Source organism: Brevundimonas goettingensis (assembly GCF_017487405.1).
Classification (GTDB): domain Bacteria; phylum Pseudomonadota; class Alphaproteobacteria; order Caulobacterales; family Caulobacteraceae; genus Brevundimonas; species Brevundimonas goettingensis.
Genome location: NZ_CP062222.1, coordinates 57,672 through 113,683, shown reverse-complemented (window position 1 = coordinate 113,683; position 56,012 = coordinate 57,672). Strand labels below are relative to the sequence as shown.

Sequence of the window (56,012 nt, the reverse complement as noted above, 5' to 3'; positions counted from 1 at the left end):
GAATTTCGGACATCTATATCGTCGCCCTTCAGGCAGGCAACGGAGCGTTCACGGGCGTGGTCCTGGGCGTCATCTACCCTCTCGCCTTGGGTCGGCCTAACCTGAACCTGTGGCGTCCAATCGCCGTAGCCACATCATTGTTCCAGATCGTTTTTTCGATCGGTTCCTACTGGATATACGTCGACCATGGGGGACCGCCGGAACTCGCCCCCGCCACTGTCGCCACCATATTCGCCGCCTTCGGTTTGGGGGGGGCGGCGCTCTCGTCCATCGGGGTCTATGCCGTTCGAAGCGCCTTGGCCGGACAGCCGATCTTTCTCGCGACAGCCACGCTGCCCTCCAACGCGGTCCTCATTGTATCAGTCCTCGTGGTCTCCCTTGTGCCTGTCGCCAGGCCCATACTGCCCATCGCGCCTGCGGTAATCTGGTGCGTCACCACGATCGTCACGGCAGCCGTTCTTTACTGGCGATACGTGGCCCCCGAGACCCGCGGAAAAATCGAATTCAGTATAAGTCGATACAAAGCAGCCATTATTCACACTCTGGTTTTGCTGACCGGAGTCTTTTCCAGCACCGTTATTCCGACGATCTATATTACGGCCATGTCCCATCTGGTCACCGGAACGGCGACGTTTATCTTCATTGCTTCTCGTATTGGAAACGCCATCATTGGCTTGCTGATCAACTCGGTAATTCTGGTGAACTACCGCTGGTCGGGGGTCGGCAGGAAGATGAGCTCCCTGATCCCCCTCCCCACGATCACCTCGGCGGTCACCCTGTCCGCCGCAGTCGCCATTAGCGCCCACGCCCCCAAATTCATCATCTATTTCATGGTCTTCATTGCATGGGTTTCAGCCTTGGCGGCCCAGCCCGTGGCCACCAGTGAGATCAATTCCCAAAAGCGGCATTGGACACTGGCGTTGAAGGTGGCCATCGACTCCTGCTGCTCTCTGGCAAGCGCGTATTTCCTGCTCCACCACCCGAGCGTGACGGGCTTTTTCGCGGTCAATACGATCTCGCAGCTCATCACCCTCGCGATCTTTGGAGAGGCGCTGAAGTCCAGGGCGACCGTCGCGGCGGCCGTCATCGGCCTGTTCGGCGCAGTGTTCTTCCTCGTCAACGGACAATAGAACTTCCGCCTACGGCCACGGGGATGCGCCTTGGGCCTAGGGCTCCAGCTCGATGTCCCAGTAGAGATAGTCGAGCCAGCTCTGGTGGAGGTAGTGGGGCGGGAAGCGGCGGCCGGCGTCCTGGAGCTGCCAGGCGTTGGGTCGCACCGGCTCGCGGCGGATCGGCATCTGGGCCTGACGCGGAGTGCGGCCGCCCTTGCGCAGATTACAGGGCGAGCAGGCGGCGACGATGTTCTCCCAGGTCGTACGGCCGCCCTGCGAGCGGGGGATGACATGGTCGAAGGTCAGCTCGGTGGTCTGGCTGCAATACTGGCAGGTGAAGCCGTCGCGCAGGAAGACGTTGAAGCGGGTGAAGGCCGGGCTGCGGTCCTGATCGACATAGCTCTTCAGAGCGATGACGCTGGGCAGCTGCATCTCCATGGAGGGGCTGCGCACCACCTTGTCATAGAGGGAGACCACGTCCACGCGGTCCTGATAGACGGCCTTCACCGCCTCTTCCCAAGGCCACAGCGACAAAGGGTAGTAGGACAGGGGGCGGAAATCGGCGTTCAGCACCAGAGCCGGGAAACCGGACGGCGGTCGGGTCAGGACCTGCATCAGGCCCTCCCGCTGTGCTGAGGGGGGTATGAGGCGACAGGACTGAAGACGTGATCTCCTTCCTTATCTGTGATCACACCCTAGGCCCGATTCGACGACGCCGCCATGACGTTCCGACGGCGGAATGATCACGATTTCCGTACGGTCGATCCGTATGACGCCGCGCGTCTCACCCGGCTTTTCGGGGCCGGTCCGGAAAGCCCGGCAGGCTCCAGCCCCATTGCAGGGCGCCCGCGCGCAGGCCGAAACCGCAGACGGCGGCGACGATCGCCGCGGGCCAGGGCGACAGATGCGTCATCCCCAGCGCCTCGGCGCGCAGCACCACATAAACCGTCGCCGCCAGCAGCGCCGCCGAGACGGTGATCTCGCGCCGCAGCAGGATCGAGGGCTGGCCAGCCAGCAGGTCGCGCACCACCCCGCCGAAACAGGCCGTCAGCGCCCCCATGACGATACAGATCAGGGGCGCGGCCCCGACCGCCTCGGCCTTGGCGGCGCCCAGCACCCCATAGGCGCCCAGGCCGATCGCATCCAGCCACAGCAGGGCGCGGAATCGCCAGTCGCGCCGACCGATCATCCAGATGGCCACGGAGGCCGCGATACAGACCCCCACATAGCGCCAGTCCTGAACCCAGAAGACCGGCAGGCCGAGCAGCAGGTCACGCATCGTCCCGCCCCCGACCCCGGTGATGGCGGCGAAGAAGGCGAAGGTGACCAAGTCGTGCTTCTCGCGCGCGGCGGCCAGGGCGCCGGTGGCGGCGAACACCGCCACCCCCGCGAAATCCAGCACCGACAGGAGCCGTTGCGGATCGGCGAGGACCCTGGCGGTCTCGGCGTCGACCAGCGGCGTCATGCGCCCTCCCCTGTCTTCAGTTCTTCCAGCGCGATCTCGCCACGCTTCACCGCGCCATACCAGCCCCATAGCAGATGCGCCGCCACGCTGCGGTGCGGGGCCCAGCGTTCGGCCCGGATATAGGCCTGTTTCTCATTGGGCCGAAGCGCGGCCCCGTCTGCCCAGCGCATTGCCTCCTGCAGGGCGATGTCCCCGGCCGGGAAGACGTCGGTGCGGCCCTCGCAGAACATCAGGAAGGTCTCGGCGGTCCAGCGGCCGACGCCCTTGATCGCCACCAGGGCCGCGGTCGCCTCGGCGTCGGACAGCCGGCCCAGATGATCGAAGTCGATCCGCCCTTCGGTCTGGGCGCGGGCGATCTCATGGGCGTAGCGGGCCTTCTGTCCCGACAGGCCGAAGGACCTCAGTGTCTCGATGTCGCGCGCCAGCACGGCCTGGGGCGTGACGACGCCCTCCAGCCCGTCCACGGTCCGTTTCCAGATGGCGGCGGCCGAGGCGAGCGACACCTGCTGTTCGACGATCATCCGGAACAGGCCTTCGAAGCCGCCGATCCGGGTGCGCCAGTCGAAGATGGGCACGTCGGCATGGGCGCGGGTGAGCGTCGGATCCGCCGCGATCAGGGCGAGACGGGCGGCGGCAATGGCTTCGGGGGTGGTCATGCAGGGCGAGCCATCAAGGGCCAGGGCCAGGTCGACAGGAAGCGCCGGCCGCTCTAGCGTTCGGCGCGATGAACAGTCTGGACGAACTTCTGCATCCGATCACCCCCGATCGGTTCCTGGCCGACTACTATGGCCGAAAGCCGCTACATATTCCGGCGGAGGCAGGGACTTCGAGAGCGGCCCTGACCGACTGGACCGAGTTCAACGCCCTGTTGTCCCAGACCCCGAACTGGACGCCCGAGACCCTGAAGCTGGTCATGAACGGCGCAGGCATTCCGCCCGAGTTCTATTGCGAGGACACCGACGGCCCGGCCGGAAAGCGGCTGAGGCCCGCGCCGGCCAAGGTCGAGGTTTTCCTGTCGAGCGGCGCCAGCCTGGTGGCCAACGACATCCAGGGCCTGACCCCGAAACTGAGGGCGCTGTCCGAGGGTCTGGGCCACGCCTTCTCGGGCAAGGTGGGCGCCAACGCCTATCTGTCCTTCGGAGGGATGAGGGCCTTCACCACCCATTTCGACCTGCATGAGGTCTTCGCCGTCCAGGTGGAGGGCGAGAAGCGGTGGCGGCTCTATGAGAACCGGGCCGAGAACCCGGTCGGCTTCCCCGTGCCGGACAAGGAGCTGATCGGCTGGTTCGAGCGCACGCGCGGGCGGCCGATGGTCGAAGTCCATATGAGGCCGGGCGACGTCCTCTATGTGCCGCGCGGCTGGTATCACGACGCCATGGCCCAGCCGGGCGCCTCGCTGCATGTGACCTTCTCGGTAACCCCGCTGCATGGCGGCGCCCTGTTCGGCCTGCTCGAGACGCTGGCGCTGGAGGACCCGGCGTTCCGCGCCTGGCTGGAGCCGGCGGAGGCGGACGCCGGCGAGGCCCTTGCGCGCCAGCTGGCCGACCTGGGAGGCAAGCTCACCGCCCTCGCCCAGGACCCGCGTCTGGCGAGCGCGGTCGCCATCGCGCAGCAGAAGCTCATCGACCGCCCGCCGGCCTACGGCCTGCCGCATCGCAAACCCCTGACGGGCTATCGGCGCACGACCGTCCCGCCGCCGCCGTTCACCGGACCGGTCGCCGTCGCCATGCAGTGGGCCTTCGGCCAGCCGGATTTCGCCATCGAAGACCTGCGCGCCCAGTTCACCTTCGTCGCCACCGAGGCCATCGACGCGGCGGTCGAGACGGCGCTCAAGGCCGGCGCCCTGACCCGGGCCTGACGCCCGACCATGGTCTTCGTCACCCGTTTCGCCCCCTCGCCCACAGGCTATCTGCACAAGGGCCATGCCTTCTCGGCCCTGACGGCCTGGTCGGCGGCGCAAGCGGTCGGCGGTCGGTTCCTGCTGCGCATAGAGGACACCGACTTCACCCGCTGCCGCCCGGAGTATGAGGCCGCCGTGATGGAGGATCTGGCCTGGCTCGGGCTCGACTGGGAGCAACCGGTGCGCCGTCAATCCGAACACCGGGCCGAGTATGACGAAGCCCTTCAGCGGCTGCGGGACATGGGCGTCCTCTATCGCTGCTTCCGGACGCGGAAAGAGCTGATGGCCCTGGCGGGCGTTGCGCCCCATGCCGACGATCCGAACGACCCCCACGCCTTCAGCTACGGGCCCCACTCCGCGGCCGAGGAAGCCGAACGGCTGGCGCACGGCGAGGCCTTCGCTTGGCGGCTGTCGCTCGGCGCGGCGCGCGACCGGCTGGGCGATCTCCATGCCCTGACCTGGATCGAGGAACGGGTCAGGCCGGGCATCCATCATGCCGAACCCGAGCGGCTGGGCGACATGGTGGTGGGGCGAAAGGATATCGGCGCGGGCTATATCATCGCCGCAGTCCTGGACGACGCCCTGCAGGGGGTGACCCATGTCATCCGCGGCGAGGACCTGATCGAGGTCACTTCGGTGCAGCGGGTGCTGCAGGCCCTGCTCGACCTGCCGACCCCGGTCTATCGGCACCACCCGCTGCTGCTGGGGCCCGACGGCAAGCGCTACGCCAAGCGGGACAAGTCGGTGACCCTGGGTGAGATCCGCGCCTCCGGCGTCACGCCCGACGCCCTGCGCGCCGAGCTGGGCTTCTAGTCGCCGATCGTCAGGTCCAGCTCGCGCGAGGCCCACATCCGCCCGCCGCCGAGGTCGAGCAGGACGCGTCGGCCGACGAACGCCTCCATTCCGATCAGGGCGTCCGGGAAGCCCGGCAGGGCGACATCGCCGAAGATGGCGATCTCGGCGCTCTCATAGATCTGATCGGCGAAGGTCAGGCTGCGGACCTCGACGAGAGTGGACTCCATCGACCCGCCCAGCACCAGGCTGGACCCGCGACGCCGCTCGCGTCCATCCAGCAGGCCGGCCGAGGCCGCGGCCGACCGGCTGAGCGCCAGCAGCGAGGAGGAGCCGGTGTCGATCACCGCCTCGACCCGGGTTCCCTCCACCACCACCGTCGTCCGGAGCGCCTTGCCCGCACGATGCACGTTCACGGGCCGGACCTCGGTCGGGGGCGAGGCCTCGCGCGGCAGGAAGCGGACCCGTCGGTGGGCGGGATCGAGGTCCACGATGATCTCGCCCAGCACGTCCTGCCCCAGGATCAGCGCCGTCCCTAGACCATCGTCGGAGGCCAGTTGGCCGAGATCGAGGATGGCGGTCCGAAGCCTGTCGATGCGCGTCCCGCCGACGGCGACATCCAGCGTCACACCCTTGCCGATCTGGGCCTGACCGCCGACGCCGTAAGCCAGGACCGGCATGTCGAAGGTCTTGACCGCGCCGAGCGCCTTCACCCAGTCGCGGTCGATCACCGAATACTGGGCCCCGCTGTCGATCAGGGCGCGGACGGGCCGGCCGTTCAGCCGGACATCATCCACGGTCGGCACATTGGCGCGATCATCGGCGAAGGGCAGCCATTCCGGTTCGGGCGGCAGGACGATGTCGGGCCGACGCCACAGGACATGGTCGCGGAACCACCAGGCGGCGCCGACCGTGGCCCCCACGGCGCCCAGCCGGATCAGAAGATCCCTTCGGTTCATTCAGCCGACCTCATGACCCATGACATGGCGGGTTCACGAGGCCCGCGCCAGCCCGCAAAACGCATCGCGCCCGTATGGGAGCAAATATGGTCGCCGCTTTCAGGCGAAATGCGGGTGACGGCGGCGCTTGGGCTGGGTACGACCAATCCATCATGACCGACGCCGCCGCCCGCTACATCTCGACCCGTGGGGACACGACCCCGACCGATTTCGCCGACGCCCTGCTACGCGGCATGGCCCCCGACGGCGGCCTCTACATGCCCTCGGCCTGGCCGACCCTGCCGGCCGGGGCGACGACGCCTGGCCAGTCCTATGTCGAGATCGCGAAGGCGGCGATGGCGCCCTATATCGGCGACGCCCTGCCCGAAGGCGCGCTGGATCGGGCGCTCCAGAAACTGGTCGCCGGCTTCGACGATCCGGCGGTGACGCCTCTCGTCCAACTGGCCGACGACCTGTGGATGCTGGAGCTGTGGCATGGCCCGACGGCGGCCTTCAAGGACCTGGCCATGCAACTGGCCGCCGCCCTGTCGGAGGAGGCCTTGGCCGCCTCGGGCGAGCGGCTGACCCTGGTCACGGCGACCAGCGGCGACACCGGCGCCGCCGCCGTCAACGCCTTCGCCAACACCGCCGGAATCGATCTGATCGTCCTGCATCCGCTGGACCGTGTCTCCGCCGTCCAGCGCCGCCAGATGACGACGGTCGAGGCCGACAACGTCCTGAACCTGGCCATCCGCGGCGACTTCGACGACTGCCAGCGACTGGTGAAGGGGCTGCTGTCCGAGGAATCCCTGCGCGAGCGCGGCCGCTTCTCCTCGGTCAATTCGATCAACTGGGCCCGTCTGGCGGGACAGATTCCCTACTATGTCTCCGCGGCCATGCAGCTTCAGGCGGCGGGCGAGAGCCGGGCCCCGACCTTCGTCGTCCCGACCGGCAATTTCGGCGACGCCTTCGCCGGCATCGCGGCGCGCAAGATGGGTCTGCCGGTCGCGGGTTTCGTTGCGGCGGTGAACCAGAACGACGCCCTGGCCCGCGCCATCAACGACGGCCTCTACGCCAGGCGCGCGGCCGTGGAGACGGCTTCGGTGTCCATGGACGTCCAGGCTCCGTCGAACTTCGAACGGCTGGTGTTCGAGGCCTCGGGCCGCGACCCCGCCGCCACCCGCGCCGTATTCGAAGCCTTTGCCCGCGACGGCCAGACCAGCCTGCCCGCCGACCTCCTGGTCGCCCTGCGCGCTGAGGTTTCGGCCGTCTCGGTCGACGAGGCGACGACCCGCGCCGAGATCGGCCATGCCTATGAAACCTGGGGCAAGGTCGTCTGCCCCCACACCGCCGTGGCCCTGTCGGCGGCGCGGCGTCAGCTGAACGGATCCGGCCCCGTCGTCGCCCTGTCGACCGCCCACGCCGCCAAGTTCGGCAAGGACGTCGTTCCTGTGGTCGGCTTCGATCCCGACCCGCCCCACGTCATCCGCGCACTGGGCGACCGCCCCGAACGCCTGACCGTCATCGAAGCCACCCCCGAGGCGGCGCTGGATGCGGTGAGAGGTTTCCGCAGCTGAGGCCCCGAACCGCTCCGGGCGAGCGCCCGGCAACGAGAAACTGAGATAATTCGGCCGCTTCCGACACGTTGGAGACGGCTTTGGGCGATGGCGCCTTGCACATTCGGTGACGGTCGTTACGCCAGATTGAACATCGATCGAGATAGCAAATCATGCACGCGCGCGCCGGACGCCCCGCCGAAGACTCCGACCTGGTCGATCTGGAGGCATTGGTCGAAACCTATTACGCCACCAAACCTGACGCCGATAATCCGGGACAGCGGGTCGCCTTCGGAACCTCCGGGCATCGAGGATCCAGCCTGGATGGCGCGTTCAACGAAGATCATATCCTCGCCGTCTGCCAGGCCATTGCGGAATACAGAAAGGATCACGGCGTAACGGGTCCTCTTTATCTGGCTCGAGACCCTCACGGCCTTTCGGAACCGGCCTGGCGCAGCGCTCTGGAGGTCTTCGTCGCAAACGACGTCATTGTGCAGATTGACGCCCGCGACGGCTTCACGCCGACGCCTGCCGTGTCGCGGGCGATCCTGAACCACAACAGTCGCGGCGGTTCGCTGGCGGACGGCGTGCTTCTGACGCCGTCCCACAATCCGCCTCGGGACGGAGGGATCAAGTACAATCCGCCCTCTGGTGGGCCGGCCGATTCCACCGCCACATCCGCTATCGCGGCCCGCGCCAACGCCTTGATCGCGGGTGGCCTGTCCGAGGTTCGCAGGGTTCCCTTTTCGAAGGCGCTGCAACACGCCGCGCGTCACGATTTTCTCGCGCAGTACCTCGACGATCTTCCGGGCGCGATTGATCTCGAATCGATCCGCGCTTCCGGCATCCGCATCGCCGTGGATCCCCTCGGCGGGGCTGCGATCGACTATTGGGGGGCGATCGCCGAGCGATATGGCCTGGATCTCACGGTGGTCAATCCGCTCATTGACCCGAAATGGGCCTTCATGCCGTTGGACAATGACGGCAAGATCCGGATGGACTGCTCCTCATCGGCCGCCATGGCGAACGTGGTGCGGATGATGGCGACCGAATCCGGTTTCGATCTCGCCATCGGGAATGACGCGGATGCCGATCGCCACGGGATTGTGACGGCGGACGGGGGCTTGATGAACCCCAACCATTTCCTGTCGGTGGCCGCGTCCTACCTCTTCGCTCACCGCCCTCACTGGAGCCCGGGCGCGGCCCTGGGCAAGACGCTCGTCTCTTCGTCGATGCTGGATCGCGTCGCCCAGGGGCTTGATCGGCCTTTGCTGGAGGTCCCCGTCGGGTTCAAATATTTCGTGTCGGGCCTGCTTGATGGCTCCGTGGGCTTCGGCGGAGAAGAGTCCGCAGGCGCTTCCTTCTTGCAACGCGACGGCTCCGTGTGGTCCACCGACAAGGACGGCCTGCTGCTCGGACTTCTGGCGGCCGAAAGCCAGGCTCGGACCGGCAAGAGCCCCAGCCAGCTCTACGAAGCGCTGACGGAACGGTACGGCGCTCCCGCGTACGCTCGCGTGGACGCGCCTGCGAACCGTACGGAGAAGGCCCGCCTGACAGCCCTCGGACCGAACGATATCGCCACGCGTGAGCTCGCGGGTGAACCGATCATCGATGTCCTGGACAAGGCTCCCGGAAACGGCGAAGCCATCGGGGGCATCAAGGTCGTCACGAAAAACGCCTGGTTCGCAGCACGGCCTTCGGGCACCGAGGACGTCTACAAAATCTATGCGGAATCTTTCCTGGGTCCTCTGCACCTCGCCGAGGTTCAGGCCGCGGCAAAGGATGTCGTCGATGCGGCTCTGTCCGCCTGACGGACGTCGCCGATATGAGCCGGAGTTTCCCTCCGCCGGGCACTAACCGACTGCCTCCACGGGATTCTTTCGACAAATCGAACAAGGTCGGATACCGATGGTGAATCGCGTGTGGGGCGTATCGGCGGTAAGCGACAGTGTCAGAGAGTTCAGTCAAGCCGGATCAGTCCAGGCCAGACAAGGCGCTGAGCGTCGCCTGGGCCATCTCGTCCGAGAAGCAGCCGGACGCCTATGAGAGCTATCGCGCTACGATATCGGAGCTCTACGACGTCTCAGGCGTCGCCGATAACGGCCGCGTCGGCTTTCGCAGCCAGACCACGGCCTGGCGGTTCGGAGCGGCGACCTTCGCGCGCGGACGCTCGGTCCCCCAGACCCTGACGCGCAACGCCAGCGAGATCCGCCGCTCGGGCCTCGACCACATCAGCATCATCGTCAACCTGACCGATACCCGGGGCGACTGCGACGGGCGCGAGACCATCGCCCCGGCCGGTTCCGTGCAGTTCCGCGATCTGTCCCGCCCGTCAGCCTCCAGGGCGGACACCATCGACACGATCAACCTGGTCACACCCCGAACCTCGGTGCCGTCCTGGCTTCTGGGGCGCAAGATCCACGGCCTGGTCCTGCCCCCCAACAGCCCCGGCGGGCGGCTGGTGGCCTCTCACCTGAAGACCCTGGTCGATGTCGCTGGAGACCTGACCGAGGAGGAAGGCGGGGCGGCCATCGAGGCCACTTTCGTCATCGCCGAACGCTTCCTCGGTCGCTCCGGCCCGGTCTCGCCGGTCCATCTGGAGAGCATTCATCGCACCATCCGCCAGCGCGCCATGCAGGTGTTCGACGCCCGCGCCGCCGACCCGACCCTGAACGTCAATGAGGTGGCCCTGTCGATCGGCGTGTCGCGCAGCGCCCTGTATCGCGCCTTCGGCGACATGGGTGGGGTTCAGACCTATGTGCTGAACCGACGGCTGGACCGGGCCTATGCCGACCTGCGCATCAACGGCGGCGGCCGCCTGGCCAATATCGAGGACATCGGGCGGCGCTACGGCTTCGGCTCGCGGCCCAGGTTCGATCGCGCCTTCCGCGACCGCTTCGGCTTCCCGCCCACGGAGGTGGCGCCGGTCGGATTCGTCGGACGCGGCGCGCCCCTGGCCGCCAATGAGGAAGGCTATCTGGACGGCGCGGCCCACGACGTCGTCGTCGACTGGCTGCGTCGGGGGGAAGCGGCCTAGAATCCTCCTGCGATCCGGAATCGGCCGGGCCGCTAGGCTCCGATCGGTCCGAGGAAGCGGGCGAACAGCCAGACAAGTGCGGAAAAGGCAGCGATGACCAGCAGAGCGGCGGCGGTCTCGAGGGCCGCACGGACATAGTCGTTTCTCATCGTCTCGTCCGCACCACAGTTCATCCTTGGACGTCAGTATCGCAAAGAGGGCTGCACCGCGACAGGCCATGTGGGATTGCAGCCCACAGAACTGCGGAGCCCCTGTCCGATTTCGCCTGGAACCTAGGCGGCCTCGGTCACCCGCCAGTAGGCCGTGCGGCGGAAGAAGGCGGCCGGGTCCTTGGGCGTGACCAGTTTGGTCGGGTCGTGGAAGATCCGGTCGTGCAGCCGGGTCAGGGTGAAGCGCAGGGCCGCCGCCTCGCCGAGCAGCGGCAGGGCCTTTTCCTCGGTCCAGGTCAGCAGCCGCACCGATTCATAGCCGCGCCGAAAGGCCTCGACCGCGCCCGGGATCTCATGCCCCTCCCCGTCGAAGCCCCAGGCCGTCAGGGCGATCGCCAGGTCATAGGCGAAGGGGCCGTCGCAGCCAAAATAGACATCGATCACGCCCGACACCTGCCCGCCTTCGAACAGGACATTGTCGGGAAAATAGTCGGCGTGGATCGCGCCCGACGGCAGGTCGTCCGTGAACGGATCGCCGATCCGCTCCAGCGCCTGACGGCAGTCGGCGACGAGCTGGCGGTCCTCGGCCGTCGCCGCGCCCGAGGCCGACCGGTCGAGCAGAACCTTCCAGACCAGCGGCCCGACCGGATTGGCGCGGCGACCGGCGAAACGGCGGGCCGACAGATGAAAACGGGCCAGGGCCGCCCCGGCGCGGGCGACCTCGTCTGGCGACGGTTCCCGCAGCCAGGCGCCGGACAGCCATTCGACCACCGCCGCCGGACGACCGTTCAGCTCGCCGATCCACTGGCCGTTGCGATCACGCAGGGGCCGCGCCGCCGGATAGCCGGCCGCGCCCAGATGGTCGGTCAGACCCAGGCAGAACGGCAGGGAGGCGGCGTCGGTCCGTCCCTCGAACAGGGTCAGGACGAACCGGCCCGAGGTGGTCTCCAGCCGGTAGTTGGTGTTCTCCACCCCCTCGGCGATGGCGTGCAGCGACACGAACTCGCCCGCGGCCGGATAGCCGCCGACGAAGGCCCGCGCCTGATCGTCCGAAACCGGGGTGAAGACCGCCATGACCTAATGATACCCGAGCGCGGCGTGGCGCGCGCGCACGATATCGGCGACGTCGGCCAGCACGCTCTCCGTCGTCGGCCAGCGCCCGGCGCCGCGGCCCTTGCACGACCAGACCCGGCCGTCCTCGCCATAGACCTTGAGCGCATTGCGTTCGCCGCGCAGGGCCAGGAACAGCGGATCCTCAAGCTCGCGGTCGAGCAGGACCGTGGCGTCGAGACCGGCCTCGGACTTCACGCAGGCGCCGATCTGGCGCACGGGCGCGCCGTTGGGCTTGAAGGCGTCCGACAGGACGTCGCAGGTGATCGTGCCCTCGCCCGGCGTCTCGCCGAAGGCTTCGTAGGACAGCAGCCGCACCTTTGCTGCGGCGTCGCGGCCTTCCAGATCCGAGGACGGATCTTCTTCCGCAAAGCCCGCCACCCGGGCGTCGGCCAGGGCGTCGGCGAAATCGGCGCCGGCGCTGAGCCTGTCCAGCATGAAGTTGACCGTGCCGTTGAGCACGGCCTCGAAGCGGGTGACCGGACCGGCCTGACGCGCGGCGCGCAGGGTCTCGATCATGGGGGCGCCGCCGCCGACCGCCGCCGAATAGACCAGCAGGGCCTTGTGCTGATCGGCAAGGGCCTGAAGCCCGGCGGGATCACGGCTGATGGCCTGTTTGTTGGCGCTGGCCACGTCGATCCCGGCCTGAAGGGCCTCGCGGATCAGGTCGTGACCGGCCTCGCCCTCGGACAGGGCCTCGACCAGCAGATCGGGCTTCTCGGCGAGGAATGCCGCGCGGTCCGAGGTGTAGAGGTCCGACGGCGCCGCCACGTCGCGCACCTTCTTCGGATCGCGCACCAGAACGCCCGTGACCTGATAGCGGGGATCGCCGAGCAACCGGGCCAGAAGCCCGCCGCCGACCACGCCGCAGCCGGCGATGGCGACGCGGATCGGGGCGTCGGGGACCGAGGGTCCGGGGGGCGCCGAGTGGTCGCCGACCACCGTGCCGCCGGCGCGCGCCAGACCGGCGACCTCGATCTCCACGCCGCGCTGCTGGCCCAGATCGATGGCGTCATGCTGGACCAGGGCGCCGCCGTGACGGCGCGCATCGTCCCACGAGGCCCGACGATAGCGCAGCGGCTTGCCTGAGGCGGCGGCAGGGTCCCGGTCGTAGAGACCGTCCACATCCTTCACCAGGCGGACCCGCTTCAACCCCAGCTCGGCCGCGAGGAAGACCGCCGTCATGTCCGAACCGCCGCGTCCCAGCAGCGCCACCTTGCCGTCCGGCCGCACCGCACCGAAGCCCGGCGCCACCACCACCTGATGCTCGGCCAGCGCCTTCAGAAGCGCGCCGCTCTTGAGGTCGCAAGGGTGGGCGTGTTCGGCCGATCCCTCGGCGACGATGCCCAGTTCGCGGACGGACAATGCAACGGCGTCCAGGCCGATCCGGTCGCAGGCGATGGCCGTCAGGGCGGCGGCCTGTTCCTCGCCGAGCGCCACATAGCCGGGCAGCAGATCGTTCTCGTGGTCGAGGCCCAGCAGGCGGGCGTCGGCCAGAAGCCGGTCGGTCTGGCCGCCGAAGGCCGAGACCACCGCCACCACCTTCCGCCCCGCGCGGACGTGGCCATAGACCTCCGACGCCACCGCCGGCGCATCGGCCTGTGAGCGCAGGATCGAGGAGCCGAACTTGAGCACCACGACGTCGAGCGCGGCCCCCTGTTCGGCGGCGGGTTTGAGAGGGTCGGATTTCTGAACGACGGAGAGGTGGGACATTTTCGATCTCGGAGCAGGGTGGTGGTGCGGAAAATCGGGTGATGCGGCGGGGCAAGAAAAAACCCGCCCGGGGGTCCGGGCGGGTCTGGGTTGGTGCTTGTCGGTTCCGACGCGCGCTAACCTGTCCCCGCCCGCGAGGGGCCGGTGATGGTCATACCGCCGGTGGTGGTGAGCGCAGGCGAGCCCGTCCGCGCCGTCACTGCGGCGGCGGTGCTAATCGAAATGGCGAGAAGGCCAGAACGGGACACGGGGTGAACCTTGCGAAAATAGTTGCCTAAGGGTGTCGGGCCTCTGCGTCGCCGTCAACCCCATCGTGGAAGTTTTTTGCGCGTTATCGCGTTTCGGCGAGTATAGGGCAGCAGACCGGCAGAGCTGTTACGCGGGTATGCGGTGGATTTTTCCGCTTGACCTGAACCCCCGTTTTGCCTCACGGTTGGATTACTCATCAAGACCGACCGAGGGATAGGCCCTTTGACGTCGGGGCAACCATCGGATTCCGTCCGAACGGTGCCAACTCCTGCGAGACCTTTCGGGGTCGCGAGAGATGAGTGGAGCGTCGGTAAACGGCGGCGCATCCACCCATCTGTCACCGCATCGGGTCCTTGCTGGGCGGGACTGATGCAGACGATGGCCTTCGATACCGAAACCACCGAACCCGAATGTACCCTGGACGGCGATGTCGCGCGTCTGGAGCTCAAGCCGCGCACCTTCGTGCCGGATCTGCGTCGCATCCGACAGGGCAACGCCGTCGACATCAGCGTCGAAATCCCCGCCGATTTCCGCCTGCAGTCGGGCCAGAGCCTGAACCAGACCACGGTCACCGGCCGGCTCCATGGCCGCGAAGGGGCGCCCCTGGTCGTCGTCGCCGGCGGCATCTCGGCGGGCCGTTTCGTCCACCGCACCGAGACCAACGGCCTGGGCTGGTGGTCGGACGCCGTCACCGCCGGCGGCCCGATCGACCTGCGCCGCTGTCAGGTCCTGGCCTTCGACTACGCCCCCGGCGCTGACGCCGAGGGCGCCGAAGCCGTCACCATCACCACCCACGACCAGGCCCGCCTGTTGGCCCTGCTGCTGGATCACCTCGGCGCCGAGACCGTGGCCGCCGTGGTCGGCTGCTCCTACGGCGGCATGATCGCCTTGGCCTTCGGCGAGCTGTTCCCGCGCTGGGCCGAGCAGCTGATCGTCGTCTCCGCCGCCCACCGCGCCCATCCGCAGGCCACCGCCTGGCGCGGCATCCAGCGCCGCATCCTGAAGCTGGCAGTCGAGGCCGGCCGGCCCGAGGACGGCGTCGCCCTGGCCCGCGAACTGGCCATGACCACCTATCGCACCGCCGAGGAATTCTCGGAACGATTCGCTGCCACCGCCCCCCTGGCCGCCGGTCAGGCCTATCCGGTCTGCGAATATCTGACCGCGCGCGGCGTGGCCTACCGCACCCACACCACCCCCTCGCGCTGGTTGTCGATGTCCGACTCGCTGGACCGCCATTCGGTCACGCCCGAGGCCATCACCACCCCCGTCACCCTGGTCGGCTTCACCTCCGACCGACTGGTGCCGATCGACGACATCCGCGAACTCGCGGCCCGCCTGCCCACCCTGTGGCGTCTGGTCGAGGCTCCGTCCCTGTACGGCCACGACGCCTTCCTGAAGGAGGACGCCCTCGTCGGCGACATCCTCCGCTCCGCCCTCAAGGATATCGACCAGTGACCCGTACCGCCCGCACCGCAAAAGACATCCGCACCATCTGCGCCCGCTCGGGCGTGGATCAGGATTCGGCGCACGGCGCGGTCATGCCGCCGCTCTATCTGTCATCCAACTATTCCTTCGCCGGCTTCGACCAGAAGCGGAAATACGACTACGCCCGCTCGGGCAATCCGACCCGCGACGTCCTGGCCGAAACCCTGGCCGAGCTGGAAGGCGGCGCCGGCTGCGTGGTCACCGCCACCGGCATGGCCGCGGTCGATCTGCCCCTGTCGCTGCTCTCGCCGGGCGACCTGCTGATCGCTCCGCATGATTGCTATGGCGGCACCCATCGCCTGCTCTGCGCCCACGCCCGCAAGGGTCATTTCGAGGTCCTGTGGGTCGACCAGGGCGATCCGGAAGCCCTGGCCGCCGCCTTCGCCCTGAACCCGAAACTGGTGCTGGTCGAGACCCCGTCGAACCCCCTGCTGCGCGTCGTCGACATCGCCGACATCTGCGTGCGCGCCCATGCCGTGGGCGCCAAGGTGGTCGCCGACAACACCTTCCTGTCGCCGGCCCTGCAGCGCCCGATCGAACTGGGCGCCGACATCGTGGTCCATTCGACGACAAAATACATCAACGGCCATTCCGACGTGGTCGGCGGCGCCGTGATCTCGGCCGATCCGGCCGATCACACCGAACTGGCCTGGTGGGCCAACTGCCGCGGCGTGACCGGCGGCGCCTTCGACGCCTATCTGACGATGCGCGGCATCCGCACCCTGTTCACCCGCATCGAGCGGCAGCAGGAAACCGCCGGCCACGTCGCCGCACTGCTGGAAGCTCATCCGGCGGTGCAGGCCGTCCACTATCCGGGTCTGAAGTCGCACCCGAACCATGCCCTGGCCGCCCGCCAGCAGCAGGGCCCGGGCGCCATGCTCAGCTTCGAACTGGTCGGCGGCGTTGAGGCCGTCCGCACTCTTGTCGAGACGCTGGAGACCTTCACCCTGGCCGAAAGCCTCGGCGGCGTCGAAAGCCTGATCGCCCACCCCGCGACCATGACCCATGCCGCCATGACGCCGGAAGCCCGCGTCGTCGCCGGCATCACCGAGGGCCTGCTGCGCCTGTCAGTGGGTCTGGAGCATCAGGACGATCTGATCGCTGATCTGGTCCAGGCGCTGGACGCCGTCTCGGTCGAACAGGCCGAAGCCGCCTAAACGCGGGTGAGCCCGTTGGCGCGGTAGAAGGCGTCCAGCGCGGCGGGCGTCGCCAGCCGGATCTTCGGCAGGTCGAAGCCCTCGAAGGCGAGGCGATTGCGCTTGCGGTTCAGGCGGGTGGTGACGGCGATGTGGTGGATCATCACCCACTTCACGCTGTCGCGCCCGCCGTCCAGTCCGCCCACCCGACCCCGCTCGAACCAGCTGCGCCGCGCATAGCGATACAGGCTGACGGCCGTCGGCAGCTCGATCCGGATCGCCCCCGTCGCCCGCGCCAGCCGCGACGGCAGCAGGCGCGAATAGTTGCCGTCCATCACCCAGCGCTCGCCCGCGACGGCCTCTTCGTGCAGACGCGCAAACTCTTCCGGCGGACGCTGAACCCAGTCGGTCCCCGGCAGATGGTGAAGCTGATCCAGATGCACAGCCTCAAGCCCCCGCGCCCGGGCGATGGCCTCCGCCAGCGTCGACTTGCCGCTGTTCGATGGTCCGAGAATGAGGATGCGCGGACCGAGGTCGTCGAGGGTCATGCCAGCAGGGTGCCGTCATCCGTCGCCACTGGCTATTGAAACCCGCTGGCGTAGTCTTCACCCCGGCTTCGGCCGCGCCTGCATCGCCCCGGTCATGGGAATGAAGAAGACGCCAACGTCGCGGCGGCTGTGGACCCGACCTTCGGCGTCCTTGGTGTAGACATACAGGACCTGGCCTCGGCGGAAGGGCTGGCCGATCGGGATGATCAACTTGCCGCCGGGCTTGAGCTGGCGGAACAGCTCGGGCGGGGCGTACTGAGCGACGCAGGTCAGCATGATGGTGTCGAAGCCCTCGGTCACTTCGGGCCAGCCGAAATAGCCGTCGCCGACCTTGCCGTGGACGTTGGAATAGCCGAGCGGGGCGAAGATCCGGTCCACTGCCCGGCCGATCGGCTCGATAATCTCGATGGTGTAGGCGTCGCGCACGACACGGCTGAGCAGGGAGGACTGGAAGCCCGAGCCAGTGCCGATCTCCAGCGTCACATCCGTCGGCTTCGGCGCCGCCAGCTGGGTCATATAGGCCTGCCCTAGATAGTCCGAGAGCACCGAGCCATGGCCGATGGCCCAGGGCTTGGGATCGGCCTCATAGGCCTGGTACGCCGTCGAAGCTGCCTGCGCGTAGGCGTAGTGGAAATATTCGCGCGGCACGGCCTCGAAGGCGGCCAGCACATTGGGATCGGCGACGCCGTTGAAGCGGCCCTCGAGGTAGGTCTTGATCCGGGCGATGGCGGCCGGCTTGCGGGTCTGGATTTCGGCCCACTGGGCTTCGGTGATCGCGCTTGGGCGGCCCGAGGCCTCCATGGCGGCCTGGAAGGTGGCGAAGGTCCAGGGGCTGGCCGCCGCCTTGACGCCATTGACCACGGCGGAAGGCGCGGGGCCGGTTCCGGGCGCGGGGGCGGCTGCGGTCGGCGCCGGGGCCGGGGCGGTTTCAGCGCTGCCCTGCGTCGGGTTCAGCCGCGCCTGCACATCCTTCATCGCCTTGTCGTCGCAGGCGGCCAGAGGCAGGGCGGCGAGACCGGCGGCCCCGGCCAGAAGGGCGCGACGGTCCATCGTCGTCGAGATGGTCATGCGGGAAACTCCAGCGGCGTCGGGGCGGCGCCCGAGGGGTTGGGAACGGGTTCGGTCGCGGCGCTGCGGACCGGGCGCGCCGCCTTCACCCCGACCGGCAGGACGAGGAAGGCGACGGCGTAGAGGCCGGCGGCGACGATCAGCAAAGAGGAGAAGCCGACGTCGCGGCTCATCAGATTGGCCAGAGGCGTGGCGACCACGGAGAAGGCGCCGTTCAGCCCCCAGGCCCAGGGCAGGGCCCGGCCATCACCCACCGAAATCAGCCCAAGGGGGAAGGGCATGCCCAGCGCCAGCGACACCGGAGCGGCGGCCAGAACCACCGTCCCGGCCCGCATCCACAGCGGCTGGTCCAGCGTCCGCATCAGATAGTCCTCACCGCCGATCAGCATCGCCGCGATCCAGGCCAGGACCACGATCAGGCCGATGGCCGAGGCCACCTTGGGCATCGCCCCCACCCTGCCCGCGATCATGCTGCCGAGGCCGGAGAAGATCAGCATTGAGGTCAGGACCAGGGCGAAGGCCGAGGAATAGTCGTTCAGATAGAAGGCGGCCCGGTCGATCAGCAGGATCTCGATGAACAGGAAGCCGAGGCCGAGCGCCGGGAAATAGATCACCGGCCAGAGGCGGCGCGGCTCCTTGGCCATGCCCTTTCGGCGCACGAACAGGGCCGGCGCGGCCAGCACCAGAAGCGCGATCAGAATGGCCTGGCCGAGCACGGCGACGTTCACCAGCGCCCCGATCTCGGCCTGGGGCAGGACCTCCAGACGCTTGATCAGGGTCTGCGGGTGCTCGATCCGCAGCGAGGAATAGAATGCCGGACGATCCAGGGTCGCGGGGCGGATGTGGAAGGCGCCGCTCGACGCCGAAGGGCGACCGGCCAGCACCGCCCCGACCTCATTGGCGATGGCGTCGTCGGGGCCGGTCGAGGTCATCTGGCCGGTCTCGAAGGAGACGCCGGGCAGGTCGTTGAACAGGGACGCGCGGGCGGCGGCGACATTCATCCCGGGCGCCCAGGACACATCGAAGGAGCGCGCTTCGCAGAAGGCCTTCAGCGCCGCGATGTCGGCCGCCGCCCAAGGCGTCGAACTGATCAGGATCCGCGCATTCCACGCCGAGCGATAGATCATCACATGGGCGGACGGATCGGCGACGCCGGTGCTGAGCAGGGCCGAGCGCGCCGTCGAAACCACCCGCAGGGCATAGACGGGGAAGTCGCGAATAGAGACCGAGATCGACACCATCCCCCCGGGCCGCAACGACGCCAGATAGGCCTGCATCGCCTCGACCGTGACCCCGGTGACATTGGCCGGCGCCGCATCGACGAAGTCGGCCGAGACGTCGATGACGTCATAGCGGTTCGGCCCTGCCCGCCAGGCCGCCGCGATCGGTCCGCCGTCCAGCAGCCGCACGCTCGGATCGGTGACCATCGCCGGCGACGGGCCGAGACCGTGGATCAGGGCGTCCTTGAGCACCGGCTCGCCCTCGACCCCGTCGATATTGGTCGCGCCCAGCGCCTTGGCCTCGGCGATGCGGAAGCCACCCGACAGCCCGACAAGGAGTGTCTCGGCATGGGGCCTGAGCACATAGGGGGCGGCGCTGAGGGCGCTGGGGGCATAGGCGGCGTCGCGGCTGAAGGCCTTGGGCAGGGAGGCGATGCGATTGCCGTCGCGATACAGGCCATAGGTCGCCGGCGGTCCGGCGATCCCCATCAGTCCGGCGTTGTTCGAGACATCAGCGTCGACCCGCTCGGTGAAGTCGTCGAGCAGCAGATAGTGGCCGCGCGGCGCGCGGATTTCCGCCACCACCTTGGCCCCCGGCGTGTTCATCGGCGCATAGATGGCCTTGAACTCGCTGAAGGCCGGGGCCGTGCCGGTGAACAGCACATATTCCCCGCCCACGAGCGCGGCGAGCGCCAGCAGGCCGCCGACCCAGCGGCTGCGTCCCGGCTGAAACCACGGCCCGAGCGCCAGCGGGATCAAGAGCACCGGCGCCAGCAGGAAGGGATGGATGACGAACATCAGGCCCAGAGCCACCGCCGATCCCAGCCCCGCGCCGATCAGATCATAGCCGTAGACCCGCCCGATCTCCCGGTGATTGAGCACGAAGATCAGGGAGATGTAGAGGCCGGCGAGGAAGAAGAAGGGCAGCAGGGCCGCATAATAAAGGCCGATATTCCTGACCTGATCCGGCCAGGTGGTCGGGTTCTGCAGCTGCAGCGGATTGAACGGATTGGCTGTCATCATCTGGAAGCCGAAGGCGGCGGCCAGGATCATGGCCGCGGGAAGGATCGCCCTCAGCGCCACCCCCGACCTCGCCACCGTGTCGCGGAACAGGGCGACGAAGACACCGGACAAGGCGAAGCCCGCCATGACGATGGAGATGATCCAGTAACCGTACTCCGACCATTTCGCGACGGCGAAGTAGCGGGTCAGGGCGTTCTCGATCCCGATCACGCCGAGCGCGATCAGGAACAACGGCATCAGCGCCGCCCGGCTTCTGGCCGCGACCCCGCTCAATGCACGGACCCCGTGACGCGATGGTCGAGAAAGCCGATCAGGAGGGCGTTGAACCGGTCGGCGTCATCGACGAACAGGGCGTGGCCCGCGTCCTCGAACACCTCCATCCGGGCGTCGGCATGGGTACGGACCAGGTTCTCGCCCTGAGGCCTCAGCCGGGGCCGAACGACATAGAGGACGGGCTTGCCGGTCGAATGCAGGGCCTGGCGCCAGGAACTGCGCGGAACGTCATAGGCCAGCAGGCGGCGCTCGTCGGACTGGCTCATTCTCAGGGCCTGATCGGTGAGCCGGGCGCGATAGTCCGCCCCCGGATCATGGGCGAACATGGAGGCGACGAAGGCGGCGCGGCGGCGACGGCGTTCGTCCTCGGGAAGGTCGGCGCGATCCGCCGGACTGCCTGTCCCCGGCCTTGCCACCGGGGCCGGCTCCTCGCCCACGGAGTTGTCGATCAGGACGAGCCCCGCGATCCGACCGTCGCCCTGCCCCGCCACATAGGCCAGACTGTCGAGCACACCCAGCGACCAGCCGACGAGGACCACCGGGCCCGGCGCCGCATGATCCATCAGTTCGCCGATGTCGCGCCCGCGCCGTTCGTAGCTGTAGCCGAAGGCCGTGACCTCGCTCTCGCCCTGGCCGCGCGGGTCGAGAGCCAGCACGTGGAAACGGCCTTTCAGGGCGTCGATCTGATGTTCGAAAATCCACCCCGGCATGGTCCACCCCGGCACGAAGACGACGGTGGGTGGTCCGCCAGCGATAGCGTCAGGTCGGGGGCCCGCCTCCAGATAATGAAGGCGGGCCCCGTCGCTGGTGATGAAGCTCCGGCTCTCGACAGCCCTTATCCCCGGGACCGGTTGGGCGCCCCCCGACGCCGTAACCGGACCTGCCGTAAAACCCGAGACGACCAGCCACACCGCGCCGGCGGCGGCCGCACGCGTCCAGGCCGTCAGCAGTGGTGCGCCAAAGGGCTCCATCGCCCGCATCTGGCCCTGACAATTCGCCGGTGTCGATAGATGTTTCTTAACAGCGATTAACGACGTCGCACGGGCGTGTCCGCCGCGCATCATTCTCGCTTGCCGGGCGAGAACTAACCGAACGGCACAACCTTGTTGTCGGCGTCGTGACCGATGTCCGCCTTGCCGAGGAAGGGGATGCCGGAGCGGTGACACCAGTAGCGGACGATCTCCTGGGCGGTCAGGCCGAAATCGGGATCGTTGGGGGTGACGTCTGAGACCCTGCCCAGACGGATGCCCGCGACCTTGCGGATCGACGGCTGGCTCGTGAGGTGGAACATCATCCGGTCGACGCGATACAGGGCCTCGGACACCTCCTCGATCATCAGGACGTGGTCGGTCAGGTCGGGCTCCAGCGGCGTGCCCACCAGCTGGTCGATGATGGTCAGGTTGAAGGCGACGGCCTTCTTCCTATCGATGGCCAGCGACGGCTCCAGCCCCTGCTCGTCGCCCTTGACCAGCCAGGCCAGGGCCCGTTCGGCCGTCTCGTCATGACGCACCGAATCCGAGGCCATCGGCCCGTGGGCCAGATGTTTGAACCCCGCCTTGTACATCCCGGCCAGCAGGGTGCCGACGTCGGAATAGCCCATATAGCGCTTGGTCCGGGCGACATCGTTCAGGCGCGAAATCACGTCCTCGACGATGCGGCAGGAGCCATAACCGCCGCGCGCGAACCAGATGGCGTCGAAGCGCGGGTCGTTGGCGTATTCGACAAAGGCGTCGGCCCGGGCCCGGTCGTCGCCGGCGAAATGGCCGTGCTTCATGAAGCAGGCGGGATGGAAGGTGACGGCGATGTCGCCCTCCGGATGGTGCTCGGCCATCCAGGCCTCGACCGCCTCGGCCCGCTCCTTCGCGAAACGGGAGCTGACGCAGACGACGCCGATCTTGAAGGTATTGGCCATCATGGTTTGGGGGTCATCCGGGCTTTGGCGCGACGTCGATAATGTCCAAGGAGCAATTGCCAGACCATCATCAGCAGGAGCGCGGCAAGCGTCGCAAAACCATGAACTGTTCCGATAAGCGGCGAAGCCGGGATCGGCAGCCACCCCCGTTCGGCGACGATGCAGAAGAGGATGACTGCGCACGCAGCCAGCAACGAGGCTCCGTAGATCCTGTTCATCCATTGCGGCGGCGCAGCTTCGCGAGCGAGCGCTTGCTCGGCCGGCGTCAAACGGCTGCCGAACAGAATCTCCATCACCCGCGCGCCGAAGGTCTTGAACGACGGCATGGTCATCCTCCCAGCGCCCCGACGATCTCGGTCACCGACCGCACCCGGGCGATGCGGGGGAAGACCAGCTTCATCGGAAAGTCCTGCATGGCCTGCGAAAAGGTGGTCGATGCGTCCTCGGCGACGATCATCGAATAGCCGTGCGACCAGCCCTCGCGCACCGTGGTCTCGACGCCGAAATTGGTGGCGATCCCGCCGACGATGACCGTGTCTATCCCGCGCCGACGCAACAGGGTGTCGAGTTCGGTGCCGTGCAGCGCGCCCCACTGCCGCTTGGTGACCGTGATGTCGGCGAGGGCCAGAAGCTCGGGGACGATCTCCGTATAGTTGGCCGGGACCGGATCGGTGGAGACCGGATTGTCGATCAGCCCCTGCGGTCCGTTGATCCGTCCCGGGCCGAAACTGACGTTGACGGCGACCACCGTCCCGCCCGCGGCCTTGACCGCCCGGGCGAGCGTCAGGCCGTTTTCGACCACCGTCTCGCTGTCGTAGGGCGAGAGCGTATTGGCGAGGATTCCGGCCTGAAGGTCGATCAGGACGAGGGCGGTCTTGCCCGGATCGATTTCAAGCGTCACGAAGCCTCCGAAAACTCATTTCCGGCCGCGAACCCGCTGGCGGTTTGCGGCCAAGTCCTGTTCTAAGACCTGATGACCCACGACGTCTCCTACTTCTTCTGCGGAATCGGCGGCTCCGGCATGCTGCCGCTGGCCATGATCGTTCAGGCGCAGGGGAACGCCATCGAAGGCTCCGACCGGGCGCTGGATCAGGGCCGCACCCCCGCCAAGTTCGACTGGCTGCGCGCCCACGGCGTGACCCTGCACCCGCAGGACGGATCGGGCGTGACCCGGGCCGAACAGATCGTCGTCGCCACCGGCGCCATTGAGGACACCGTCCCTGACATCGGCGCGGCCAAACGCGCTGGCGCGACCATCGTCACCCGCCCGCAACTCCTGAGCCAGTTGTTCAACGCCGCCCCGACCTCGGTCGGCGTCGCGGGCACCAGCGGCAAGTCGACTATCACCGGCATGGTCGCCTGGATCCTGCATTCAGCGGGCCGCGCCCCCACCGTCATGAACGGCGCGGTGATGAAGAATTTCGCCGACCCGGACCATCCCTTCGCCAGCGCCCTGATCGGCGGAGCCGATCTCTTCGTCGCCGAGGTGGACGAGTCGGACGGCTCCATCGCCCGCTACGATCCGACCGTCGCCGTGGTCTCCAACATCTCTCTGGATCACAAGTCGATGGAGGAGTTGCGCGACCTGTTCGGCGGCTTCACCGGCCGGGCGAAGACGGCCGTGCTCAACCTCGACAATCTCGAAACCGCCGCCCTGGCCCAGACCCTGGTCGATCAGGGTCGCGCCGACGCCGTCGTCACCTTCGCCCTCGGCAATGACGACGCCGACCTCTCGGCTCACGACCTCAAGCCCCTGCCGACCGGCATGACCTTCGATCTGGCCGAGCGGTCGAGCGGCGAGCGGCTGAAGGCGACCCTCAACGTCCCCGGCGCCCATAATGTCGCCAATGCCCTGGCGGCTCTCGGCGCTGTCCGGGCGCTCGGCGTGCGGCTGGACGAGGCGGTCAAGGCGCTGGAGAGCTTCGCCGGCATCCGCCGCCGCATGGAGGTCGTCGGCACGAAGAACGGCGTCACCGTCATCGACGACTTCGCCCACAACCCCGACAAGATCGCCGCGACGCTGAAGACCCTGCACGCCTTCGACGGACGGCTGCTGATCCTGTTCCAGCCGCACGGTTTTGGGCCGCTGAAGCTGATGAAGCGCGAGTTCATCGAGGGCTTCGCCGGCCTGATGCGTCCGGACGACGTGCTGGTCATGCCCGAGCCCGTTTATTACGGCGGCACCACCGACCGCAGCGTGGGATCGGAAGACATCGCCGCCGGCGTGCGCGCACTCGGCCGCAATGCCGAGGCCCTGCACGACCGCGCCGCCTGCGGCGACCGCATCGTCGAACTGGCGCAGCCCGGCGACCGGATCATCGTCATGGGCGCACGCGACGACACCCTGTCGGAGTTCGCGGCGGAGCTTCTGGCCCGACTTTAATTCCGGACCCGGAACACCTGTCACGACATGATCTAAAAACCGTCATTTCCGGCAAAGCTGACGTTAAATTCCTGCCCCTAAACGCCCCTTCGAACAGGGGGAGTTTTGTATGGCCCGGATCGGGGATTTCATCAGCGCGGTGGCTGCGGTGTCTCCGGACACGCCGGGCGCGCAGATCTTCGACCGGTTCCAGTCAGAGCCCAATACCCTGGTCATCGCCGTCGTCGATGCGGACGACCGTCCCGTCGGCCTGATTGAACGCAACGCCTTCACCCTGAAGATGGCCGCCGAGTTCGGCCGCGCCCTCTATGCCCGTCGTCCGGCCTCCAGCCTGATGAACGAAAGCCCCCGGATTCTCGACGCCGACACCGACGCCGCCGTCCTGTTCCAGAGCCTGGACGCGAGTGATCTCGGCGGGCTGCTGAACGGCTTCATCGTCACCTCGGGCGGCCGCTATGTCGGCGTCGGCGCCGGCGTCCATGTGCTGCAGGCCGGCGCGGTCATCCATCGCAAGCGCGCCGAAGAGATGAGCACGCTCGTTCGCGATCTGGGCCGGGCCGAGCAGGAGGCTCGCGCCTCCAGCCGCGCCAAGTCCGAGTTCCTGGCGGTGATGAGCCATGAGATCCGCACGCCGCTGAACGGAGTGCTGGGCGTCGCCGCCCTGATGGAGCGCGAGCTGACCCAGGCGAAGATGCGCCCCTATGTCCGCACCATCCTCGATTCCGGCCAGAACCTGCTGCGGCTGTTGACCGACGCCCTGGACATGTCCCGCGCTGACGCCGGGCTGATGAGCTTCGAGACCGCGCCGATCGATCTGAACCGGCTCGGCGAGGACCTGAAGGCCTTGTGGAGCCCCCGCGCCGACGAGAAGGGGCTGACCCTGTCCGTCGTGTGCAAGACGGCTGAAGGCGACTGGGCTGTCGGCGACGAGATGCGGCTGAAACAGCTGTTCAACAATCTGATCGGCAACGCCCTGAAATTCACCCTGGCCGGCGGGGTCGAGGTGCGGATCGAGAGCGCCGCGCGCGACGGCGATCTGGTCGTGACCGGGATGGTCGACGACAGCGGCCCGGGCGTGTCCGAGGCCGCCGCCACCACCATCTTCGATCCCTTCAACACCGGTCAGGCCGGGCGTGAGGGCGCCGGCGCCGGTCTGGGTCTGGCCATCTGCCGCCAGATCGTCGAGCGGCTGGGCGGCGCCATCGCCGTCGACCGGTCGCCGCAGGGCGGGGCCCGCTTCCGCTTCACTGTCCCGCTGCCCGAGGCCGGGCCGGAGATGCGCGACACCCGGGAGAAGATCGCCGAGCCGACGCCGCACGAGACTCTCCACGTCCTCATCGTCGACGACAACGCCACCAACCGCTTCGTGGCGGGCAAGATGCTGGAGCTGTTCGGCTGCACCACCGCCACGGCCGAGAATGGTCAGGAGGCCGTCGAACGGATCAGGGCCGAACCCTTCGATCTGGTCCTGATGGACATCAAGATGCCGGTCATGGACGGGGTCGAGGCGACGCGGGCGATCCGGTCGCTGGCCGGTCCGGAAGCGACACTGCCCATCCTGGCCCTGACCGCCAACGCCGATCCGAAGGACGAGCGTCTCTATCTGACGGCAGGCATGAACGGCGTGGCCCAGAAGCCGATCCAGGCCGACGCCCTGCTGAACGCCATCCGACTGGCCCTCTCCGACGAACCTGAAATACAGGTTGAAGCCGCTTGAGCTGAGGCCGCGCAACCGCGACCGAAGTCGGGTATTGTAACGCTCGATGTTCCAAATCCCTCCCCCGCCGCCCGAGCCCACCCTGCTTCCCGAGGTGGTGGTCACCGCCGCCCGCCTGCCCCCCGCCGCGGGCGAGGCCGCCTTTTCGGTGATCCGTCTGGACCAGACGACACTGGACCGATCGACCCGTCTGGACGAGGCCCTGGCGACGGTTCCGGCCGTCTCCCTGTTCCGGCGCACCTCCAGTCTCGGCGCCAATCCGACGACGCAAGGCATCAGCCTGCGGGCCATCGCCCCCTCCGGCGCGGGGCGGACGCTGGTGACGCTGGACGGCGTGCCCCTCAACGACCCGTTCGGCGGCTGGGTGATCTGGTCCCAGGTCGCGCCGGAAAGCCTTGAGAGCCTCGACATCGTGCGCGGCGCGGGGGCGGGTCCCTATGGCGCCGGCGCCCTGACCGGGGTCATTGCGCTTCGCGAACGCGACGGCGAGGGCGGGATGCTGGACGCCTCGGTTGGTGAGGACGGCGGGCGTCGGCTGGCTGCGGCGACCACGCTGACGAGCGGGCGGGTGGCGATCACCGGTTCGGTCCTGCTCGACCATTCGGACGGCTATATCCCCGTGCGCGGCCCTGCCGCCGGCGCCGCCGACACCCCGCTGGACCTGGATACGAAGAGCGCCGCCCTGCGCGCCGACGTCGGCCTGGACGCCCTGACCGCCCTGTCCCTGCGCGCCTCAGCCTATGACGAGGATCGCGGCTCGGGCCTTCTCAACACCCGCTCATCGGCCATCGGTCACGTCTATTCGGCGACGCTGAGCCGCACGCCGTCGAAGGGTGCTCTCGGCTGGCGGGCCCAGGTCTGGCGGCGACAGAGCGATTTCTCCAACTCTTCGGCCTCGGTCGCGGCGGACCGATCGACCACCACCCCGGCCAACGACCAGTACGCCACCCCCGCGACCGGCTGGGGCGCCAATCTCGCCCTGCGCCAGAGCGCCCTCGACCTATTCGGCGGGCGGCTGGAGTGGGAGCTGGGCGCCGACGCCCGCTACGCCGAGGGCGAGACCCAGGAGCGGTTCAGCTGGTCCGCGCCGCTGAACCGCTTCACCCGCGACCGTTATGCAGGGGGCGAGACCTCCGTCATCGGCGCTTATGCCGAAGGCTCCTGGACCGGCGGTCCCTGGCTGGTCGCGGGCGGCCTGCGCCTGGACCAGTGGAAGAACGCCGACGGCCACCGGCTGGAACTCGACCGCGCCACCGGCGCCGCCCTGCTGGACGAAACCTATGCCGACCGCTCCGGCGAGGTCACCTCGGCCCGTCTGGCCGTGCGACGCGATCTGGGCGCCGGCTGGGCCGCCCGCGCCGCCGCCTATTCCGGCTTCCGCCCCGCCACCATCAATGAGCTGCACCGCCCCTTCCGGGTCGGCAACGACATCACCGAATCCAACCCCGATCTGGAGCCCGAGCGGCTGCAGGGCGTCGAGACCGGACTGTCGTGGGACCGCGAGACCACCACCCTCGGCGCGACCCTGTTCTGGAACCGGATCGAGGACGCCATCGTCAATGTCACCATCGGGACCGGGCCGGGCGTCATCGCCGCCCTGCCCCGCGGCGGCTTCGTCCCCGCCGGCGGCGTCCTGCGCCAGCGCCAGAACGCCGGGACCATCGAGGCGACCGGTGTCGAGCTGAACGCCGAACAGCGTCTCGACCGCATCACCCTGACCGCGGCCGTCTCCTGGACCGACGCCGAGCTCGACGGCGGGACCTCGGCCCCGCAGCTGACCGGCCTGAGGCCCGCCCAGGCGCCGGAGTGGAGCGCCACCGCCGGGATCGACTGGCGCGCCACCGACCGCCTGACCCTGTCCAGCCGCGCCCGCTACGAGAGCGCCCGCTTCGACGACGATCTGAACAGCCGCACCTTGGACGCCGCCCTGACGCTCGACGCCCGCGCCGACTTCGCTCTCCGGGATGGCGTCAGCCTCTACGCCGTCGCCGACAATCTGTTCGATGAGGATGTGGAGGTGTCGCAGACGGCCGACGGCATCGCCGGCTTCGGCCCGCCCCGTACCCTGCGCGCGGGCCTCACCCTCAGCTGGTAGAGTTGGGCCGGCAAGGAAAAGGGTCGCAGGGGATCGGTTTCGCATCCGCATCTATTGCAAATCGTTCGCAAGATATGGCACAGCCACGCCGTGACCGAAACCGCTGCAAACCCGCGTTCCAAAACTGCCGAGACCGCCAAGGCCAAGCCGCCGGCGATCAACAAGGCGCGCGCCTTCTGGCTCAAGCAACTGCACAGCTGGCACTGGATTTCGGCGGGCCTGGCCCTCGCCGGGATGATCCTGTTCGCCGCGACCGGCATCACCCTGAACCACGCCGCCCAGATCAAGGCGACGCCCGTGGTCTCGGACCAGACCGGAACCCTGCCCGCCCCGCTTCTGACCCGTCTGGCCGAGATGCCGGAGGAGGCGACCGCGCCGGTTCCGGACGCCGTGGCCCGCTGGGCCGGGCAGACCTTCAAGGCCAATATCGGCGGCAAGCCGACCGAAACCACCGCCGACGAGGTCTATGTCGCCCTGGCCATGCCCGGCGGCGACGGATGGCTGACCATCGACCGTGCAACGGGTGAGACCCAGTACGAAGTCACCTCCCAGGGCTGGGTCGCCTACATCAACGATCTGCACAAGGGCCGGAACACCGGACCGGTCTGGTACTGGTTCATCGACGTCTTCGCCGCCGCCTGCATCGTCTTCGCATTGACCGGCCTGACGCTTCTCTGGCTGCATTCTCGCAGCCGTCCCATGACTTGGCCCCTGGTCGGTCTGGGTCTGCTGATCCCCGTCATCATCGCCCTGATCTTCGTCCACTGATCCCTCCCCGCCCCTCCCTTCACTGACCGAGTAGAACCGATGCGCCTCCTGCCCGCCGCCGCCCTCGCCGTCACTGCGGCCTCCGCCGTCGCCGCCCCGGCCATGGCCGCCGACCTGACCGTGACGATCGAGGTCCCCCGCCTGCCGGTCGCCGCCTATCACCGCCCCTATGTCGCCGTCTGGATCGAGAACCCGGCCGACCAGGCCGCCGTGCGCACCCTCGCCGTCTGGTACGAGCAGGTGAAGCCGGACAACGAGGGCCAGACCTGGCTGAAGGACCTGCGCACCTGGTGGCGCAAGGGCGGCCGCGCCATGCGCATGCCGGCCGACGGCGTCTCCGGCGCCACCCGCGCCCCGGGCCGTCAGACCATCACCATTCCCGCCGCCCGCCTCTCCGGCGTCGCCGCCGGCCAGTACAATCTCGTCGTGGAAGCCGCCCGCGAACAGGGCGGCCGCGAGGTCGTGCGCGTGCCCTTCCGCTGGGGCGCTCCGAACACCGGCCGCGTCGCCGGAACCTCTGAACTGGGCGCCGTTTCCGTCGCCGTCAGCCGCTAAAGGAAGCCACAGACATGAACCGTCTCAAGACTGGCGCCGCCCTCGTCGCCCTGATCGCCGCCTTCGCCGCCCCCCTGTCGGCCCAGGCCCACCGCGCCTGGATCCTGCCCTCGACGACCAGCCTGTCGGGCACGGAAGGCTGGGTCGGCTTCGACGCCGGCATCTCCAACGGGGTGTTCGACGCCGACCATGCGGCCATGCGCCTCGACAACCTGCGCGCCACGGCGCCGGATGGCTCCAATGTGCCGCTCGAGCACACCATGCAGGGCCAGTGGCGCTCGACCTTCGACGTCCACCTGACCCAGCCCGGCACCTATCGCGTCGGCAGCGTGTCCCAGACCGCCAACGCCACCTGGACCCTGAACGGAACTCCCGGCCGCTGGCGCGGTCCGGCCGCCGACCTGGCCGCCAACATCCCCTCGGGCGCGACCGATGTGGTCTCGGCGGTCAATTCCAACCGTCTGGAGACCTTCGTCACCCTGGGCGAACCGACCACCACCGTCTTCCAGCCGACCGGCCAGGGCATCGAATTGGTCCCGACCACCCACCCGTCCGAACTGGCCGTGGGCGAGGCCGCGACCTTCCAACTGCTCAAGGACGGCGCACCCCTGGCCGGCGCCGACGTCACCATCGCGCGCGGTGGGCTGAAATATCGCGACGCCCCGGAAGAGATCACCGCCAAGACCGGCGCCGACGGCAAATTCTCGGTCACCTGGCCCGAGGCCGGCATGTACTGGATCAACACCGTCAACCGCCCGGGCGGCGCCCCCCAGCGTGAGGGCGGCGAAGGCCCGCGTCCGGAAGGCCCCCGTCCTGAAGGGCCGCGCCCCGAAGGCGCACCCGCCGCCGGCGGCGAAGGTCGCGGCCCCGGCGGTCCCGGCGGCGGTCGCATGGCCGGCCCGCCGACCCCCTCGGCCGCCTATACCGCCGTCGTGGAAGTCTTCCCCTGACCTTCAAAGGGTCAAAAGCCGCGCCGCCGCCGATCCTGATCGGCGGCGGTTCGCCGTCTGAGGAGGACGGTCAGGACAACCGCGTCCTGATCCCGCCGATGAGCGCCCCGCCGTCCCGCCCCCCCAGCGACATCGTCTGGAGCCTGGGCGGCGAGACCATGGGCACCGGCTGGTCGGCCCGGATCGTCGCGCCTCCGGGCGTCGACAAGGAGGCGCTCGACGCCGCCATTCGTCAGGAGCTGGACGCCGTCGTCGCCGTCTTCAGTCCCTGGGAGGCCGCCAGCGAGATCAGCCGTTTCAACGGCGCCCCCGCCGGGACCTGGGCCCTGTCGCAGCCCTTCTGGACCCTGCTCGACGCGGCCATGGACATCGCCGACGACACCAATGGCGCGGTCGATCCGACGCTGGGCGCTCTCGTGGATCTGTGGGGTTTCGGCCCGCCCGGACCGCGTCCCGCCGACGCCCCCCTGCCCTCCGACGAAGAGATCGACGCGGCCCAGGCCCTCGGCGGCTGGCAGTCGCTGCGCCTCAACCGCGAGGCCCGCGCCGCCGTCCAGCCCGGCGGAGTGAAGCTCGACTTCTCCGGCATCGCCAAGGGCCACGCCGTCGACCGCGTCTCCGAACGCCTGACCGCCATGGGCGCAACCTCCCACCTGATTGAGATCGGCGGCGAGCTGCGCGGCGCGGGGGTCAAGCCCGACGGCCAGCCCTGGTGGGTCGAGATCGAACAGCCGCCGGGCAGCCCCGCGCCCCGCACCCTGATCGCCCTAGTCGACATCGCCCTGGCCACCTCCGGCGACTACCGCAAGGCCTTCAGCCATGAGGGCCGCCGCTATTCCCACACCCTGGACGGCCGCACGGGCCGCCCCATCGACAACGGCCTGGCCTCGGTGACCGTGGTCCATCCTTCCGCGATGAAGGCCGACGCCTTCGCCACCGCCCTGACCGTCATGGGCCCCTATGACGGCCCCGAGTTCGCAGAGGCCTATGGCCTGGCCGCCCATTTCGTCGAACGCACCCCGCGCGGGCCGATCGAGCGGATGACCCCGCTCTACGCCGCCATGCTCGAAGACGAGTCGAAGGAAGACTGACGTGACGACCGATCCCGTCCACTGGATCGCGGCGGCCGTCGCGACGGGTCTATGGCTGATCGTCTGTGCTGCGGTCGCCGTCGCGAGCGCCCGCGCACGGCGCGCCGACCGCGCCCGCACCGAGGCCTTCGGTGGCGGCGGGTCCGATGCGACCCTGATCGCCTACGCCAGCCAGACGGGCTTCGCCGAGGAACTGGCCCTGATGACTGCCCGCGCCCTGACCGAGGCCGGACAATCCGCGCGTGTCGTCTCCTTCGCCGACCTCGAACGCGACATGCTGACGGCGACGAAGCGCGCCCTGTTCGTGGTCGCCACCACCGGCGAGGGCGACGCCCCCGACAGCGCCGGCCGTGTCCTGCGCCGCATGCTGGATCGCGACGCCGCCCTGCCCGACCTGACCTACGGAATGCTGGCGCTCGGGGACCGGAGCTACAAGGACTACTGCGGCTTCGCCCATGTGGTGGACGGTTGGCTAAGGCGTTCGGGCGCCACGCCCCTGTTCGATCTGGTCGAGGTCGACGACGCCGATCCCGAAGCCATCCGCCACTGGCAGCATCAGCTCAACGCGATCACCGGCTCCAATGCCGAGCCCGATTGGACCCCGCCGTCCTACGATCGCTGGACCTTGGTCGAGCGCCGCCTGCTCAATCCCGGCAGCCCCGGCGGCGAGGCCTTCCACCTGGCCTTCGCCCCCGTCGAGCACACGCCCGACTGGTCCGCCGGCGACATCGTCGAGATCGGCGTCCCGGCGCCCGAGGGCGACCGCCCGGCTGCGCGCGAATACTCCATCGCCTCCCTGCCCGCCGACGGCCGGCTGGAACTGCTGGTGAGGCTGATGCGCCATCCCGACGGAACTCCGGGTCTCGCCTCCGGCTGGCTGACCGGTCAGGCGAACCTCGGCGACGAGGTCGCCATGCGGGTCCGCGTCAACCGCGGCTTCCACGGCCCGGCCGCTACGACCTCGATGATCCTGATCGGCAACGGCACGGGTCTGGCGGGCTTGCGCGGCCACCTGAAGGCCCGCGCCTCGGGAAACGCCAAGGTCGGGGAGGCCTGGCTGATGTTCGGCGAGCGCACCTCGGCCCATGACGCCTTCCACGACGTCGAGCTCCAGACCTGGCTCGCCTCGGGCGTCCTGACCCGGCTGGACCGCACCTTCTCGCGCGACCCCGGCGACGGCCGCTATGTCCAGGCCGTCATCGCCGAACAGGCCGAGGAACTGCGCCGCTGGATCGACCGCGGCGCGGCCATCTACGTCTGCGGCTCCCTCGAAGGCATGGCCTCGGGCGTCCACGCCGCGCTGGAAGAGGCCCTCGGCCCCGACCGTCTGATCACCCTGGCCGAGACTGGCCGGTATCGCCGCGACGTGTACTAATCACCGCTCATCCGTCATGCTGCGGTTGCCACCTTCTCCCGCAAGTAGAAGGGGCTCGCTAAACCTCCGCCCAGCGCCTCAGCAGATTGTGGTATACGCCGGTCAGCTCGATGACGGCCTGATCCTGCGGCCCCTTGTCTATGTTCACGCGCTGGGTGGCGATGTCGAGCTGGAACAGGGTCTCGCGGGCGGCGTCGTCGCGCACCAGCGACTGCAGCCACATGAAGCTCGACACCCGGGCGCCGCGCGTCACCGGTGTGACCCGATGCAGGCTCTTGGATGGATAGAGAACCAGATCGCCCGCCGGCAGCTTGACCGACTGGGCGCCGTAGTTCTCCTCGATCATCAGCTCGCCCCCGTCATAGTCCTCGGGCTCGGACAGGAAGAGGGTCGCCGACAGGTCGCTGCGGATCCGCACCCCGGCCCGGCCCTGCTGGCGGATGGCGTTGTCGACATGGACGCCGAAAGCCTGACCGCCCTCATAGCGGTTGAACAGCGGCGGATAGATCGTGTGCGGCAGGGCGGCCGAGACAAACATCGGATTGGCCTCCAGCGCCTGTCGGACGATCAGCCCGACCTCGATGGCGACCTCGGAGGTCTCCGGCAGCTGCATGTTGCGTTTGGCCAGGGCCGACTGGTGGCCCGAGGTGGCGTTGCCGTCGCTCCACGGACCGGCGTCCAGCCGCTGGCGCAGCACGGCGACCTCGTCCTTGGTGAAGACCTCGGGAATATGAAGCAGCACGTCGAAAGTCTCCGAAACGACGAAGGGCCCCGCCGCGAACGACAGGGCCCCTCAACTAACCGCAGAACGGTCCTAGAAGCGAACGTTCAGCGCCAGGGTGGCCGAACGACCCGGCGCCGGGTCGGCATGGTGCACGCCGTTGGTGCGCAGGATGTACTCTTCGTCCGTCGCGTTCTGCACGTTCAGCTGCAGGGTGGCGCGCTCGGTCAGGTCGTAGGAGGCGAAGGCGTCGACGCGGGTGTAGGCCGGGGCGTAGATGCCGTTGGCGCCGCCGCCGGCGCCGCCCTGGTTGCCGCCGTTGGAGTCCGAGACGTAGTAGACGCCGCCACCCAGAACCAGCTTCGGCAGCAGGCGGTAGGTGGTGAAGAGGCTGAAGTTGTTCTCGGGCGTATTGGCCAGCGGATCACCTTCATTGACGCTGCTGTCGGCGGCCTGAACCAGTTCGCTGCTCTGATAGGTGTAGCCGCCGAACACCTGCCATTGCGGGGTGATGTTGCCGGAGAAGCCGATCTCGATCCCCTGAACCTCGACTTCGCCGACCGGCTGGGCCAGTCCGTCGACCACGACCGAAGCGTTTTCACGCGTCAGGCTGAAGGCGGCGATGCTGAGCTGGAGCTGTTGACGGAACAGGCTGGCCTTGGCGCCGATCTCGTAGCTGAGGGTGTCTTCCGGAGGCAAAATCGACTGGGCAGGCGTGGCGCTGGAGTTGCCGTCGCCGCCATTGACCGGGGGCGGGGTCGAGGAGGTCGAAACCGAGCCGTAGATGCTGGTGTTCTGCGTCGGCTTGTAGACCAGGCCGACCTGATAGTTGGTGAAGTCCCACGATGCTTCAGCGACCGGCAGACCGGTCGAGGCCACGCCGTCCACCGAATAGTCGTCCCAGCGCAGGCCGAGGTTCAGCAACCACTTGTCTCCGAGCTCGATCGAGTCGAAGGCGTAGACGGCCTTGGTGTCGGTGGTGTTCGAAGTGATGGCGCCCAACACCTTGGTGCCGGTCCAGGGATCGCTGGGATTGGGGTTGTAGAGCGGGGTGCAGTCCACGCCGGTCAGAGGCGCCGGACAGGCCGTGCCCGTCAGGGACGTGACCGTCCACGACGCGTTGTCGTTGACCTCATGGGTGAACTCGGCGCCGAGGCTGAAGCTGTGCTTGATCGAGCCGGTGTTGAACGTGCCGAACAGTTCGGTGACGTTGGCGGTGGTGTCGACCGGGTTCCAGCGCGACTTCAGACCGCGCTTCATCCACCAGACGCCGTTGACCAGAACGGCCGTACCGCCGTCGCCCGGATTGGTCACGACATAGTCGTTCAGGGTCTCGGCGTAGCGGGTGATGTTGCGGATCGTCAGATTGGGCGTGAGCTGATGCTCCAGCCGCAGCGTCGCGCTCTTGACGGTGTTGGTCAGATAGTCACGCGCCGTCAGGCCGTAGAAGGTGTCATAGGGCACATCCAGAACGCCGCTGGCGTTGGGACGCGGCGCCGTCGTGGCGGAGCCCTTCTTTGTATAGAGGGGGATGCCGTAGTCGGGCATCTGGTTGCTGTCGAGATAGTTGAAGCTCAGGGTCGCGGTCGTCGCGGTGTCGATGCCCACCGCGAAGGAGGCCGCGACGCCGAGCTTGTCGTAGTCCACCGCGTTGCGGTTCGCCACGTCGCCCGAGGCCGACAGGATGTTGATCCGGAAGCCGGTCGAGTCGTTGATGCGCCAGTTCTGGTCGATCGTGCCGCGCCAGTAGCTGTCGGTGCCGCCGCCCAGCGAGACGTTGGTGAAGTCCACCAGCTTGGGCGTCTTGGACGACAGATTGATCGAGCCGCCGCCCGAGCCGCGGCCCGAATAGGCCGAGTCCGGACCCTTGATGACCTCGACCTGTTCCAGGTTGAAGACCTCGCGTTGCTGACCGCCCGAGTCTCGGATGCCGTCGACGAAGATGTTGTTGCCCGAGGACTGGCCGCGGATGAACGGACGGTCGGCGAGCGGCTGGCCGCCCTCACCGGCGCCCATGGTGATCCCGGGCGAGGTGCGCAGCAGGTCCTGAAGCGAGGTGGCGCCGATCTGCTCGATCACCTGCTGCGGGATGACGGTGACGTTGCGCGGCGTATCGACCAAGGGGGCGACGTATTTGGACGATTCCGGTTCGGCGCGACGGCGCTGGCCGTTGACGTCGACGTCGCCGACGGCGGTCGATTGCTGGGCGTCAGGGGCGGCCGCGATCGGGCCTTCCGGGGCCACGTCGGCGGCGAGGGCGGGCGCGGCGCAGAGCATGCCGGCGGCGCTGGAGGCGAACAGAAGAGCGCGAAGCGTCGCGGCGCGGGAATCGGTCATCGGGGGAGGAGATCCAGGACGGTTAAGCTGATTTTGCGATGCGCTCGCAATATCAACTTCCGGCCAAGGTTCAACCTCAATTGCGAATAAATCGCATTTATGCGGACACGACTGTGTCGGGATCGAAACAGATCGACCCCGACACTCGCCTTTTGGAGGACAGATGGCCCCCTAAGGCTGGCCTCTCGCGGACAGACTGTCCGCCGCGCGGATCAGTTGCACGACCTCCGCCCGGTCGCCGTAAGGGTCGTCGCCACGCGCCCCCTGGGCCTGGTCGAGGATCGAGGCCCAGTCGTAGTTGGCGGCCATCCAGGGGTCGCCGCGCAGGCGCTGGCCGAAGGCGGCGACGGCCATGGCCCAACGGGTGCTTTCCGGCGGCTGGGCCGAGACCCTGTCTCCGCCGGCGTTGGAGACCACATGCTGGATCAACCGCGATGTCGGCTGGCCCGGCAGCTTGTAGCGGACCTGAACGAAGCCGACCTCCCCGTCCGGATCGCCCGCGCCCCACTGCAGGGCCGGTGTCCGGCGGTTGTCGTCGTAGCGCCGCTCCGGGATTTGCGACGGCCCGCCGACGGGGGTGATTTCATAAAGGGCCGTGACCGAGGCGCCGGAGCCGACTTCGCCCGCATCGATGCGGTCGTTGCTGAAGTCCTCCTCGTTCAGGAGCCGGGTCTCATAGCCAATGAGGCGATACTCGGAGACGCGGCCCGGATTGAACTCGACCTGGATCTTCACATCGTCGGCGATCGGGAAGGCGCCCTTGTCGAACTGGGGCCCGAACAGGCGGCGCGCCTCGTCCAGGTCGTCGACATAGGCGGCTGTCCCGTTGCCGGCCTGGGCGATGGTCTGCATCCGGGCGTCCTGATAGTTGCCGCGCCCGAAGCCATAGACCGACAGATAGATGCCGGTTTCCCGCTTGTCGGCGACATAGTCCTCCAGACGCTTGTTGTCCGTGACCCCGACGTTGAAGTCGCCGTCGGTGAACATCAGGATGCGGTTGACCTTGTCGGCGCCGAAGGCGGCCTGGGCCTGGTCATAGGCATTGACCAGCCCCTGCGCCCCGGCCGTGCCCCCGCCGCTGGAGAGCGACGCGACGGCGCAGCGCAGTGTCAGCTTCTCGGCGCCCGAGGTCGGCCCGACCGCCGTGCCGACGGCCGAGGCGTAATAGGTCACCGCCACCCGGTCTTCGGGCCGCAGCCGGTCGATGATCAGATTCATCGCCTGCTGGGCCAGGGCCAGTTTGTCGGGCGAGTTCATCGAACCCGAGACATCGACCATGAAGGTCAGGTTCAGCGGCCTGCGCTCGCCCGCCGGCAGCTCATAGCCCTGCAGGCCGATATGGACGATCTGACGGCCCGGTGACCAGGGCGAGGCGGCGACCGCCGTGGTCACCGCGAAGGGCTCGGCCCGGTTGGTCGGACGGGCGTAGCCGTAGTCGAAATAGTTGATCAGCTCCTCGACCCGCACGGCGTCCTTCGGCGGACGGGCGCCGTCGGCGATGAAGCGGCGGACGTTAGAATAGGCGGCGGTGTCCACATCGATGGAGAATGTCGAGACAGGCTCATCGGCGACCCGGTGAACCGGATTGGGCGTGGCGTCCGGATAGTGTTCCGTGTTCGCCGGCTGCGATGGCGGCGGGGGAGCGATGTTCCCGTGGACCGCTGACGAGGCCGGGACCCGGCCTCCGGTCACCGCGACTCCGTCCACCGAATTCACGCGGCCTGTGGCGTCGGTGGTGATCACCGGCGGACGGGCCGGGGCCGGCGGAGCCGGTGGTGGCGGAGGCGCGGACGGAGCGGGCGCTGGCGGAGGGGGCGCGGGCGGAGGGGGCGCGGGCGGAGAGGGGCGCGGGCGGAGGGGGCGCGGGCGGAGGGGGCGGTCCGGGCACGATCACCGGCGGCCCCTGATACTCGACCCGATCCTGCTTCTTTGTCGGCGCGATCGGGATCGTGACCGGCGGCGGACCCGCTGGACGGATCTGCAGATGCGGCTGCGCCGTCGTCGGCGTGCGGCTGACATAGCCGAAACGTTCGGGAGCCGGATTCAGGTTGAAGCCGAGCGGGGCGCAGGCGGCGGGCGTCGCCTCTCCATCGCCGCCGACGGGCCGGGGCGACGGCGATCCCCCTGCCCCTCCCCCCGTACCGACGGGCGCGGCCAGAGACAGGCCGACGACGGCGGCCACCCCCTGTTTGAGCATGGTCGAGAGCATGGCATCTTCCTCCGGTTATATCGTTGGTTGCATGAGGCCGACTGGCGTTCGTCGAAACTGTGGCCGGGCTGCGAACCAAAAAAGGCGGGTAGCGACTGTGTCCTGATGGCAATCTTTCGCCCCAGCCCCCACTATGAAGCTTCAGCAGACAGGGCAGACGATATGGCGGATCCGACGGGCGGAATGGGACTGGGCCATGCGGTCGCGCTGCTGGCCGCCGCCGTGGTCGCCGTGCCCCTGTTCAAACGGTTCGGTCTGGGGGCGGTGCTGGGCTATCTCGCCGCCGGCCTGATCATCGGCCCGTTCGGCTTCCGGCTGATCCAGGACGCCGAGGCGGTGCTGCACGTCGCCGAACTGGGCGTGGTGATGTTCCTGTTCATCATCGGGCTGGAGATGCGCCCGGCCCGGCTGTGGAGCCTGAGGAAGGAGATCTTCGGCCTGGGCTTCCTGCAGGTGATGACCTGCGGCGCCCTTCTGACCGGCGCGGCCCTGCTGGCCGGTCTGGCCGCACCCGCCGCCATCATCGCCGGGGCCGGCTTCGCCCTGTCCTCGACTGCCATCGTCATGCAGCTGCTGGAAGAGCGGAACGAGCAGTCGGACGCGCCCGGCCAGCGGGTCGTGTCCATCCTGTTGTTCGAGGACCTGTCCATCGTGCCGCTGCTGGCCCTGGTCGCGGTGTTCGGCGGCATGTTCGGCACGGCCATCGAGAACCCGCAGCCGATCTGGCTGACCATCGGCTTCGCCGTCGCCGCCGTCGCCGCCGTCTATGTCATCGGGCGCTGGCTGCTCAATCCGGCCTTCCGCCTGCTGGCCCGCTACGGCGGCCGCGAGGTGATGACGGCGGGCGCGCTTCTGGTCGTCCTGGGCGCCGCCTGGGCCATGGACCTCGGCGGGCTGTCGATGGCCATGGGCGCCTTCCTCGCGGGCGTGCTGCTGTCGGAATCGACCTTCCGCCACCAGCTGGAGGCCGACGTCGAACCGTTCCGCGGCATCCTGCTGGGTCTGTTCTTCCTCAGCGTCGGCATGTCGCTGGACCTCGGCGTCGTGGTCCGCGACTGGCCGATGATCCTGGGCGGGGTCGCCGCCTTCATGTTCGCCAAGATGGCCGGGGTCTATGCGATCGCCCGCATCAAGTCGGGTCATGGCGAGGCCCTGAAGCGCGCGGCCCTGATGGGAGAGGGCGGAGAGTTCGCCTTCGTCCTCTATGGCGCGGCCCTGGCCGCCGGCCTGTTCGACGCCCGCACCGCCGCCATCCTGTCGGCCGTCGTCATCCTGTCCATGGCCCTGACCCCGGTGCGCATGCTGCTGGCCGACCGGTTCAAGCCGAAGGACGTCGTGTCGCTGGAGGGCATCGACAAGGCCGTGGGCCTGCGCGAGCGGGTCCTGATCATCGGCTTCGGCCGTTTCGCCCAGGTGGTGGCCCAGCCGCTGCTGGCGCGCGACGTGGACGTCTCCATCGTCGACATCGATGTCGAGATGATCCAGGCGGCAGGCAATTTCGGCTTCAAGGTCTATTACGGCGACGGCGCCCGGCTGGACGTGCTGAGGGCCTCTGGCGCGGGCTCGGCCGAGACCATCCTGGTCTGCGTCGACAAGCCCGAGACGGCCGACCGCATCGTCGAACTGGTCAAGGCCGAGTTCCCCCTGACCAAGCTGTTCGTGCGCGCCTATGACCGCGGCCATTCGATCCGGCTGATCAAGGCCGGGGTCGAGTTCCACATCCGCGAGACCTTCGAATCCGCCCTGGTCTTCGGCGAACATGTGCTCAAGGATCTGGGCTTCTCCGAAGACGAGGCGCACGAGACCATCGAGGATGTCCGTCGCCGCGACGACGAGCGGCTGACCCTGCAGGTGGCGGGCGGGCTCCAGGCCGGCCGGTCGCTGTGGCGCAACAACACGACGACGCCGCAGCCGGCGCCCTACGTGAAGCCGCGCCGCGAGAGTCAGGCCCTCAACGAAGAAGCCGCCGAGGTGCTGGACGACGAGCATGACGGCGATCGCGAGCGGGTTTAATCCGTGCGATCCCTCATGATGCGTCACCGACACAGTGGATTCGGGTTCTTCGCGCACGGATGAAATTCCGGGAACGACAGGCCCTGTGCGGGATTTTTCCTTCAGCTGAGGGAACCAAATCCATGCCGACCGCCAAGTCCAAACCGCCCGCCACGCCCAATCTGCGTCTCGTCGAGGCCGAAAGCGCCATCTACGAAATGATGCGAACGCCGGAGACGACCGCCGAACGGGTCAAGCGCCTCCAGACCGAGGCCCGCGCCCTGGCGCTCGAACAGGTCGAGGCGTTCGAGAAAATCCTGATCCAGGCGGCCGAAATGGCCAAGGAGATCGCGGACGGCGGCGACGCCTATCCGGTCGGCGCGCGCGAGATCGCCTCGCGCCTGCACAGCGATCTTCCGGTCAAGGCCGAGACCATCCGGACCATCGTCGCCCGCACCCTCTAGGGTTCAGGTCAGCCTGCCCTGGCCGGTCGCTCTCGCAGGCGATTGGCCAGTCGAAACAGCAGGACGGCGAAGACGATCAGAACGACCGGGACGATCAGCGGCGCCAGGAAGGCGATCAGCACCATGCCGAAGCTCAGGACGTCCTCGATGACGGACAGCACCGGATTGCCCAGACCGCCGGTCGTCGCCGTCGAGGTCAGCCGGGTTCCGCCCTGGACCGCGTTGAAGGCGAAGGCCGTCGGCGCGCCGACGATGATCCCCGCTATCGCCGCCGTGGTGGGATCGAGCCCCGCAAAGACGCTCGCCGCAGCGATGGCGCCGGCGATCGGCCGGGTGAAGGCGCCCACGACGGTCAGGGCGTAATCGACGGCGGGGATCTTGTCGCCAGCGAACTCGACCACCGCCGCGACGCTCAGGGCGGCGATGGCCGGGAGCGAGCCGATCCAGGCCAGGTGCTCGTTCAGGGTGACGCCGAACAGGCCGAACCGCGCCGCCACGGCCAGCATCAGCAAGGGCAGAAAGGTCCTGAGCCCCGTCGCCGAGGCGAGACCCAGTCCCAGAAGGACCGGCAGCACCCAGGTCTGCAGCACGTCCGCAGCCGGGCCCAGTGCCGCGGGGCCGAGCGCGGCGGGATCAAGATGCGGCATGGTCAGGCCAGCACGTCGTCATAGTCGGGGTGGCGCTTGAACCAGATCACCGCATAGCTGCAGCGCGGCGCCAGTTTCAGACCCTCGGCGCGGGCGTGATCGGCCAGGCTCTGCATGAACTGGCCCGCCGCGCCTGAGCCGCGCAGTTCGGGTTCGGCCTCGACGTGCAGGATCGGCCGCCGGTCGCCCTGGATCGAATAGTCCGCCCAAACGACGCGCAGGGCGCCGTCGGGATCGGTGAAGCCCTGCTCGAACCTCTGCTCGGCGGGCACATCACGAAAGTCGGTCATGAAGGCGTTTCCCGGCGCTGTGCTTTGGTGGGCCAACCGCCGGGATGAGAGGGTGTTCCGGCGGCGCGACCAATCTTTTGCAATTGATGCGCGCCTGCAACGGCGCTGGCAACAGGGCGGTATCCGGTTACGGCGCCCGGCTACGGAGCCTTGTCGGACAGCAGGTTGATCAGGCCGAGGACCGCCTTCACCGTGAACCAGATGTGCAGGATGAACAGCAGCAGCAAGGCCAGGAGCAGGAAGGGAATCCCGATCAGGATCGTCGACAGCAGGGTGCTGATCGCGACCACGATCCACAGCCCCAAGGTCCACCAGAAGACCGACCAGAACAGGACGATCTGGGCCTCGATATGCGCGCGCGCCAGTCCGGTCGCCGTGCCTCGCCCGGCATAGGCGACGATCAGACCGACGATGACCAGCAGGTTCGCGCTGGGGATCGACAGGATGTAGAGGGCCCAGGCGATGATCGCCGCGGGCTTGCCTTCGGACTCATGGCCGCTGTCGAGGCGGGGTTGGGCGTCGGTCATCCTGTGGCGCTCCTTGCGTCAGATCATCCAGGTGCGGGGATTGGCGACCGGCTTGCCCGCCGCGAGGGTCATGATCCCCCAGGCGCCGCGCACAATCACCCACATGGCCATGGCAACGAGTACGAACACCCCAAGGTTCACCGCGATCAGCACGACGCCGACGGCGGCGGCGATGGCGGCGATCCAAAGGGTCCGGGTCTGGAACTCGAAATGGCTGCGCGCCAGCGGCTGTTCGGGCTTGGGCCGCATCCAGACCATCAGCAGGCCAATCACCGCCGCCACACCGAAGGTCGGCACCGCGAACAGGATCAGGGCGTAGATCGTATAGAGGCCCGTGGCGCCCTCAAGCGGCTCGCCGCCGGCGCCGCCTTTGGAGTCCGCGCGTCCGAACGTCGGCCTGCCGCCTGCGGCAGGCGTGGCACGGTTGAACACCGGGCTGTAGGCAGCAGGCGAAACGGTCTCGGCCGCCAGAGGGGTCTCGACCGCCCAGGACGAGGTCGGCTCCAGGATGGTGTCGTGCGCCTTGGGCTCGGCCTTCGGCGCGGTGAAGGCCGGGGCCAGGATCGGGGATTCCGGATCCGGGACGGGCGTGACCTCGGGCTCCGGCGCGGGCTCGGGTTCCGCAATCATCTCCGGTTCAGGCTCTGGCTCGGGTTTCCGAGCCGGACGCTCGGTTCCGACAAGCGAAGCCGGGCTGGTGAAGCCGATCAGGTCATCGTGGGCGTGTGGGTCTTCCTCCGGCTCGGGCGCGGGGCGGACCGGCGCGGCCCAGGTCGGGCGCTGGCTCGAGATGGGCGCGGGGGCAGGCTCGTCGCGGAACAGGTCGGCGTCCTCGGGGCCCTGCGACGCTCCGTCTTGCGGCGCGCCGTCCTGGGGCGAATGCGGATCGCCGGGTTCGGCCATCAAGAATCTCCGTTCAGGCGTCGGCGCCCATTGGCCGGTAGGCCCGGTCCTCATGAGCCGGACAATGGCGCTCGCCGAGCGTCAGCGCAACCGCTTCAAGGGGTTGGCCGCGAGGGAGTGAGGCCTCAGCGGATCCAGGTCAGTTCGCAGCCGGGCGCGACCGCACCCTGCAGGGCGCCCGGCTTCTCGACCCGCACCGTGGCCCGCCGCACGCGCCCATCCTGCAGACAGGCCAAGGCCAGACGTTCGGCGAAGCTCTCGACCAGACCTATATGGCCTTCGGCGGCGATGTCGCGCGCGGCCTGGGCGATGGTCTCATAGTTGATGGTGTCCGACAGACGTTCGACCGCATGCGGCCCCATCTCCAGGGTCACGTCGATGACCAGGGTCTGCAGACGCCCCTGCTCGTGGTCATAGACCCCGATGCCCGCCTCGATGGTCAGGCCGCGCACGAAGACGGTCAGGCCCTCGCGCCGGATCGAATCGGTCGAGGGGAAGGCGGCGACGCCAGACAGCTCAGCGCTCATTGGGGGTACTCGGATTCGAGGATGTCGGGGGTCTGCCAGGCCAGGTGCTGGCCGCCGTCGACGGCGATCATCTGGCCGGTGACCATCTCGGCCTGAACCAGCCAGACCACGGCGGCGGCGACGGCCTCGGGGCTGCCGGGCTTCTGCAGCAGGGTGCCGGCGGCCTCGGCGGCGAAGTCGGCTTCGGACTGATGGATCGAGGGCAGGGTCGGGCCGGGGCCGACGCCGTTGACCCGGATGCGCGGCGCCAGGGCCTGGGCCAGGGTCCGCGTCGCCCACCACAGGCCGTTGCGCGACAGGGCGTAGGAGAAGAAGCGGGGGTCCGGCTTGAGCACCCGCTGGTCCAGCAGATTGACGATGACCGCCCCGTCCGGGGCCTGTTCGGCGAAGGCTTCGGCCAACACCACGGGGGCGCGCAGATTGGTGTCGAGGTGCCGGTCCCAGGTCTCGCGCGACAGGCCGCCGACGGCGTCGTTCTCGAACACGGAGGCGTTGTTGACCAGAACGGAGAGGGCGCCGAGTTCGGCTGCGGCGGCGGGGATCAGTCCGCGCACCTGATCCTCGTCGGTCAGATCGGCCTTCAGGATGACGGCGTGGCGGCCCACGGCGCGCACCGCCTCGGCGACAGCCTCGGCCTCTTCGGGATCGCTGCGATAATGGACGGCGACGTCATGGCCGGCCTCGGCCAGCGCCAGGCAGATGGCCCGGCCGATACGCTTGCCGCCACCCGTGACGAGGGCGGCGCGGGCCTTAGTCAACCCGACCGAACTCGATGAAGTTGATGACGCCCAGAAGGACGACGAAGCCGAGAATGATGCCGAGAGCCAGCATGGAAATGCTCCTGTTCAGATCGGGTGATACCGGGCCGGACGCGAGGGTTCAAGCCGCAGACCGGCGCCCGATGAAGACATGCACCGACCGCCCTCCGGCCGCTTCTGGGCTTCGGCGTGTTACAACGGCGTTATCTGAAGATCGAACTCAGGCCGAACTGACCGTGCAGGAAGGCTCCATCCGAGGCCCCGCGCCTCGCCGTGGAGAGCCCCATGACGATCAATCGCACGCCCGATGAGGTCCCTCTCGATGCGGCCCGTCGCATCCACATCACCGGCGCGCCGCGCAGCGGGACCACCCTGCTGCACGTCCTTTTCCTCGCCTGTTTCGAGATCGACGGCGGGGTGAAGGAGGAGCTGCGTCTGCGTCGGCCTGCGCCGCGCGATCGCAAGATCGTCTGCACCAAATGTCCGGACGAGGTGGCCTTCACCGCCGCCATGCTGAACCTCGATCCCCGGCTGCACGCCGTCTACGTGGCCCGCGATCCGCGCGATGTGATCACCAGTGAGCATGGCCGCTGGCCGGGGCGTTACTTCACCAATCTGCGCGTCTGGCGACGCAGCGCCCGGGCGGCGGAGAAGGCGCGCGGCAAGGAGCGTTTCCACATCGTCGACTATCACCGCCTGGTCACCGAGCCGGACGCGGTCCAGGCCGGGCTGATGGCGGCCATGCCCTTCCTGACGCTGACGCATCCCTTCTCGCGCTATCACGAGGTGGTCAGCGACCCGAGCGCGGAATGGGCGCCGGCGATGCGGTCGATCCGGCCGGTGACGCCCGAGAGCCTGGGCGCCTGGCGGCTGAAGCCCGAGCGGATCAAGGGCCAGATCGCGCGGCACGGCGACATGACCGGGGAGCTGATCGCCCTGGGCTATGAGTGCGACCGTCACTGGCTGACGGCTCTCAGACCGGTCGAGGCCGATCTGACGCCCAGCATCCATCCGGAGCGTCTGGGCCTGCGCCGGACGATCAGCGAACGCCTGCCCCGGGTCCGCGACGCTGTCCTCTATCTGACCCGCAACGCCCTGCCGATGGCGGCCGCCCGCTAGGAGACACAAGTCGGCCGTGCCATGGTCGCCCCATGTCCAGAAAGCCGTGGCGCGCTGTCGTCGAGCCTTATACCCGCCCGCTGTTCTTCGCCTTTTCGCGCCTGACGCGCGGCATGACCCTGGGGGTGCGCGGCGTCGCCATCGACGGCGAGGGGCGGGTCCTGCTGGTCAAGCACACCTATGTCATGGGCTGGTGGCTGCCCGGCGGCGGGGTCGACAAGGGCGAGACGACGCAACAGGCCGTGGTGCGCGAGATGCGCGAGGAGGCCGGATTGATCGCCACAGTCCCGCCGCGCCTGCTGTCGCTCCATTCAAACGAGGCCTACTTCCCCGGCGACCATGTCGCGGTCTTCGCCATCGACGCCTTCACCCTGGAGGATCGCACCAGCCACGGAGAGATCGCCGAGATCGGCTGGTTCACCCCCGACGCCCTGCCCGAGGACGCGCACCGTTCGACCAAGGCGCGGCTGGCGGAAATCTTCGGCGGCGTGAGCCCGACCGAGAGCTGGTGACGGAATCCTGCGCCTGGTCACGTTGAACCCGCAGGGGCTCATGGAGACGACCATGCCGATATTCGACCGCCGCCGCCTGATCGCCTTTTCGCTGGCCGGGGCCGCCTTGGTCGCCGCCACGCCGGGCCTGACCCGCCAGAGCGCGCCCAGGGCCCAGTCCTACGGGGCCGATCCGCTGCAGAGCTATGACCTCTATCCGGGACCGGCGACCGGGCCCGTCCTGATGTTCGTGCACGGCGGGGGCTGGAAGCGGGGCGAGAACTCCATGGTCAACGCCCTGCCCGACTATGCCCGGCGTCACGGCCTGACCCTGGCCTCGACCAGCTACCGGCTCGTGCCCGACGTCGGCGCGCGGGAAGAGGCGCAGGATGTCGCCGCCGCCATCGCCGACCTGCACCGCCGCCTGCCCGGCCGTGCGATCTTCGTACTGGGCCATTCGGCGGGCGCCCATCTGGCGGCCCTGGTCGGCGTCGACCCGGTCTATCTGGGCGCCCATGGCCTGAAGCCGTCCGATCTCGGTGGCGTGATCCTTCTGGACGGCGCCGGATACGACGCCACCGGCCCGCGAGGACGCGGCATCGTCGGTAGGGCCCTGGACGAGATGTACGACAACGCCTTTGGTCCCGAGGGCAGCCCCGGCCGCGCCGAACTGTCCCCGACCCTGCGCGTGCGGTCGGGGCAGACGTATCCGCCCTTCCTGATCTTCCACGTCGCCAGCCGCGCCGATTCTGCGGCCCAGAGCCAGGCGCTCGCCACCGTCCTGATCCGGGCCGGGGGCCGGGCCGAGGTCATCGCCGCCCCGGGCGAGACCCATATGACCATCAACCGCAGCTTCGGCGTCGCCGACGATCCCGAGGGTGAACGCGGCGCCCGGTTTATCGCCGAACATTCCTGAAGAGCCCCCTGCCCGTTCGCGAAACGGCGTGTTAGCTCAAGGGCATGAGTTTCAACTCCGCCATGATCCTGCTGGCCATCATCATCGCCGGGGGCGCGACCGCGCTACAGGCGCCGACCAACGCCCGGCTGGCCGTGGCCCTCGCCTCGCCCGTCAATGCCGCCTTCATGTCCTTCGCGATCGGGACCGTGGCGCTGGGCCTTCTGGCGGCCGTGCTCCACACCAAGGCGGACCTTGCGGCGGCGAAGGCCCTGCCGGCCTGGGCTTGGTTCGGCGGCCTGTACGGCTGCGTCTTCGTGATCACCGCCGCCTGGGGCGTGCCGCGTCTGGGCGCCGCCCTGACCATCACCCTGATGGTCGCCGGCCAGCTGCTGCTCAGCCTCGTGCTTGACCATTTTGGCGCCCTGGGCGTGCCCCGCCATCCGATCGGCATCGGTCGTCTGGCGGGGGTGGCGCTGGTGTTCATCGGCGTGGTGATGGTCCGCCGGTTCTGAACCGAACCGGTCGTCGGGGTTTCAATACGGCATCAGATCAGGGAGCCCAGAAATGCCCATGCTCAGCAAGATCGCCCCGTCCTTCTGGTTCGTGAAAGAGGCCGAGGAGGCCGCAAACCTCTATGTCTCCGCCTTTCCGGACTCGCGCATCGACCGGGTCTGGACGCTGGAGGTCGAGACGCCCAGCGGCCCGCCGGGGTCGGTGAAGGTGGTCGAGTTTACCCTGGCCGGTCAGTCGTTCACGGCCATGGACGCCGGCAAGCTGGACGACTTCAACCACGCAATCTCCTTCACCGTGAACTGCGCGGATCAGGCCGAGATCGACCACTACTGGGACGCGCTTCAAGCCGGCGGCGGCTCGCCCGAGCAGTGCGGCTGGCTGAAGGACCGGTTCGGCGTCTGCTGGCAGATCGTACCGGTCGCCCTCAATGAGATGCAGTCCTCCAGCGACCGCGCCGCCGCCGGGCGAACGGCCGTGGCCATGCTGAAGATGGTCAAGCTGGATCTGGCCAAGCTCCAGGCCGCCTACGACGGAGCCTAGCCTCAGACGTCGAACTTCACGCCCTGGGCCAGAGGCAGGTCGGCGGAGAAATTCACCGTCTGGGTCTGGCGGCGCATATAGGCCTTCCAGGCGTCCGAACCGCTCTCCCGCCCGCCGCCGGTTTCCTTCTCGCCGCCGAAGGCCCCGCCGATCTCGGCGCCCGACGGGCCGATGTTGACGTTGGCGATGCCGCAGTCCGACCCCCAGGCCGAGAGGAAGGCCTCCGCCTCGCGCACGCTGTCGGTGAAGACGCAGGAGCTCAGGCCCTGCGGCACGGCGTTCTGAAGCTCGACCGCCTGATCGAAGTCGCTCCACGTCAGGACGTAGAGGATCGGCGCGAAGGTCTCGTGCTCGACCACCGCCGTCTGGGCCGGCATACGGACGATGGCGGGCGTGACATAGGTTCCCTCAGCCTCAACGCGGGTCCCGCCGACGAGGACTTGCCCGCCTTGGGTCACGGCGTCGGACAGCGCCGTCTCGAAGCCCGTCACCGCCGCTTCATCGATCAGCGGACCGACCAGCACGCCGTCCTTGCGCGGATCGCCGACCGGCAGGGTCGCATAGGCCTTTACAAGGCGGGCGGTCAGGGCCTCGGCGACGCTCTCATGCACGATCAGCCGGCGCAGGCTGGTGCAGCGCTGGCCCGCGGTGCCGACCGCGGAGAAGGCGATGGCGCGCACGGCCATCTCCAGATCGGCGCTGGGGGTGACGATCATGGCATTGTTGCCGCCCAGCTCCAGCAGGGAGCGGCCGAGACGGCCCGCCACGGTCCGGGCCACGGCCTTGCCCATCCGGGTAGAACCGGTGGCGGAGACGAGGGGCGCGCGCGGATCGGCCGACAGGGCTTCGCCAATCTCGCGGCCGCCGATCAGGAGCTGGCTCAGGCCCTCGGGGGCGTCGCCGAAGCGGGCGACCGCCCGTTCGAACACCGCCTGCACGCCGAGCGCGGTCAGGGGGGTCTTCTCCGACGGCTTCCAAATCACGGGATCGCCGCAGACCAGGGCGAGGGCCGCGTTCCAGGCCCAGACGGCGATGGGGAAGTTGAAGGCGGTGACCACGGCGACCGGACCCAGCGGCTGCCAGGTCTCGCGCATATGGTGGCCGGGCCGTTCGCTTGGCAGGGTCAGGCCGTAGAGCTGGCGCGACAGGCCGACGGCGAAGTCGCAGATGTCGATCATCTCCTGTGCCTCGCCGAGGCCCTCCGACACGATCTTGCCGGCCTCGAGCGTGACCAGCATGGCCAGATCGGTCTTGGCGGCGCGCAACTCCTCGCCCAGCAGGCGGACCAGTTCGCCCCGGCGCGGCGCGGGCACGCGGCGCCAGGCCTTGAAGGCCTCCACCGAGCGCGCCACGGCCGCCTCGACCTGATCGGGCGTCGCCTGAACCAGAGACCCGGCGCTCGAGCCGTCGATCGGCGAACGGGTCGGCAGATCTCCGGTCCACACGGCGTCGGAAACGCCGAGGCGGGTCAGGATGGCTTTGGCGTCTGCGGCGGCGGTCATGAGGTCTCTCCGTAAGGCCGACGCCCTTACCCTTCGCGCGGCGGCCAGGAAAGCGGAATGGGGAAAGCGGAACCGGCCTTCATCCCCGGGGTTCTGTCGCGGTCAGCAGAAGGAAGTCCCCGATGAAGATCCGCGATGTGATGAGCAAGGACGTTCAGGTCGCCCGCCCCGGCGATACGATCCAGGACGTGGCCGCCCGTATGACCTCGGGCGATTTCGGCTTCATTCCCGTCGCCGACGGCGAGCGACTGGTGGGGACGGTGACCGATCGCGACATCGCGGTGCGCGCCGTGGCCAAGGGGCTGGGCCCGGCGACCCCGGTCTCGGAAGTCATGACCACCGAGGTGGTGACGGCCCTGGACACCGCCGACCTGAAGACCGCACTCGACGCCATGGGCGGCGACAAGATCCGCCGCCTGCCGGTGGTCGACAAGCATGAGCGGCTGGTGGGAGTGGTGTCGCTGGGCGATCTCTCGACCCGGGTGAAGGAGAAATACGCGGGCGAGACGCTGGAGACGATCTCCCAGCCAGGCTGAGCGGGCCGGGTAAGGTTCACGGCGCCTTCACCCTTTTCGGAAACCGCGTGTCAAGCGGTGGGACCTCATCCTGTCCGCTGGATATCGGAGGACTCCCATGGCGCGCGCACAATTCCAGAAGGGCCAGAAGGTCTGGGTCGAATGCGTGGGGGCCTGGGCCCACATCGAAAAGGTCCAGCCGGTCTGGGCCAAGGGCTTCGACGAGCCCGTCCGGGTCACCTATGAAATCGGCCTCGGCCGCGAGTTCCTCGCGCACGAACTGCTGCTGCCCGTCGAGGACGAGGCCAGTGAAGAGCTCGGCGACTGGCGTCTACTGCGCGCCCGCAACAAGTGGCAGCTGGCCGAGGACACGCCGCACCACCCGTTCCCGGGCACCTATCCGGTGGTCGTCACCGATCCCGCCGACTGGGGCGGCTGGCGCGTGCCGGGGGCCGAATACGACCGCGACCCCGACCGGATCGAGTTCCAGGCCCGGCTGATCGCCGCCGCGCCGCGCCTTATGTCCCTGGCCCAGTCGCTGATCGACGCCGTGGCGGAAAGCCCCGACGACGCCCCCTCCGAGAGCATCGCCCTGGCGCGTCAGGCCCGCGACATTCTCAAGAGCGTCACCGACGTGCTCGCCACCCCGCCCGAAACTGTTGCGCCAAAGATTCGCGCACAGGCGGCGTGAGACTACGTATTAACCATAGCTCGACAGGATTCCGCGACGCAGCCTAGATTCCAGACTTCGTCGAATCGCTTCGCGCCAAGCAGACCCGGGGTCGCTGACGCAAGCCTTTAAGTCCGGGAGAGCGCCTTGCGGGGCAATGAGCGCCGCATTCAGGGACCGGGCCGCCGATCATCGGATCAGGGCGGCGGACGTGCGGCCAGCCGCACCCGGGTCCTGCTTCTGGGCCTCACCCTCGTCATCGCCGCCTATGTCCTGCTGATCGCGCGCCAGACCGCGCGGCCCGAGCGCGAGGCCGACGCCCTGCGCATCGCCGGCCAGCAGCAGGACGCCGAACTGTTCGCCGCGCGGATGGACGGTCGGATCGCCTCCGCCCGGGCCGGCCTGACCATCGGCGCCGCGGCCCTCGCCGCCCGCGCCGACCGCCCGCTGGACGCCGCCGAGGCCGCCCGCGCCGCCGCCCCTGACACCGCCTTCGCCGTCGTCTCGGCGGCCGGCGCCGTTCAGGCCGCCAGCGGCGCCCCGGCCGAGAGCTTCGCGGAACCCTTGGCCGCCGGCGCCCATGCGCCCGCGCTTCGCCTCGGGGCAGACCGTCGCGCCGTCCTGACCGGCAAGCCCGCCGGAACGATGCGGATCGTCGCCCGTATCCCGCTGCCCGCTCCGTCGCAGGTCGGGACCGGAGGAGGCCTTTATCTGTCGACGCCCGAGGACGATGCGGCCTCGGCGACCCCGGGCGCGCCCATCCCCGCCCTGAACCACGCAGCCCTGAAGGCGGCGACCGCCCCGATCACGGCGACGCCTGCCGGCGGCACGCCGCTCAGCCTCGTCGCCGCCCCCGTCGGGACGACCGGCTTGCTGGCCGTCGCGGCCCAGCCGGTGTCGTCCGGCGGCGGCCTGCTGGGCGACGTCTGGGTCCTGCTGGCTCCGCTCGGCCTGGGCGTCCTGGTCGGCGGCCTGATGATGGTCCAGGGCTGGCGGCAGAGCCGGGCCACCCGAGACTGGGCCGAGACCGAGCACCGCTTCCGCGTCGCCGTCGAGGCCGCCCGTTGCGGTGTTTGGGAATGGGACCTGGAGGCCGAGGAGGTCACCCTGTCCGACTATATGGCCACCCTGCTGGGTCTGCCCGAGGGCGGCGTCGTCCCGGCCGCGACCGTGCTGGGCCGGGTCCATCCCAAATATCGCGAACTGGTCGAACATGCCCTGCGTCAGGCCGCGACCTTCGGCGCCTTCGAGACCACCTTCCCTGTCACCGGCGCCAACAGCACCATCCGCTGGATCGACGCCCGGGGTCAGGCCCGGGGCGAGCGTGACGAAGGCGGCTTCATCAACATCCTCGGCGTCGCCCTCGATATCACCGAGGCCCGCCGCGCCAAGGCCCAGGCCCAGTCTGCCGAAAGCCGCCTTCGCGACGGCATCGAGAGCGTGTCGGACGCCTTCTCCCTGTTCGATCGCCACGGCCGGCTGATCCTGTGCAACCAGGCCTTCTCCGACGCCTTCGGCCTGGCCCCCGAGGCGGTGCGCCGCGGGGCGATGAAGGACGAGCTGAACCGCATCGCCGCCCTGGCCATCAAGGCCGACCACCCGTCCGCAGAACTGGGAGCCGGGATGCGCGAGGTCGAGATGCACGACGGCCGCTGGCTGCGTCTGGCGGAGCGTTACACCTCCGACGGCGGCACCGTGGTCACCGCCACCGACCTGACCCAGATCAAGAAGCAGGAAGCCGAGACCCAGCGCGCCGCCGACAGTCTGCGGCTGATGGTCGACCAGCTGGAGTCGAGCCAGGAGAAGCTCAGCCTTCTGGCGCGCAAATACGAAATCGCCATGACCCGGGCCGAGGCCGCCAACCAGGCCAAGTCCGAGTTCCTCGCCAATATGAGCCACGAGCTTCGCACCCCGCTGAACGCCATCAACGGCTTTTCGGAAATCATGGCCGGCGAGATGTTCGGCCCGGTCGGCGACGCGCGGTACAAGGGCTATGCCTCCGACATCCTGCGCTCGGGCCAGCATCTGCTCAGCCTGATCAACGACATCCTCGACATGGCCAAGATCGAGGCCGGCAAGATGACGCTGCACTATGAGAAGGTGTCGCTGAAGGAGGTCTGCGAGGACGCCATCCGCCTGATGCGCGGCAAGGCCGAGGACTCCGGCCTGGTCCTGGCGCTCGAGGCCCAGGACCTGCCCGACATCGACGCCGACCAGCGCGGCCTGAAGCAGGTCATGCTGAACCTCATCTCGAACGCGGTGAAGTTCACGCCCGAGGGCGGGTCGATCACCGTCTCGGTGGCCCAACACGGCGCGGGCCGTCAGCGGGTCGCGGTCGCCGACACCGGCATCGGCATCGCGGCCGAGGACCTGGGCCGCCTGGCCCGCCCGTTCGAACAGGTCGAGGGCCAGCACTCCAAGACGACGCAGGGGACCGGCCTGGGCCTGGCCCTGACCAAGTCGCTGATCGAGATGCACCACGGCGTCATGGCCATGGACAGCGAGCCGGGCGCCGGCACCGTGGTCAGCTTCGATCTGCCGGAAGCCCGCCCGACCGAGGCCGAAACGGATCAGTCCCACGCCCAGGCACGGGCGGCCTGAAGCGCCTCAAAAGGTTTCAGCGCTCTCCGCGCGGCCCGGACGGATCGCCGGCTCCACGACCGTGATCGCCGTCGGGACGGCCCTCGGGACCGCCTCCCGGGCCACCGCCTTGGCCACCCCCTGCGCCACCCTTATGCGGGTCGGGCGCGCCGCCGCCCTTGCGACGGCTCAGGATGGCGGCCAAGGCCTGACGGTCGTCAGGATCGAGGGTGACCAGAACCGCGGTGGCGTCGTGCTCCAGACGGGCCCGGCCGCGCATCTCCGCAGCGCGCGACTGATCCAGCAGGGCGTTGGCGGCGGCGGCGTCGGGCTTGGGGCCGCGCATCAGCTCGACCGCCTGACGCCGCGCCGCGCGCGAGGCCTCGAAGTCCGGCCGCGCCGCCATGGCGGAAGCGCGGAAAGCCGAGCGCACGCGGTCGCGCGCCTCGGGCTCCATGCCCGCGAGGATGTCCCTGAAGGTGCTCTGACGGCCCGGAACCTGGGCCGCCTCGATCTTGCTCTCGGCCTTGGTCTTGGTCACCCACAGAGTCACGCCGCCCGCGATAGCGAACAGGTTCAGGGCCACGGAGGCGGCCAGGGCGATCTTCAGGGCGCGCGGTGAGTCCAGAACGCTCAACCCAGAACCTCCGTGTCGTCCACGCCCGACAGGCTGGATTGATACAGGACCGCGTCGGCCTGGGCGTCGGCGGTCAGGTGCGGGGTCAGGCTGGCGCCGGCGATCACGCCCGCACAGGCGGCGGCGGCCCAGCCGGCGCCGAACCAGAGAACCAGACGGTCCCAGACCATCCGGGCCTTGCGCGGCGACAGGCCGGCGGCCATGGCCGAGGCGATGACCGTGTCGCGCAGGGCGTTGGAGACCATCGGGCGCGCCGAGGCGTCGAGCGCGGCGTCCGTTTGACGCGCCTCGAACAGCATCCGGTCCGCCCAAGGTCCATCGGAGGCCAGCAGGGTCTCCGCCGCCTTGCGCTCGGCCTCGGGCCAGCGCCGCTTGTCGGCGCCATAGGCTTCGGCCAGTTGTTTCAGCCTTTCGGCGTTCATCGTCGTCATCCTTCAGCCCCTCGCCTTTCAGCGTTGGGCGCCATATCCGCCAACGCCTGCCTCAAGGCCCGACGGCCCCGCGACAGCAAACTCTCCAGCGCTTCCACGCTGATCTTCATCAGGTCGGCCGCCTCGATATTGGACAGCTCCTGGTAGTGGCACAAGACGATGGCCTCGCGTTGCCGCTCGGGCAGTCGTCTCAGGGCCGCATCGACCCGCACACCCAGCTCGGCGGCCAGAAGGCCCCGGTCGGGCGCCGGACCGTCGTCGGGCCGATCCGGCGGCGTCTCGGTCGGCACCTCGCGCCGCCGCCTGAGACGGTCGTAGCAGAGGTTCAGCCCCACCCGGTGCAGCCAGGTGTCGAACTTGGCCTTGCCGGGCCGCCAGCGCGGCGCCTGTTTCCAGGCGCGCAGCATGGCCTCCTGGGCCACGTCCTCGGCCTCGACCGGATCGCCCAGCATCCGCTGCGCCAGGGCCATCATGCGCGGCAGCTTGCGCGCGACCATGGCCTGGATCGCCGCCGGGTCGCTTTGACCCACCCGGCGAACCAGTTCCTCGTCGGGGTCGACGATCGATGCCAAGCCGGCCTGCTCCCTTGCTCACAGAGCGGGCCGACCGAACCATCACGGCCTTCCCCGACACGGTCTTACTCCGAAGCCGGGGCCGAGGGCGACGCCGAAGTGACGGCAGGCGCTCGGTTTTGTCGTTGGACGCGCCGCTCCTGGAAGCGCTCTCGCATCACGGCGCGGCCGGCCTGACGTTCGGCCGGGCTCAGGACGCCGTCGTGGTCGGTGTCGAGGCGGGCGAAGCCTTCGGTCAGCTTGGTCTGAACATCGGCGATGACGATCGGGCCGTGGTGGGCGACGCGTTCGGCCGGGCCGTGACCGCGCCCCTCACCGCCGCCACGACGGCCCATCCGCTGGCCGCGGTGTTCACCACCACGAGGTCCACGATGACCGGCGCGATCGCCGTGTTCAGGACGGGCGGCGTCGAACTCGGCGCGGCTGATCTGGCCGCTCTTGTCGGCGTCGAGACGATCGAAGCGCTGCGTGGCGTGCCGGGCGCGGCGGGCCTGGGCGCCGGCGCGCAGTTCCTCCGCCGTGACCGTGCCGTCGTGGTTGGCATCGAGC

53 protein-coding genes and 1 riboswitch (2 of these 54 cut by a window edge) are annotated in these 56,012 nt (G+C 68.8%); of the genes, 26 read left to right on the top strand and 27 right to left on the bottom strand.

Annotated features, from left to right (window positions below):
* Positions 1–1,130 carry the 3' portion of a hypothetical protein gene (locus tag IFJ75_RS00560; RefSeq protein WP_207870640.1) on the top strand. Its footprint begins 124 nt before the window's first position, so the window shows 1,130 of its 1,254 coding nt (coding positions 125–1,254); its start codon lies beyond the left edge, outside the window; it ends in the stop codon at positions 1,128–1,130.
* Positions 1,131–1,166: 36 nt separating this feature from the next.
* Here IFJ75_RS00560 and IFJ75_RS00555 read toward each other — a convergent pair whose 3' ends face one another.
* From IFJ75_RS00555 to IFJ75_RS00545, 3 genes are all read right to left on the bottom strand, one after another.
* Positions 1,167–1,727, bottom strand: coding sequence for an HNH endonuclease (locus IFJ75_RS00555; protein WP_207870639.1), 561 nt, complete (start codon positions 1,725–1,727; stop codon positions 1,167–1,169).
* Positions 1,728–1,896: 169 nt separating this feature from the next.
* Positions 1,897–2,577 (bottom strand): trimeric intracellular cation channel family protein, encoded by a 681-nt coding sequence (locus IFJ75_RS00550; protein WP_207870638.1) that lies wholly within the window; start codon positions 2,575–2,577, stop codon positions 1,897–1,899.
* Positions 2,574–3,233 (bottom strand): DNA-3-methyladenine glycosylase family protein, encoded by a 660-nt coding sequence (locus tag IFJ75_RS00545; protein WP_207870637.1) that lies wholly within the window; start codon positions 3,231–3,233, stop codon positions 2,574–2,576. The genes IFJ75_RS00550 and IFJ75_RS00545 overlap by 4 nt, the downstream gene beginning before the upstream one ends.
* A gap of 68 nt (positions 3,234–3,301) precedes the next feature.
* Between IFJ75_RS00545 and IFJ75_RS00540 the strand changes: the two genes are divergently transcribed.
* Together IFJ75_RS00540 and gluQRS are read left to right on the top strand one after the other, a co-directional pair.
* On the top strand, positions 3,302–4,435 hold the full coding sequence (locus IFJ75_RS00540) for a JmjC domain-containing protein (protein ID WP_207870636.1): 1,134 nt from the start codon (positions 3,302–3,304) through the stop codon (positions 4,433–4,435).
* A 9-nt stretch (positions 4,436–4,444) separates the two neighbouring features.
* The gene (gene gluQRS, locus IFJ75_RS00535; RefSeq protein WP_207870635.1) at positions 4,445–5,290 is read left to right on the top strand and encodes a tRNA glutamyl-Q(34) synthetase GluQRS; all 846 of its coding nucleotides are present in this window, start codon (positions 4,445–4,447) and stop codon (positions 5,288–5,290) included.
* On the opposite strand, the gene IFJ75_RS00530 is transcribed toward gluQRS, so the two are convergent.
* Entirely contained in the window at positions 5,287–6,228 is a 942-nt protein-coding gene (locus IFJ75_RS00530) for a retropepsin-like aspartic protease (protein ID WP_207870634.1), read from the bottom strand. The two genes, gluQRS and IFJ75_RS00530, sit on opposite strands and share 4 nt — an antisense overlap.
* Positions 6,229–6,380: 152 nt before the next feature.
* Here IFJ75_RS00530 and thrC point away from each other — a divergent pair, with 152 nt between their 5' ends.
* The 3 genes from thrC (at position 6,381) to IFJ75_RS00515 (ending at position 10,800) form a co-directional block, all read left to right on the top strand.
* Positions 6,381–7,784 (top strand): threonine synthase, encoded by a 1,404-nt coding sequence (gene thrC, locus IFJ75_RS00525; RefSeq protein ID WP_207870633.1) that lies wholly within the window; start codon positions 6,381–6,383, stop codon positions 7,782–7,784.
* Positions 7,785–7,936: 152 nt separating this feature from the next.
* On the top strand, positions 7,937–9,574 hold the full coding sequence (gene pgm / locus IFJ75_RS00520; protein ID WP_207870632.1) for a phosphoglucomutase (alpha-D-glucose-1,6-bisphosphate-dependent): 1,638 nt from the start codon (positions 7,937–7,939) through the stop codon (positions 9,572–9,574).
* A 137-nt stretch (positions 9,575–9,711) separates the two neighbouring features.
* Positions 9,712–10,800, top strand: coding sequence for a helix-turn-helix domain-containing protein (locus IFJ75_RS00515; RefSeq protein ID WP_207870631.1), 1,089 nt, complete (start codon positions 9,712–9,714; stop codon positions 10,798–10,800).
* A gap of 272 nt (positions 10,801–11,072) precedes the next feature.
* On the opposite strand, the gene thrB is transcribed toward IFJ75_RS00515, so the two are convergent.
* Both thrB and IFJ75_RS00505 read right to left on the bottom strand, forming a co-directional pair.
* Complete coding sequence (gene thrB, locus IFJ75_RS00510; RefSeq protein WP_207870630.1) at positions 11,073–12,023, bottom strand: homoserine kinase; 951 nt, start codon at positions 12,021–12,023, stop codon at positions 11,073–11,075.
* Positions 12,024–12,026: 3 nt separating this feature from the next.
* Complete coding sequence (locus tag IFJ75_RS00505; protein WP_207870629.1) at positions 12,027–13,772, bottom strand: amino acid kinase family protein; 1,746 nt, start codon at positions 13,770–13,772, stop codon at positions 12,027–12,029.
* Positions 13,773–14,211: 439 nt separating this feature from the next.
* Positions 14,212–14,323, top strand: a riboswitch (SAM riboswitch).
* A 76-nt stretch (positions 14,324–14,399) separates the two neighbouring features.
* On the opposite strand from IFJ75_RS00505, the gene metX reads away from it, so the two are divergent.
* A complete protein-coding gene (gene metX / locus IFJ75_RS00500; protein WP_207870628.1) occupies positions 14,400–15,476 on the top strand; it encodes a homoserine O-succinyltransferase MetX in 1,077 nt (358 codons plus the stop codon).
* Positions 15,473–16,663, top strand: coding sequence for a cystathionine gamma-synthase (gene metB, locus IFJ75_RS00495; RefSeq protein ID WP_207870627.1), 1,191 nt, complete (start codon positions 15,473–15,475; stop codon positions 16,661–16,663). Before metX ends, metB begins: the two co-directional genes overlap by 4 nt.
* Here the strand turns inward: metB and IFJ75_RS00490 are convergent.
* From IFJ75_RS00490 to IFJ75_RS00460, 7 genes are all read right to left on the bottom strand, one after another.
* Positions 16,660–17,190, bottom strand: a complete 531-nt coding sequence (locus IFJ75_RS00490) for a P-loop NTPase family protein (protein WP_207870626.1) — start codon at positions 17,188–17,190, stop codon at positions 16,660–16,662. The genes metB and IFJ75_RS00490 overlap by 4 nt on opposite strands.
* A gap of 57 nt (positions 17,191–17,247) precedes the next feature.
* Complete coding sequence (locus tag IFJ75_RS00485; RefSeq protein ID WP_207870625.1) at positions 17,248–18,258, bottom strand: protein-L-isoaspartate O-methyltransferase family protein; 1,011 nt, start codon at positions 18,256–18,258, stop codon at positions 17,248–17,250.
* Positions 18,255–20,738: a spermidine synthase family protein gene (locus IFJ75_RS00480; protein WP_207870624.1), complete on the bottom strand. Its 2,484-nt coding sequence runs from the start codon at positions 20,736–20,738 to the stop codon at positions 18,255–18,257. Before IFJ75_RS00480 ends, IFJ75_RS00485 begins: the two co-directional genes overlap by 4 nt.
* A 32-nt stretch (positions 20,739–20,770) precedes the next feature.
* Positions 20,771–21,484 carry an alpha/beta fold hydrolase gene (locus tag IFJ75_RS00475; protein WP_207870623.1) on the bottom strand — a complete coding sequence of 238 codons (714 nt, stop codon included), beginning with the start codon at positions 21,482–21,484 and terminating at the stop codon, positions 20,771–20,773.
* 374 nt (positions 21,485–21,858) lie between these two features.
* Positions 21,859–22,689 carry an LD-carboxypeptidase gene (locus tag IFJ75_RS00470; protein WP_207870622.1) on the bottom strand — a complete coding sequence of 277 codons (831 nt, stop codon included), beginning with the start codon at positions 22,687–22,689 and terminating at the stop codon, positions 21,859–21,861.
* On the bottom strand, positions 22,686–23,012 hold the full coding sequence (locus IFJ75_RS00465) for a hypothetical protein (RefSeq protein WP_207870621.1): 327 nt from the start codon (positions 23,010–23,012) through the stop codon (positions 22,686–22,688). Before IFJ75_RS00465 ends, IFJ75_RS00470 begins: the two co-directional genes overlap by 4 nt.
* A 2-nt stretch (positions 23,013–23,014) precedes the next feature.
* Positions 23,015–23,587, bottom strand: coding sequence for an isochorismatase family protein (locus IFJ75_RS00460; RefSeq protein ID WP_207870620.1), 573 nt, complete (start codon positions 23,585–23,587; stop codon positions 23,015–23,017).
* Between the two features lie 72 nt (positions 23,588–23,659).
* Here IFJ75_RS00460 and IFJ75_RS00455 point away from each other — a divergent pair, with 72 nt between their 5' ends.
* The 8 genes from IFJ75_RS00455 (at position 23,660) to IFJ75_RS00420 (ending at position 33,620) form a co-directional block, all read left to right on the top strand.
* On the top strand, positions 23,660–25,069 hold the full coding sequence (locus IFJ75_RS00455) for a UDP-N-acetylmuramate--L-alanine ligase (protein ID WP_207870619.1): 1,410 nt from the start codon (positions 23,660–23,662) through the stop codon (positions 25,067–25,069).
* 109 nt (positions 25,070–25,178) lie between these two features.
* On the top strand, positions 25,179–26,786 hold the full coding sequence (locus IFJ75_RS00450; RefSeq protein WP_207870618.1) for an ATP-binding protein: 1,608 nt from the start codon (positions 25,179–25,181) through the stop codon (positions 26,784–26,786).
* 46 nt (positions 26,787–26,832) lie between these two features.
* Positions 26,833–28,881, top strand: coding sequence for a TonB-dependent receptor (locus tag IFJ75_RS00445; RefSeq protein ID WP_207870617.1), 2,049 nt, complete (start codon positions 26,833–26,835; stop codon positions 28,879–28,881).
* 90 nt (positions 28,882–28,971) lie between these two features.
* Positions 28,972–29,649 carry a PepSY-associated TM helix domain-containing protein gene (locus IFJ75_RS00440; RefSeq protein ID WP_207870616.1) on the top strand — a complete coding sequence of 226 codons (678 nt, stop codon included), beginning with the start codon at positions 28,972–28,974 and terminating at the stop codon, positions 29,647–29,649.
* A gap of 39 nt (positions 29,650–29,688) precedes the next feature.
* Complete coding sequence (locus tag IFJ75_RS00435; protein ID WP_207870615.1) at positions 29,689–30,204, top strand: DUF2271 domain-containing protein; 516 nt, start codon at positions 29,689–29,691, stop codon at positions 30,202–30,204.
* Between the two features lie 14 nt (positions 30,205–30,218).
* Positions 30,219–31,154 carry a DUF4198 domain-containing protein gene (locus IFJ75_RS00430; RefSeq protein WP_207870614.1) on the top strand — a complete coding sequence of 312 codons (936 nt, stop codon included), beginning with the start codon at positions 30,219–30,221 and terminating at the stop codon, positions 31,152–31,154.
* 98 nt (positions 31,155–31,252) lie between these two features.
* On the top strand, positions 31,253–32,245 hold the full coding sequence (locus IFJ75_RS00425; RefSeq protein WP_207870613.1) for an FAD:protein FMN transferase: 993 nt from the start codon (positions 31,253–31,255) through the stop codon (positions 32,243–32,245).
* A 1-nt stretch (position 32,246) separates the two neighbouring features.
* Positions 32,247–33,620 carry a sulfite reductase subunit alpha gene (locus IFJ75_RS00420; RefSeq protein ID WP_207870612.1) on the top strand — a complete coding sequence of 458 codons (1,374 nt, stop codon included), beginning with the start codon at positions 32,247–32,249 and terminating at the stop codon, positions 33,618–33,620.
* Positions 33,621–33,678: 58 nt separating this feature from the next.
* On the opposite strand, the gene IFJ75_RS00415 is transcribed toward IFJ75_RS00420, so the two are convergent.
* The 3 genes from IFJ75_RS00415 to IFJ75_RS00405 all read right to left on the bottom strand — a co-directional run bounded on the left by IFJ75_RS00415 (position 33,679) and on the right by IFJ75_RS00405 (position 38,421).
* Complete coding sequence (locus IFJ75_RS00415; protein ID WP_207870611.1) at positions 33,679–34,362, bottom strand: Fe2+-dependent dioxygenase; 684 nt, start codon at positions 34,360–34,362, stop codon at positions 33,679–33,681.
* A gap of 72 nt (positions 34,363–34,434) precedes the next feature.
* Positions 34,435–36,678 (bottom strand): TonB-dependent receptor, encoded by a 2,244-nt coding sequence (locus tag IFJ75_RS00410; RefSeq protein WP_207870610.1) that lies wholly within the window; start codon positions 36,676–36,678, stop codon positions 34,435–34,437.
* A gap of 171 nt (positions 36,679–36,849) precedes the next feature.
* Positions 36,850–38,421 (bottom strand): vWA domain-containing protein, encoded by a 1,572-nt coding sequence (locus tag IFJ75_RS00405; protein WP_225896925.1) that lies wholly within the window; start codon positions 38,419–38,421, stop codon positions 36,850–36,852.
* A 628-nt stretch (positions 38,422–39,049) separates the two neighbouring features.
* On the opposite strand from IFJ75_RS00405, the gene IFJ75_RS00400 reads away from it, so the two are divergent.
* Together IFJ75_RS00400 and IFJ75_RS00395 are read left to right on the top strand one after the other, a co-directional pair.
* Complete coding sequence (locus IFJ75_RS00400; RefSeq protein WP_207870609.1) at positions 39,050–40,900, top strand: monovalent cation:proton antiporter-2 (CPA2) family protein; 1,851 nt, start codon at positions 39,050–39,052, stop codon at positions 40,898–40,900.
* A 122-nt stretch (positions 40,901–41,022) separates the two neighbouring features.
* Positions 41,023–41,343 (top strand): hypothetical protein, encoded by a 321-nt coding sequence (locus IFJ75_RS00395; protein WP_207870608.1) that lies wholly within the window; start codon positions 41,023–41,025, stop codon positions 41,341–41,343.
* An 8-nt stretch (positions 41,344–41,351) separates the two neighbouring features.
* Here the strand turns inward: IFJ75_RS00395 and IFJ75_RS00390 are convergent, their stop codons facing one another.
* The 6 genes from IFJ75_RS00390 to IFJ75_RS00365 all read right to left on the bottom strand — a co-directional run bounded on the left by IFJ75_RS00390 (position 41,352) and on the right by IFJ75_RS00365 (position 44,995).
* The gene (locus IFJ75_RS00390) at positions 41,352–41,990 is read right to left on the bottom strand and encodes a DUF4126 domain-containing protein (RefSeq protein WP_207870607.1); all 639 of its coding nucleotides are present in this window, start codon (positions 41,988–41,990) and stop codon (positions 41,352–41,354) included.
* Between the two features lie 2 nt (positions 41,991–41,992).
* A complete protein-coding gene (locus IFJ75_RS00385) occupies positions 41,993–42,280 on the bottom strand; it encodes a GNAT family N-acetyltransferase (protein WP_207870606.1) in 288 nt (95 codons plus the stop codon).
* A 140-nt stretch (positions 42,281–42,420) separates the two neighbouring features.
* Entirely contained in the window at positions 42,421–42,807 is a 387-nt protein-coding gene (locus tag IFJ75_RS00380; protein WP_207870605.1) for a hypothetical protein, read from the bottom strand.
* A gap of 18 nt (positions 42,808–42,825) precedes the next feature.
* Positions 42,826–43,710 (bottom strand): DUF4870 family protein, encoded by an 885-nt coding sequence (locus IFJ75_RS00375; protein ID WP_225896924.1) that lies wholly within the window; start codon positions 43,708–43,710, stop codon positions 42,826–42,828.
* A 125-nt stretch (positions 43,711–43,835) separates the two neighbouring features.
* On the bottom strand, positions 43,836–44,237 hold the full coding sequence (gene folB, locus IFJ75_RS00370) for a dihydroneopterin aldolase (RefSeq protein WP_207870604.1): 402 nt from the start codon (positions 44,235–44,237) through the stop codon (positions 43,836–43,838).
* On the bottom strand, positions 44,234–44,995 hold the full coding sequence (locus IFJ75_RS00365; protein WP_207870603.1) for an SDR family oxidoreductase: 762 nt from the start codon (positions 44,993–44,995) through the stop codon (positions 44,234–44,236). Before IFJ75_RS00365 ends, folB begins: the two co-directional genes overlap by 4 nt.
* 285 nt (positions 44,996–45,280) lie before the next feature.
* On the opposite strand from IFJ75_RS00365, the gene IFJ75_RS00360 reads away from it, so the two are divergent.
* From IFJ75_RS00360 to IFJ75_RS00340, 5 genes are read left to right on the top strand one after another with little or no spacing between them, the layout of a single operon-like run.
* Positions 45,281–46,114: a sulfotransferase family protein gene (locus IFJ75_RS00360; protein ID WP_207870602.1), complete on the top strand. Its 834-nt coding sequence runs from the start codon at positions 45,281–45,283 to the stop codon at positions 46,112–46,114.
* Between the two features lie 32 nt (positions 46,115–46,146).
* Entirely contained in the window at positions 46,147–46,626 is a 480-nt protein-coding gene (locus IFJ75_RS00355; protein WP_207870601.1) for an NUDIX domain-containing protein, read from the top strand.
* A gap of 52 nt (positions 46,627–46,678) precedes the next feature.
* Positions 46,679–47,521 carry an alpha/beta hydrolase gene (locus tag IFJ75_RS00350; RefSeq protein ID WP_225896923.1) on the top strand — a complete coding sequence of 281 codons (843 nt, stop codon included), beginning with the start codon at positions 46,679–46,681 and terminating at the stop codon, positions 47,519–47,521.
* A 44-nt stretch (positions 47,522–47,565) separates the two neighbouring features.
* Positions 47,566–48,015: a DMT family transporter gene (locus tag IFJ75_RS00345; RefSeq protein WP_207870599.1), complete on the top strand. Its 450-nt coding sequence runs from the start codon at positions 47,566–47,568 to the stop codon at positions 48,013–48,015.
* A 52-nt stretch (positions 48,016–48,067) separates the two neighbouring features.
* Complete coding sequence (locus IFJ75_RS00340) at positions 48,068–48,556, top strand: VOC family protein (RefSeq protein ID WP_225896922.1); 489 nt, start codon at positions 48,068–48,070, stop codon at positions 48,554–48,556.
* Between the two features lie 2 nt (positions 48,557–48,558).
* Here IFJ75_RS00340 and amaB read toward each other — a convergent pair whose 3' ends face one another.
* Positions 48,559–50,058: an L-piperidine-6-carboxylate dehydrogenase gene (gene amaB, locus IFJ75_RS00335; RefSeq protein ID WP_207870598.1), complete on the bottom strand. Its 1,500-nt coding sequence runs from the start codon at positions 50,056–50,058 to the stop codon at positions 48,559–48,561.
* A gap of 122 nt (positions 50,059–50,180) precedes the next feature.
* On the opposite strand from amaB, the gene IFJ75_RS00330 reads away from it, so the two are divergent.
* The 3 genes from IFJ75_RS00330 (at position 50,181) to IFJ75_RS00320 (ending at position 53,844) form a co-directional block, all read left to right on the top strand.
* Entirely contained in the window at positions 50,181–50,594 is a 414-nt protein-coding gene (locus tag IFJ75_RS00330; RefSeq protein WP_207870597.1) for a CBS domain-containing protein, read from the top strand.
* A 97-nt stretch (positions 50,595–50,691) separates the two neighbouring features.
* Positions 50,692–51,264, top strand: coding sequence for a hypothetical protein (locus IFJ75_RS00325; RefSeq protein WP_207870596.1), 573 nt, complete (start codon positions 50,692–50,694; stop codon positions 51,262–51,264).
* Between the two features lie 126 nt (positions 51,265–51,390).
* Positions 51,391–53,844, top strand: coding sequence for a PAS domain-containing sensor histidine kinase (locus IFJ75_RS00320; RefSeq protein ID WP_207870595.1), 2,454 nt, complete (start codon positions 51,391–51,393; stop codon positions 53,842–53,844).
* Between the two features lie 16 nt (positions 53,845–53,860).
* Here the strand turns inward: IFJ75_RS00320 and IFJ75_RS00315 are convergent, their stop codons facing one another.
* The 4 genes from IFJ75_RS00315 to IFJ75_RS00300 all read right to left on the bottom strand — a co-directional run.
* Complete coding sequence (locus IFJ75_RS00315; RefSeq protein WP_207870594.1) at positions 53,861–54,460, bottom strand: periplasmic heavy metal sensor; 600 nt, start codon at positions 54,458–54,460, stop codon at positions 53,861–53,863.
* Entirely contained in the window at positions 54,457–54,882 is a 426-nt protein-coding gene (locus IFJ75_RS00310) for a hypothetical protein (protein ID WP_225896921.1), read from the bottom strand. Before IFJ75_RS00310 ends, IFJ75_RS00315 begins: the two co-directional genes overlap by 4 nt.
* A gap of 5 nt (positions 54,883–54,887) precedes the next feature.
* Complete coding sequence (locus IFJ75_RS00305) at positions 54,888–55,463, bottom strand: RNA polymerase sigma factor (protein ID WP_207870592.1); 576 nt, start codon at positions 55,461–55,463, stop codon at positions 54,888–54,890.
* A 65-nt stretch (positions 55,464–55,528) separates the two neighbouring features.
* Positions 55,529–56,012: the 3' portion of an EF-hand domain-containing protein gene (locus IFJ75_RS00300; protein WP_207870591.1), read on the bottom strand. 215 nt of this gene lie beyond the right edge of the window; 484 of the gene's 699 nt are visible here — the last part of the coding sequence; its start codon lies off the right edge, out of view; its stop codon occupies positions 55,529–55,531.

Coding starts and splice junctions, on each gene's coding strand:
- IFJ75_RS00555 (WP_207870639.1), bottom strand. CDS start 1,727: ATGCAGGTCCTGACCCGACCGCCGTCCGGTTTCCCGGCTCTGGTGCTG.
- IFJ75_RS00550 (WP_207870638.1), bottom strand. CDS start 2,577: ATGACGCCGCTGGTCGACGCCGAGACCGCCAGGGTCCTCGCCGATCCG.
- IFJ75_RS00545 (WP_207870637.1), bottom strand. CDS start 3,233: ATGACCACCCCCGAAGCCATTGCCGCCGCCCGTCTCGCCCTGATCGCG.
- IFJ75_RS00540 (WP_207870636.1), top strand. CDS start 3,302: ATGAACAGTCTGGACGAACTTCTGCATCCGATCACCCCCGATCGGTTC.
- gluQRS (WP_207870635.1), top strand. CDS start 4,445: ATGGTCTTCGTCACCCGTTTCGCCCCCTCGCCCACAGGCTATCTGCAC.
- IFJ75_RS00530 (WP_207870634.1), bottom strand. CDS start 6,228: ATGAACCGAAGGGATCTTCTGATCCGGCTGGGCGCCGTGGGGGCCACG.
- thrC (WP_207870633.1), top strand. CDS start 6,381: ATGACCGACGCCGCCGCCCGCTACATCTCGACCCGTGGGGACACGACC.
- pgm (WP_207870632.1), top strand. CDS start 7,937: ATGCACGCGCGCGCCGGACGCCCCGCCGAAGACTCCGACCTGGTCGAT.
- thrB (WP_207870630.1), bottom strand. CDS start 12,023: ATGGCGGTCTTCACCCCGGTTTCGGACGATCAGGCGCGGGCCTTCGTC.
- IFJ75_RS00505 (WP_207870629.1), bottom strand. CDS start 13,772: ATGTCCCACCTCTCCGTCGTTCAGAAATCCGACCCTCTCAAACCCGCC.
- metX (WP_207870628.1), top strand. CDS start 14,400: ATGGCCTTCGATACCGAAACCACCGAACCCGAATGTACCCTGGACGGC.
- IFJ75_RS00490 (WP_207870626.1), bottom strand. CDS start 17,190: ATGACCCTCGACGACCTCGGTCCGCGCATCCTCATTCTCGGACCATCG.
- IFJ75_RS00485 (WP_207870625.1), bottom strand. CDS start 18,258: ATGACCATCTCGACGACGATGGACCGTCGCGCCCTTCTGGCCGGGGCC.
- IFJ75_RS00480 (WP_207870624.1), bottom strand. CDS start 20,738: ATGCCGTTGTTCCTGATCGCGCTCGGCGTGATCGGGATCGAGAACGCC.
- IFJ75_RS00475 (WP_207870623.1), bottom strand. CDS start 21,484: ATGCCGGGGTGGATTTTCGAACATCAGATCGACGCCCTGAAAGGCCGT.
- IFJ75_RS00470 (WP_207870622.1), bottom strand. CDS start 22,689: ATGATGGCCAATACCTTCAAGATCGGCGTCGTCTGCGTCAGCTCCCGT.
- IFJ75_RS00465 (WP_207870621.1), bottom strand. CDS start 23,012: ATGCCGTCGTTCAAGACCTTCGGCGCGCGGGTGATGGAGATTCTGTTC.
- IFJ75_RS00455 (WP_207870619.1), top strand. CDS start 23,660: ATGACCCACGACGTCTCCTACTTCTTCTGCGGAATCGGCGGCTCCGGC.
- IFJ75_RS00450 (WP_207870618.1), top strand. CDS start 25,179: ATGGCCCGGATCGGGGATTTCATCAGCGCGGTGGCTGCGGTGTCTCCG.
- IFJ75_RS00445 (WP_207870617.1), top strand. CDS start 26,833: ATGTTCCAAATCCCTCCCCCGCCGCCCGAGCCCACCCTGCTTCCCGAG.
- IFJ75_RS00435 (WP_207870615.1), top strand. CDS start 29,689: ATGCGCCTCCTGCCCGCCGCCGCCCTCGCCGTCACTGCGGCCTCCGCC.
- IFJ75_RS00430 (WP_207870614.1), top strand. CDS start 30,219: ATGAACCGTCTCAAGACTGGCGCCGCCCTCGTCGCCCTGATCGCCGCC.
- IFJ75_RS00425 (WP_207870613.1), top strand. CDS start 31,253: ATGAGCGCCCCGCCGTCCCGCCCCCCCAGCGACATCGTCTGGAGCCTG.
- IFJ75_RS00410 (WP_207870610.1), bottom strand. CDS start 36,678: ATGACCGATTCCCGCGCCGCGACGCTTCGCGCTCTTCTGTTCGCCTCC.
- IFJ75_RS00400 (WP_207870609.1), top strand. CDS start 39,050: ATGGCGGATCCGACGGGCGGAATGGGACTGGGCCATGCGGTCGCGCTG.
- IFJ75_RS00395 (WP_207870608.1), top strand. CDS start 41,023: ATGCCGACCGCCAAGTCCAAACCGCCCGCCACGCCCAATCTGCGTCTC.
- IFJ75_RS00390 (WP_207870607.1), bottom strand. CDS start 41,990: ATGCCGCATCTTGATCCCGCCGCGCTCGGCCCCGCGGCACTGGGCCCG.
- IFJ75_RS00385 (WP_207870606.1), bottom strand. CDS start 42,280: ATGACCGACTTTCGTGATGTGCCCGCCGAGCAGAGGTTCGAGCAGGGC.
- IFJ75_RS00380 (WP_207870605.1), bottom strand. CDS start 42,807: ATGACCGACGCCCAACCCCGCCTCGACAGCGGCCATGAGTCCGAAGGC.
- IFJ75_RS00375 (WP_225896924.1), bottom strand. CDS start 43,710: ATGGCCGAACCCGGCGATCCGCATTCGCCCCAGGACGGCGCGCCGCAA.
- folB (WP_207870604.1), bottom strand. CDS start 44,237: ATGAGCGCTGAGCTGTCTGGCGTCGCCGCCTTCCCCTCGACCGATTCG.
- IFJ75_RS00360 (WP_207870602.1), top strand. CDS start 45,281: ATGACGATCAATCGCACGCCCGATGAGGTCCCTCTCGATGCGGCCCGT.
- IFJ75_RS00355 (WP_207870601.1), top strand. CDS start 46,147: ATGTCCAGAAAGCCGTGGCGCGCTGTCGTCGAGCCTTATACCCGCCCG.
- IFJ75_RS00350 (WP_225896923.1), top strand. CDS start 46,679: ATGCCGATATTCGACCGCCGCCGCCTGATCGCCTTTTCGCTGGCCGGG.
- IFJ75_RS00345 (WP_207870599.1), top strand. CDS start 47,566: ATGAGTTTCAACTCCGCCATGATCCTGCTGGCCATCATCATCGCCGGG.
- IFJ75_RS00340 (WP_225896922.1), top strand. CDS start 48,068: ATGCCCATGCTCAGCAAGATCGCCCCGTCCTTCTGGTTCGTGAAAGAG.
- amaB (WP_207870598.1), bottom strand. CDS start 50,058: ATGACCGCCGCCGCAGACGCCAAAGCCATCCTGACCCGCCTCGGCGTT.
- IFJ75_RS00330 (WP_207870597.1), top strand. CDS start 50,181: ATGAAGATCCGCGATGTGATGAGCAAGGACGTTCAGGTCGCCCGCCCC.
- IFJ75_RS00325 (WP_207870596.1), top strand. CDS start 50,692: ATGGCGCGCGCACAATTCCAGAAGGGCCAGAAGGTCTGGGTCGAATGC.
- IFJ75_RS00310 (WP_225896921.1), bottom strand. CDS start 54,882: ATGAACGCCGAAAGGCTGAAACAACTGGCCGAAGCCTATGGCGCCGAC.